40 protein-coding genes and 2 rRNA genes (1 of these 42 running past the window's edge) are annotated in these 46,048 nt (G+C 67.2%); 24 read left to right on the top strand and 18 right to left on the bottom strand.

Annotation, left to right across the window (positions count from 1 at the left end; translation table 11 throughout):
- A 23S ribosomal RNA gene (locus tag A4F85_RS20840) occupies positions 1-1,782 on the top strand; it begins 1,090 nt to the left of the window's first position.
- 124 nt (positions 1,783-1,906) lie between these two features.
- Positions 1,907-2,019: ribosomal RNA gene (rrf, locus tag A4F85_RS20835) — 5S ribosomal RNA — on the top strand.
- A gap of 158 nt (positions 2,020-2,177) precedes the next feature.
- Here the strand turns inward: rrf and A4F85_RS20830 are convergent.
- On the bottom strand, positions 2,178-2,945 hold the full coding sequence (locus tag A4F85_RS20830) for a class II glutamine amidotransferase (RefSeq protein ID WP_012202593.1): 768 nt from the start codon (positions 2,943-2,945) through the stop codon (positions 2,178-2,180).
- Positions 2,946-3,044: 99 nt separating this feature from the next.
- On the opposite strand from A4F85_RS20830, the gene A4F85_RS20825 reads away from it, so the two are divergent.
- On the top strand, positions 3,045-3,713 hold the full coding sequence (locus A4F85_RS20825) for a hypothetical protein (RefSeq protein ID WP_043825932.1): 669 nt from the start codon (positions 3,045-3,047) through the stop codon (positions 3,711-3,713).
- A gap of 63 nt (positions 3,714-3,776) precedes the next feature.
- On the opposite strand, the gene A4F85_RS20820 is transcribed toward A4F85_RS20825, so the two are convergent.
- From A4F85_RS20820 to A4F85_RS20815, 3 genes are all read right to left on the bottom strand, one after another.
- Complete coding sequence (locus A4F85_RS20820) at positions 3,777-3,965, bottom strand: 4-oxalocrotonate tautomerase (protein ID WP_012202595.1); 189 nt, start codon at positions 3,963-3,965, stop codon at positions 3,777-3,779.
- A gap of 17 nt (positions 3,966-3,982) precedes the next feature.
- Positions 3,983-4,237, bottom strand: a complete 255-nt coding sequence (locus tag A4F85_RS29820) for a cysteine-rich CWC family protein (RefSeq protein WP_082848241.1) — start codon at positions 4,235-4,237, stop codon at positions 3,983-3,985.
- 80 nt (positions 4,238-4,317) lie between these two features.
- Positions 4,318-6,510, bottom strand: coding sequence for a malate synthase G (locus tag A4F85_RS20815; RefSeq protein WP_012202597.1), 2,193 nt, complete (start codon positions 6,508-6,510; stop codon positions 4,318-4,320).
- 304 nt (positions 6,511-6,814) lie between these two features.
- Between A4F85_RS20815 and A4F85_RS20810 the strand changes: the two genes are divergently transcribed.
- The 9 genes from A4F85_RS20810 to A4F85_RS20770 all read left to right on the top strand — a co-directional run bounded on the left by A4F85_RS20810 (position 6,815) and on the right by A4F85_RS20770 (position 15,420).
- Entirely contained in the window at positions 6,815-7,750 is a 936-nt protein-coding gene (locus tag A4F85_RS20810; RefSeq protein WP_013804758.1) for a LysR family transcriptional regulator, read from the top strand.
- A 27-nt stretch (positions 7,751-7,777) separates the two neighbouring features.
- Positions 7,778-8,383: a DUF3016 domain-containing protein gene (locus tag A4F85_RS20805; protein ID WP_063328048.1), complete on the top strand. Its 606-nt coding sequence runs from the start codon at positions 7,778-7,780 to the stop codon at positions 8,381-8,383.
- A 107-nt stretch (positions 8,384-8,490) separates the two neighbouring features.
- Positions 8,491-8,937: a DUF2214 family protein gene (locus tag A4F85_RS20800; RefSeq protein WP_012202600.1), complete on the top strand. Its 447-nt coding sequence runs from the start codon at positions 8,491-8,493 to the stop codon at positions 8,935-8,937.
- A gap of 54 nt (positions 8,938-8,991) precedes the next feature.
- On the top strand, positions 8,992-10,689 hold the full coding sequence (argS, locus tag A4F85_RS20795; protein ID WP_063327623.1) for an arginine--tRNA ligase: 1,698 nt from the start codon (positions 8,992-8,994) through the stop codon (positions 10,687-10,689).
- A gap of 20 nt (positions 10,690-10,709) precedes the next feature.
- Positions 10,710-11,399: an SPOR domain-containing protein gene (locus A4F85_RS20790; protein WP_012202602.1), complete on the top strand. Its 690-nt coding sequence runs from the start codon at positions 10,710-10,712 to the stop codon at positions 11,397-11,399.
- 81 nt (positions 11,400-11,480) lie between these two features.
- Positions 11,481-12,131 (top strand): thiol:disulfide interchange protein DsbA/DsbL, encoded by a 651-nt coding sequence (locus tag A4F85_RS20785; protein ID WP_013804754.1) that lies wholly within the window; start codon positions 11,481-11,483, stop codon positions 12,129-12,131.
- 170 nt (positions 12,132-12,301) lie between these two features.
- Entirely contained in the window at positions 12,302-12,964 is a 663-nt protein-coding gene (lptA, locus tag A4F85_RS20780) for a lipopolysaccharide transport periplasmic protein LptA (RefSeq protein WP_013804753.1), read from the top strand.
- A complete protein-coding gene (gene lptB, locus A4F85_RS20775; protein WP_012202605.1) occupies positions 12,961-13,749 on the top strand; it encodes an LPS export ABC transporter ATP-binding protein in 789 nt (262 codons plus the stop codon). The genes lptA and lptB overlap by 4 nt, the downstream gene beginning before the upstream one ends.
- Positions 13,750-13,803: 54 nt before the next feature.
- Positions 13,804-15,420 (top strand): RNA polymerase factor sigma-54, encoded by a 1,617-nt coding sequence (locus tag A4F85_RS20770; RefSeq protein WP_063327622.1) that lies wholly within the window; start codon positions 13,804-13,806, stop codon positions 15,418-15,420.
- A 38-nt stretch (positions 15,421-15,458) separates the two neighbouring features.
- Here A4F85_RS20770 and rtcR read toward each other — a convergent pair whose 3' ends face one another.
- Positions 15,459-17,066, bottom strand: a complete 1,608-nt coding sequence (gene rtcR, locus A4F85_RS20765) for an RNA repair transcriptional activator RtcR (RefSeq protein WP_063327621.1) — start codon at positions 17,064-17,066, stop codon at positions 15,459-15,461.
- Between the two features lie 697 nt (positions 17,067-17,763).
- Here rtcR and A4F85_RS20760 point away from each other — a divergent pair.
- The 5 genes from A4F85_RS20760 to rtcA all read left to right on the top strand — a co-directional run bounded on the left by A4F85_RS20760 (position 17,764) and on the right by rtcA (position 23,030).
- A complete protein-coding gene (locus A4F85_RS20760; protein WP_063327620.1) occupies positions 17,764-18,903 on the top strand; it encodes a slipin family protein in 1,140 nt (379 codons plus the stop codon).
- Between the two features lie 73 nt (positions 18,904-18,976).
- Positions 18,977-19,822: a hypothetical protein gene (locus A4F85_RS20755; RefSeq protein WP_047219510.1), complete on the top strand. Its 846-nt coding sequence runs from the start codon at positions 18,977-18,979 to the stop codon at positions 19,820-19,822.
- 32 nt (positions 19,823-19,854) lie between these two features.
- Positions 19,855-21,093: an RtcB family protein gene (locus A4F85_RS20750; RefSeq protein WP_063327619.1), complete on the top strand. Its 1,239-nt coding sequence runs from the start codon at positions 19,855-19,857 to the stop codon at positions 21,091-21,093.
- A gap of 53 nt (positions 21,094-21,146) precedes the next feature.
- On the top strand, positions 21,147-21,962 hold the full coding sequence (locus A4F85_RS20745) for a nucleotidyltransferase domain-containing protein (RefSeq protein ID WP_063327618.1): 816 nt from the start codon (positions 21,147-21,149) through the stop codon (positions 21,960-21,962).
- Positions 21,963-21,971: 9 nt separating this feature from the next.
- A complete protein-coding gene (rtcA, locus tag A4F85_RS20740) occupies positions 21,972-23,030 on the top strand; it encodes an RNA 3'-terminal phosphate cyclase (protein ID WP_063327617.1) in 1,059 nt (352 codons plus the stop codon).
- A gap of 6 nt (positions 23,031-23,036) precedes the next feature.
- Here rtcA and rocF read toward each other — a convergent pair whose 3' ends face one another.
- Both rocF and A4F85_RS20730 read right to left on the bottom strand, forming a co-directional pair.
- On the bottom strand, positions 23,037-24,002 hold the full coding sequence (rocF, locus tag A4F85_RS20735) for an arginase (RefSeq protein ID WP_063327616.1): 966 nt from the start codon (positions 24,000-24,002) through the stop codon (positions 23,037-23,039).
- Between the two features lie 17 nt (positions 24,003-24,019).
- On the bottom strand, positions 24,020-25,093 hold the full coding sequence (locus A4F85_RS20730; RefSeq protein ID WP_012202614.1) for an ornithine cyclodeaminase: 1,074 nt from the start codon (positions 25,091-25,093) through the stop codon (positions 24,020-24,022).
- 115 nt (positions 25,094-25,208) lie between these two features.
- Between A4F85_RS20730 and A4F85_RS20725 the strand changes: the two genes are divergently transcribed.
- From A4F85_RS20725 to sugE, 3 genes are all read left to right on the top strand, one after another.
- Positions 25,209-26,489 carry a THUMP domain-containing class I SAM-dependent RNA methyltransferase gene (locus tag A4F85_RS20725; RefSeq protein WP_012202615.1) on the top strand — a complete coding sequence of 427 codons (1,281 nt, stop codon included), beginning with the start codon at positions 25,209-25,211 and terminating at the stop codon, positions 26,487-26,489.
- Positions 26,486-26,974 (top strand): putative toxin-antitoxin system toxin component, PIN family, encoded by a 489-nt coding sequence (locus tag A4F85_RS20720; protein ID WP_012202616.1) that lies wholly within the window; start codon positions 26,486-26,488, stop codon positions 26,972-26,974. The genes A4F85_RS20725 and A4F85_RS20720 overlap by 4 nt, the downstream gene beginning before the upstream one ends.
- Before the next feature lie 191 nt (positions 26,975-27,165).
- Positions 27,166-27,483 (top strand): quaternary ammonium compound efflux SMR transporter SugE, encoded by a 318-nt coding sequence (gene sugE / locus A4F85_RS20715; protein ID WP_013804742.1) that lies wholly within the window; start codon positions 27,166-27,168, stop codon positions 27,481-27,483.
- A 73-nt stretch (positions 27,484-27,556) separates the two neighbouring features.
- On the opposite strand, the gene A4F85_RS20710 is transcribed toward sugE, so the two are convergent.
- The 6 genes from A4F85_RS20710 to A4F85_RS20685 form a co-directional block, all read right to left on the bottom strand.
- Positions 27,557-30,013 (bottom strand): TonB-dependent siderophore receptor, encoded by a 2,457-nt coding sequence (locus A4F85_RS20710; protein WP_063327615.1) that lies wholly within the window; start codon positions 30,011-30,013, stop codon positions 27,557-27,559.
- Positions 30,014-30,120: 107 nt separating this feature from the next.
- Positions 30,121-31,092 (bottom strand): FecR domain-containing protein, encoded by a 972-nt coding sequence (locus A4F85_RS20705; protein ID WP_063327614.1) that lies wholly within the window; start codon positions 31,090-31,092, stop codon positions 30,121-30,123.
- Positions 31,089-31,610, bottom strand: coding sequence for a sigma-70 family RNA polymerase sigma factor (locus A4F85_RS20700; RefSeq protein WP_063327613.1), 522 nt, complete (start codon positions 31,608-31,610; stop codon positions 31,089-31,091). The genes A4F85_RS20705 and A4F85_RS20700 overlap by 4 nt, the downstream gene beginning before the upstream one ends.
- Before the next feature lie 87 nt (positions 31,611-31,697).
- On the bottom strand, positions 31,698-32,249 hold the full coding sequence (locus tag A4F85_RS20695; protein ID WP_034389533.1) for a GNAT family N-acetyltransferase: 552 nt from the start codon (positions 32,247-32,249) through the stop codon (positions 31,698-31,700).
- Between the two features lie 414 nt (positions 32,250-32,663).
- Positions 32,664-35,048 carry a cytochrome P450/oxidoreductase gene (locus A4F85_RS20690; RefSeq protein WP_063327612.1) on the bottom strand — a complete coding sequence of 795 codons (2,385 nt, stop codon included), beginning with the start codon at positions 35,046-35,048 and terminating at the stop codon, positions 32,664-32,666.
- A gap of 31 nt (positions 35,049-35,079) precedes the next feature.
- On the bottom strand, positions 35,080-36,060 hold the full coding sequence (locus tag A4F85_RS20685) for a Bug family tripartite tricarboxylate transporter substrate binding protein (protein ID WP_063327611.1): 981 nt from the start codon (positions 36,058-36,060) through the stop codon (positions 35,080-35,082).
- A 160-nt stretch (positions 36,061-36,220) separates the two neighbouring features.
- Between A4F85_RS20685 and A4F85_RS20680 the strand changes: the two genes are divergently transcribed.
- Positions 36,221-37,045, top strand: coding sequence for an IclR family transcriptional regulator (locus A4F85_RS20680; protein ID WP_063327610.1), 825 nt, complete (start codon positions 36,221-36,223; stop codon positions 37,043-37,045).
- Positions 37,046-37,108: 63 nt separating this feature from the next.
- On the opposite strand, the gene A4F85_RS20675 is transcribed toward A4F85_RS20680, so the two are convergent.
- Positions 37,109-37,933, bottom strand: coding sequence for a hypothetical protein (locus A4F85_RS20675; protein WP_013804734.1), 825 nt, complete (start codon positions 37,931-37,933; stop codon positions 37,109-37,111).
- Between the two features lie 194 nt (positions 37,934-38,127).
- On the opposite strand from A4F85_RS20675, the gene A4F85_RS20670 reads away from it, so the two are divergent.
- Positions 38,128-38,910 carry an IclR family transcriptional regulator gene (locus tag A4F85_RS20670; RefSeq protein WP_063327609.1) on the top strand — a complete coding sequence of 261 codons (783 nt, stop codon included), beginning with the start codon at positions 38,128-38,130 and terminating at the stop codon, positions 38,908-38,910.
- Position 38,911: 1 nt separating this feature from the next.
- Here A4F85_RS20670 and A4F85_RS20665 read toward each other — a convergent pair whose 3' ends face one another.
- The 4 genes from A4F85_RS20665 to A4F85_RS20650 are packed head-to-tail and all read right to left on the bottom strand — an operon-like array spanning position 38,912 to position 43,050.
- The gene (locus A4F85_RS20665; RefSeq protein WP_063327608.1) at positions 38,912-40,036 is read right to left on the bottom strand and encodes a CaiB/BaiF CoA transferase family protein; all 1,125 of its coding nucleotides are present in this window, start codon (positions 40,034-40,036) and stop codon (positions 38,912-38,914) included.
- Positions 40,037-40,057: 21 nt separating this feature from the next.
- Positions 40,058-41,020: a Bug family tripartite tricarboxylate transporter substrate binding protein gene (locus tag A4F85_RS20660; RefSeq protein ID WP_063327607.1), complete on the bottom strand. Its 963-nt coding sequence runs from the start codon at positions 41,018-41,020 to the stop codon at positions 40,058-40,060.
- A gap of 40 nt (positions 41,021-41,060) precedes the next feature.
- Positions 41,061-41,840, bottom strand: a complete 780-nt coding sequence (locus A4F85_RS20655) for an SDR family NAD(P)-dependent oxidoreductase (RefSeq protein WP_046988290.1) — start codon at positions 41,838-41,840, stop codon at positions 41,061-41,063.
- Between the two features lie 22 nt (positions 41,841-41,862).
- Positions 41,863-43,050 carry a thiolase family protein gene (locus A4F85_RS20650; protein WP_063327606.1) on the bottom strand — a complete coding sequence of 396 codons (1,188 nt, stop codon included), beginning with the start codon at positions 43,048-43,050 and terminating at the stop codon, positions 41,863-41,865.
- Between the two features lie 162 nt (positions 43,051-43,212).
- Here A4F85_RS20650 and A4F85_RS20645 point away from each other — a divergent pair, with 162 nt between their 5' ends.
- Both A4F85_RS20645 and A4F85_RS20640 read left to right on the top strand, forming a co-directional pair.
- Complete coding sequence (locus tag A4F85_RS20645) at positions 43,213-44,778, top strand: AMP-binding protein (protein WP_063327605.1); 1,566 nt, start codon at positions 43,213-43,215, stop codon at positions 44,776-44,778.
- Between the two features lie 48 nt (positions 44,779-44,826).
- Positions 44,827-45,969: an acyl-CoA dehydrogenase family protein gene (locus A4F85_RS20640; protein WP_063327604.1), complete on the top strand. Its 1,143-nt coding sequence runs from the start codon at positions 44,827-44,829 to the stop codon at positions 45,967-45,969.
- Positions 45,970-46,048 lie beyond the last annotated feature (79 nt).

Genomic DNA, 46,048 nt, shown 5'->3' with positions numbered 1-46,048 from the left:
ACTGATCGAGTCGTCCTGCGCGGAAGATGTAACGGGGCTAAGCCAGTTACCGAAGCTGCGGATTTGCAATTTATTGCAAGTGGTAGGAGAGCGTTCTGTAAGCCTGTGAAGGTGCCTGGTAACGGGTGCTGGAGGTATCAGAAGTGCGAATGCTGACATGAGTAGCGTTAAAGGGGTGAAAAGCCCCTCGCCGTAAGCGCAAGGTTTCCTACGCAACGTTCATCGGCGTAGGGTGAGTCGGCCCTAAGGCGAGGCAGAGATGCGTAGCTGATGGGAAACAGGTCAATATTCCTGTACCGATGTGTAGTGCGATGTGGGGACGGAGAAGGTTAGCTCAGCCAACTGTTGGATATGTTGGTTCAAGCCTGTAGTCGTGCCTGGTAGGCAAATCCGCCGGGCTTAGATGAGGGGTGATAACGAGTCTGCTTGCAGACGAAGTGAGTGATACCCTGCTTCCAGGAAAAGCCACTAAGCTTCAGCTACACACGACCGTACCGCAAACCGACACTGGTGCGCGAGATGAGTATTCTAAGGCGCTTGAGAGAACTCTGGAGAAGGAACTCGGCAAATTGATACCGTAACTTCGGGAGAAGGTATGCCGCAAGTAGGTGAACTTGAACAAAGGGAGCCCAAAGCGGTTGCAAAAAATCGGTGGCTGCGACTGTTTAATAAAAACACAGCACTCTGCAAACACGAAAGTGGACGTATAGGGTGTGACGCCTGCCCGGTGCTGGAAGATTAAATGATGGGGTGCAAGCTCTTGATTGAAGTCCCAGTAAACGGCGGCCGTAACTATAACGGTCCTAAGGTAGCGAAATTCCTTGTCGGGTAAGTTCCGACCTGCACGAATGGCGTAACGATGGCCACACTGTCTCCTCCAGAGACTCAGCGAAGTTGAAATGTTTGTGATGATGCAATCTCCCCGCGGAAAGACGGAAAGACCCCATGAACCTTTACTGTAGCTTTGTATTGGATTTTGAACGGATCTGTGTAGGATAGGTGGGAGGCTTTGAAGTGAGGACGCTAGTTCTCATGGAGCCGACGTTGAAATACCACCCTGGTGCGTTTGAGGTTCTAACCCAGGTCCCTTATCGGGATCGGGGACAGTGCATGGTAGGCAGTTTGACTGGGGCGGTCTCCTCCCAAAGCGTAACGGAGGAGTTCGAAGGTACGCTAGTTACGGTCGGACATCGTGACGATAGTGCAATGGCATAAGCGTGCTTAACTGCGAGACTGACAAGTCGAGCAGATGCGAAAGCAGGACATAGTGATCCGGTGGTTCTGTATGGAAGGGCCATCGCTCAACGGATAAAAGGTACTCTGGGGATAACAGGCTGATACCGCCCAAGAGTTCATATCGACGGCGGTGTTTGGCACCTCGATGTCGGCTCATCTCATCCTGGGGCTGTAGTCGGTCCCAAGGGTATGGCTGTTCGCCATTTAAAGAGGTACGTGAGCTGGGTTTAAAACGTCGTGAGACAGTTTGGTCCCTATCTTCCGTGGGCGCTGCAGATTTGAGGAAGCCTGCTCCTAGTACGAGAGGACCGGAGTGGACACACCTCTGGTGTATCGGTTGTCACGCCAGTGGCATTGCCGAGTAGCTAAGTGTGGAAGAGATAACCGCTGAAAGCATCTAAGCGGGAAACTCGTTTCAAGATGAGATCTGCCGGGGCCTTGAGCCCCCTGAAGAGTCGTTCAAGACCAGGACGTTGATAGGTCAGGTGTGGAAGCGCAGTAATGCGTTAAGCTAACTGATACTAATTGCTCGTGAGGCTTGACCCTATAACTTTGATGACGTGATCATCAAGGTGGTTATGCCAAGTAAGGCGCAGTCAAAATACAAAGCTGATTACAGACTCTATGAATTCGTTGTGTTGCTCCATGAGCAGCATGACAACAAGTTATGCCTGATGACCATAGCAAGTTGGTACCACTCCTTCCCATCCCGAACAGGACAGTGAAACGACTTTGCGCCGATGATAGTGCGGGTTCCCGTGTGAAAGTAGGTCATCGTCAGGCTCTTACAGCCCAAAAAACCCCGTAGCCCAAAGCTACGGGGTTTTTTGCATTGGGGTGCAGGAAACGGGGAAACAGCCAAAACGAACATCCAAAACGGGCATCCCAAAAAAAAGAGAGCGCTGACGCGCTCTCTTTTTTCATTCTGAATGCGCAATGCTTCAGAGCGGCAGGCATTCACCCTGTACAAAGACCTTGAGTTCGCCCGACTGGATTGATGTCCAGGTTTCATTCTTGGTCAACGGCGCTGTGACGATGATGGCCACACGGTCCTGTGGTGTGGTCTCTCGGGCGAAGTCCACGGTCAGGTCCTCATCCGACAGATGGGCCTGGGCAAAGGGGTGGCGACGCTCGATGTAGCACAGGTGTGTGGTGGCATGGGCCCACAGCGCCTCTCCGTTGGACAGCAGGAAGTTGAAGGTACCGTGCGGAGAGATGCGCCTGGCCAGTTCGCGCAGCGTGTGCGTGAGTTCCTGCACGCTGGGCAGGCCGGCATGGGACTTCCAGAGCTCCTGAAGAATCCAGCAGAAGGCCTGCTCGCTGTCGGTGTTGCCTACCGGATGGAAGTGGGCGTGCAGTTTGGGTGCGAAGCCCTTGAGATCTCCGTTGTGGGCAAAGACCCAGTTGCGACCCCACAGTTCACGCACGAAGGGGTGGCAGTTCTGCAGGCTTACCGCGCCCTGCGTGGCCTTGCGGATGTGGGCGATGACGTTGCGGCTCTTGATCGGGTACTCGCGTATCAGCTTGGCGATGGGCGAGTCGATGGCGCGCTCGTAGCCGACGAAGTGGCGCAGGCCCTTGTCCTCGAAGAAGGCGATGCCCCAGCCGTCCGTATGGTCGCCGGTATTGCCCGCCCGCTGGGTGAACCCCGAAAAGCTGAAGCGCACGTCGGTGGGCGTGTTGCAGTTCATTCCAAGCAGCTGGCACATGGCGGTATCGTTGTTTGCGTAGTTCAAGCCATAGCCTAACGCCTGGCGCGGCAGCTGCAAGCACAATGCGGGGCAACGGCAAAAAAACGGAACACACCCATGCCCATCCTCTGTCTGCATACGGCGCACAGCAACGCCGTGATCTTCGAGCAGGCTGCTGCCGAACTGGGCTGGCCGGCCCACTCAATCGTTCATCAGGTGCATGAGGAACTGCTGTTGGAGGCGGAGGCTGCTGGCGGCATGAATGCGTCGCTTCGGCAGAAAACGGCAGGGCAGCTCGATGCGCTGGCAGATCATGCCGATATCGATGCCGTGCTGCTGACCTGCTCGACCCTGGGCCCGGCCGTGGCGGATTGCCGCAGTGGCAAGGTCTGGCGTGCCGATGGCATGCTGGCCCGCAAGGTGGCCGCTGCCTTGCAAAGTGACCCCGAATCGCGCATTGCACTGCTGTGCGCCGCTCCCACGACGTACGAAGCCACGCGCAATCTGTTCATGGGAGAACTGCAGCAAGGCAACGCAGATCAACGCATGCAGCTGCAATGTGTTGAAGGGGCCTGGGCTCTTTTTCGCAGTGGTGATGTCGCCGGCTATGTGGCGTGCATGGCCGATGCGGCTGTTCAGGCCCATGCCGCCGGGGCTACCCAGGTGGCCCTGACCCAGGTGTCCATGGATGGCGTTGCCAGGCACTGGAAGCCAGATGCCTCCATGCCTGTGCCCTGGACGGTGGCTGGGAGTGCACTGCAGGCACTCATGGAAATACGGGATTAAAGACCAGGTTTCATGAAAAAAGGCAGCCAAAGCTGCCTTTTGCATGCACTGAGCGAAAAGTCCTCAGCTGCGTTCGGACCAGAGCTTGCCGCCCGTGGCCCAGTTTTCGCGCTTGATGTCGGTGATCAGGATGTCCACCGATTCGGGCGAGCCACCGAGGACTTCAACCGAGACGCGCGTGATCTCTTCGACCAGCTTGCGCTTTTGTTCGACGGTGCGGCCTTCCATCATTTCGACGTGGTACGTGGGCATGTCAATCTCCTCAGGGATCAAGTTCTAGGGGGTTGGGTCGGCGACATCATATCGGCCGACGCGGGCGGTCGAGGCCTGTCGGTGCCAAGCGCGCAGGCGGGGCAAAGGCAGGCCTTGTTGCGCAGGGGCTCCGGAATGCGGGCCAGTGCATCGGGTGCCACTGGCGTGTCCACGCACCAGCAGTTCAGCGGATCAACGCCCGCAAGAATGGCGCATTGATTGCTGCGGCCGCACAGCGGACACAGGCTGGCATCGGAGGGAGGGGCACTCATCGTGGTTCCGAGTGTAGGTCCATGAAAAAAGCACCTCAGGCAAGCCTGGGTGCTTTTGCAGCCTTGGGCGCCGCCAGATGTCAGGCGGCTGCCTTGACCTTCAGGCGCCAGGCATGCAGAAGGGGCTCGGTGTAGCCACTGGGTTGCTCCTTGCCCTTGAAGACCAGGTCACAGGCGGCCTGGTAGGCCATCGAGGTGTCGAAGTGGCCGGCCATGGGCTTGTACAGCGCATCGCCCGCGTTCTGCTGGTCGACCACGGCGGCCATGCGCTCGAAGGTCTCGCGCACCTGGGCCTCGGTCACGATGCCGTGCTGCAGCCAGTTGGCGATGTGCTGGCTGGAGATGCGCAGCGTGGCGCGGTCTTCCATCAGGCCCACGTTGTGGATGTCGGGCACCTTGGAGCAGCCCACGCCCTGGTCCACCCAGCGCACCACGTAGCCGAGGATGCCCTGGACGTTGTTGTCCAGCTCCTGCTGCTTCTCGGCGGCGCTCCACTTGTCTTCCTTGACCACGGGCACCTGCAGCAGGTCGGCCAGGATGGTGGCGCGCTCGGCGTCGGCATTGGTCTGCTCCAGCTGCTTTTGCACTTCGGCCACGTTGACCTGGTGGTAGTGCAGGGCGTGCAGCGTGGCGGCCGTGGGCGAGGGCACCCAGGCGGTATTGGCGCCGGCCTTGGGGTGGCCGATCTTTTGCTCCAGCATGGCCTTCATCAGGTCGGGCATGGCCCACATGCCCTTGCCGATCTGCGCCTTGCCGCGCAGGCCCAGGCCCAGGCCCACGAGCACGTTGCTGCGCTCATAGGCGGCCAGCCAGGCGCTGCCCTTCATGTCGGCCTTGCGAACCATGGGGCCGGCATACATGGCGGTGTGCATTTCGTCGCCCGTGCGGTCCAGGAAGCCGGTGTTGATGAAGGCCACGCGCGATGCGGCAGCGGCAATGCAGGCCTTGAGGTTGACGCTGGTACGGCGCTCCTCGTCCATGATGCCCAGCTTGACGGTGTTCTCGGGCAGGCCCAGGACCTTTTCCACGCGGCCGAACAGCTCGCTGGCGAAGGCGGCTTCCGCGGGGCCGTGCATCTTGGGCTTGACGATGTAGACGCTGCCCGTGCGCGAGTTGCGGATGCCGTTGGCGCCCAGACCCTTGATGTCGTGGACGGCGATGGCCGTGGTGACCATGGCGTCCAGGATGCCCTCGGGGATTTCCTTGCCGTTGCCCCAGAGGATGGCCGGATTGGTCATCAGGTGGCCGACATTACGCACGAACATCAGCGAACGGCCATGCAGCTTGACGGGCTTGCCATCGGCGCCCGTGTACTCGCGGTCGGCGTTCAGGCCGCGCGTCATGCTCTTGCCGCCCTTGTCGAAGGTTTCGGTCAGCGTGCCCTTGAGGATGCCCAGCCAGTTGGCATAGCCGACCACCTTGTCTTCGGCATCCACGGCGGCCACGGAGTCTTCCAGGTCCAGGATGGTGGACAGGGCGGCTTCGACCACCACGTCGGCCACGCCGGCGGCATCGGTCTGGCCGATGGCCGTGGTCTTGTCGATGCGGATGTCGATGTGCAGGCCGTTGTTGAGCAGCAGCACGGAAGAGGGCGCTGCGGCATCACCCTGGTAGCCGACGAACTGGGCGGTGTTCTTCAGGCCCGTGGTGCCGCCGCTCTTGAGTGCGACGACCAGTTGGCCAGCTTCCACGCGATAGCCGGCGGCATCCTTGTGCGAGCCCGAGGCCAGCGGGGCGGCCTGGTCCAGGAAATCACGTGCGAAGGCGATCACCTTGGCGCCGCGCACGGGGTTGTAGCCCTTGCCCTTTTCCGCGCCGCCGTCTTCACCGATGGCATCCGTGCCGTACAGCGCGTCATACAGCGAACCCCAGCGCGCGTTGGCGGCGTTCAGCGCATAGCGGGCGTTGAGAATGGGCACGACCAGCTGGGGGCCGGCCTGGATGGCCAGTTCCGCATCCACATTGGTGGTGGTGGCCTTGGCATCCTTGGGCTGCTCGACCAGATAGCCGATCTGCGTCAGGAATTGCTGGTAGCCGGCCATGTCGGTGATGGGGCCGGGATGGGCCTTGTGCCAGGTGTCCAGCTCGGTCTGCAGGCGGTCACGCTCGGCCAGCAGGGCGGCATTGCGAGGAGCCAGATCGTTGACGATCGCGTCGAAGCCTTTCCAGAACGCCTCGGGAGCGACACCGGTGCCCGGGAGCACTTGTTCATTGATGAAACGGTGCAGCTCTGTAGCGACCTGCAGGCTGTGGGCTTGGGTGCGATCGGTCATGGTGGGAACCCCGGGTTGGATGGATGGAAAGGCTTGGCAGACCCTTTTCGGGCCTGACTATAAGGAATACTTTATTAGATTTATTTGCGTACATAAATAGACCATAAATCTTAAAACTCGTGACTTTTACGCAAAAATGTGGGAAGGTTATGCGCGCGCCAAAACCGGCCGGCTTTGGCGCGCAGCCCTATGCATGGTGCACATGGAGGACAGCCAGTGCCCACTATGCAAAAAGGCGAGTCACAGGAGACGGGTGTGCGGTCGCATGCCCCACAAGAACACGGAAAAGAAACGGACAGCGGTCATGGACAAGCTCAAGGCATTCGAGTCATTCGTATCGGTGGCAACGCGCGGCAGCCTCACGGCGGCGGCCAAGGCGGAAGGCGTGGCGCCGGCCATCATGGGGCGGCGCCTCGATGCCCTGGAAGAGCACCTGGGCGTCAAGCTCATGGTGCGCACCACGCGGCGCATCTCCCTCACGCATGAGGGCAGCGCCTTTCTTGAGGATTGCCAGCGCCTGCTGTCCGATGTGTCCAACGCCGAGGCCAGTGTCAGCGCGGGCGGGGTCAAGGCCACGGGCCACCTGCGCATCACGGCTCCGGCGGGCTTTGGCAGGCGGCATGTGGCGCCCCTGGTGCCGCTCTTTCGGGATCTGCACCCGGATGTGACGATTTCCCTGAACCTCAGCGACCGCGTGGTCGATCTGGCCGGCGAAGGCTTTGACTGTGCGGTGCGCGTGGGCGATCTGCCCGACTCGGCCCTGGTCAGCGTGCGCATTGCCGACAACCGGCGCCAGTGCGTGGCCACGCCTGCCTATCTGGAGCGCCGGGGCACGCCGCGCCACCCCAGCGAGTTGACCCAGCACGACTGCCTGACGCTGTCCAGCGACGCCTCGCAGACGCGTGGCTGGGCCTTCCGCATCCCCCATCCCGACAGCGGCACCAGCGAGGTCGTGCACTTCAAGCCGGGCGGCCCGCTGGACTGCTCCGACGGTCAGGTACTGCACGACTGGTGCCTGGGCGGCTGGGGCATCGCCTGGCGCAGCACCTGGGAGGTCGAGGCCGAGATCACCTCGGGCCGCCTGGTGGCCGTGCTCGAAACATTCGCGGCACCGCCCAATGGCATTTTTGTCGTCTTTCCCCAGCGCAAGCACATGCCGCTGCGTGTGCGGCTGTGGATCGACTATCTCAAGCACCATTACGAGCAGCCGGATTTCTGGCGGCGTACCCACGCGGCCTGAGCGGCCGCCCAGCAAGGAGGAATGAGCATGGCAGTGTCGATAGCGACGAAAGCGGTATCCGCAACGCAGGGCGCGGCCCCAGGACGGCGGCGCTGGATGCGCATGGCGCTGGGAGCCGCCTGCCTGGGCATGGTGGCGGGCTGCGCCGTCCAGGTGCCGGGGCAGGGCCGGCCGGACGGGATGCGGCAGGGCGCGGTGCCTGCCGGCATCGTGAGCGTGACCTTTGACGATCCTTCGCGGTTCGACGCCGGGCGCAACGGACCCCAGGAGTCCGAGAAGGCGCGCCGCGCCTGGGTCGATGCGCTGGCCCAGTTCCTGGCCGAGCGTGCCGCGCCCAGGCTGCCCCAGGGCCAGCGGCTTGAAGTTCACCTCACCGATGTGCAGCGCGCAGGCGGCTTCGAGCCCTGGCGCGGGCCCCAGGCTGCCGATGTGCGCATCGTGCGCGACATCTACCCACCGCGCATCGACCTGCGCTTCAAGCTGCTGGGAGCCGATGGAAAGCTGTTGCGAGAAGGCAGCCGCCAGCTGCGCGACGCCAGCTTCATGATGCGCCCGGACCTCTATCCCAACGATCCCCTGCGCTACGAAAAGACGCTGCTGGACGACTGGGTGCGCGCGGAACTGGGGCGCTGACCGGACCGCAGTGGTCTACCGATTGCCTCGGACATCACGATGGCAGTCCCCGTTTCTGGCGTAATGGACGCTTGGCCCAAGAGGCCCAATTTCTATACGGATTCCCCATGACGATAGAAGCCATCCTGGCCAGCCTCCACCTGCTGGCCATCCTCACCTTCGTGGTGTTCCTGTCCAGCCAGGCGGCGCTGTGCCGCAGCGAGTGGATGAACGCCGCCGTGGTGCAGCGCCTGGCGCGGCTGGACATGATCTATGGCCTTGCCGTGGTCTTCCTGGTGCTCACCGGCATCGCCCGTCTGGTGTGGGGCGTCAAGGGCATGTCCTGGTACGTCTCGCAGCCACTGTTTCATCTGAAGATGACTTTGTTTGTCGTCGGCGCACTGCTGTCGATCAAGCCCACGCTGGCCTTTCGGCGCTGGCGCCGCGCGCTGGATGCCGGCCAGGGCCTGCCCCAGCCGGCCGAGGTCGCCAGCACGCGCCGCTGGGTGATGTGGCAGGCCCATGTGGTGCCCGTGATCGCCGTCGTCGCGGTGTTCTGGGCGCGGGGCATGTAGGCTCCGTTTCCCTGTCCGGCGGCACGGGGTGGGCCTGCCACGTAGAATCCGCCGATGCTCTCCGTCAAACAGGAACTGCTCGCGGCTCTGGCCGGCGAGCTTGAAACTTTGTCGCCCGGCGCCGGTGCCCGTGCCGCTTTTGAATCCCCCAAGGTGGCTGCGCATGGCGATTTCGCCTGCACGGCCGCCATGCAGCTGGCCAAGCCGCTCAAGCTCAACCCGCGTTCGCTGGGCGAGCAGCTCAAGGCCGCACTGGAGGCCACGCCGTCCTTCCAGCGTTGGGTCGATGCCATCGAGATCGCCGGCCCCGGCTTTCTGAACATCCGCCTCAAGCCCGCCGCCAAGCAGCAAATCATCCGCGAAGTGCTGGAGCAGGCCGAGAAGTTCGGCTGGCTGGCCGACCGTGGCGCAAAGATGCTGGTCGAGTTCGTCTCCGCCAACCCCACCGGCCCGCTGCACGTGGGCCATGGCCGCCAGGCCGCGCTGGGCGATGCCATCTGCAACCTCTATGCCACCCAGGGCTGGGGCGTGCACCGCGAGTTCTACTACAACGATGCGGGCGTGCAGATCGACACGCTGACCAAGAGCACGCAGCTGCGTGCCAAGGGCTTCAAGCCCGGTGACGAATGCTGGCCCATCGATCCCGAGAATCCGGCAAGCAAGGCCTTCTACAACGGCTCCTACATCCAGGACATCGCCGACGACTTCAAGGCCTGCAAGACCGTCAAGGCCGATGACCGCGAATTCACGGCCAACGGCGATGTCGAGGACTACGACAACATCCGCCAGTTCGCCGTCGCCTATCTGCGCAACGAGCAGGACAAGGACCTGCAGGCCTTCAACCTGCACTTTGACGAGTACTACCTCGAATCCAGCCTCTACACCAACGGCTATGTCGAGGACGCGGTGCAGCGCCTGATTGCGGGCGGACATACCTACGAACTCGACGGCGCGCTCTGGCTCAAGTCCACCGACTACGGTGACGACAAGGACCGCGTGATGCGCAAGCAGGACGGCAACTACACGTACTTCGTGCCCGATGTCGCCTACCACATCCAAAAATTCAAGCGCGGCTACTCCAAGGTCGTCAACATCCAGGGCACGGACCACCACGGCACCATCGCGCGCGTGCGCGCCGGCCTGCAGGCCGCCGACGTGGGCATCCCTGCCGGCTATCCCGACTATGTGCTGCACACCATGGTGCGCGTGGTGCGCGGCGGCGAGGAAGTCAAGATCAGCAAGCGCGCCGGCTCCTACGTCACGCTGCGCGACCTGATCGAGTGGACCAGCAAGGACGCGGTGCGCTTCTTCCTGCTGTCCCGCAAGCCCGACACCGAGTACACCTTCGACGTGGACCTGGCTGTGGCCCAGAACAACGACAATCCCGTGTACTACGTGCAGTACGCCCATGCGCGCATCTGCTCGGTGCTGGCCGCCTGGGGGGGTGACGCGGCCACGCTCAAGGACGTGGACCTGTCGGCGCTGGAAGGCCCGCAGGCCCAGGCGCTGATGCTGCAGCTGGCCAAGTACCCGGCCATGCTGACCTCGGCCGCAGAAGGCAATGCGCCGCACGACGTGACGTTCTACCTGCGCGAACTGGCCTCGCTGTACCACAGCTACTACGACGCGGAACGCATCCTGGTGGACGACGAAAAGGTCAAGCTCGCCCGCCTGGCGCTGATCTCGGCCACGCGCCAGGTATTGCACAATGGCCTGGCAGTGCTGGGCGTCTCGGCCCCGCAACGCATGTAACTTCGAGCGACAAGCGATCTATGAAGACACAGCAACGTGGGGGCACCGTCATCGGTCTCATCATCGGCATGATCGTCGGGCTGGCAGCAGCCCTGGCCGTCGCCGTCTATGTGACCAAGGTGCCCGTGCCCTTTCTCTCCAAGGGCGGCAAGACGGCCGACCAGGACGCGGCCGAGGCCCAGCGCAACAAGAACTGGGACCCCAACGCGCCGCTGCAGGGCAAGAACCCGGCGCCGCCACCACCGGCCGCCGTCACGCCCAGCCTCCCCGGCAGCACCGCACCAACCGCCCCCACCCCGCCCGCCGTGGCAGGAGGCGTGACTCCGCCACCCGCGCCCGTGGACCCGGCCAAGCCGCCCGCCAAGCCCGAAACCAAGGCCGATGGCAAGAGCTCGGCCGATCCGCTGGGTGACCTGGTCAAGTCGCGCTCCGCCGCCGCCGAGAAGGCGGAAAAGGCAGAAAAGGCCGACGCCGCCTTCAATTACTTCGTGCAGGCCGGCGCCTTCCGCAGCCAGGGCGATGCCGATGCGCAGCGCGCCAAGCTGGCCATGCTGGGGTGGGAGGCGCGCGTGAGCGAGCGCGAGCAAAACGGCATCACCATCTTTCGCGTGCGTGTGGGTCCGTTCACCAAGCGCGACGATGCCGAGCAGCTCAAGCAAAAGCTCGATGGCGCCGGGGTCGAGTCCACGCTGGTGCGCGCCGCACGCTGAAAGCGCGTTGCAACAAGAGCGCTGAACTTTTGGCGGGCCCCTGCCTCCTAACCTGCAGCATTGAACGAGGAGTTTGTTTTGATGAATCGCCGCGACTTTTCCCTGGCTGCCTCGGCAGCCGCTGCCAGCGCACTGACGCTGGGCACTTCCGCCGCCCAGGCCCAGGCCGCAGCGCCCAAGGAGGGCAAGGACTACATCAAGCTGGCCAAGCCCGCACCCACCAGCGCCGGCGCCGGCAAGGTCGAGGTGGTCGAGTTCTTCTGGTACAGCTGCCCGCACTGCAATGCGTTCGAGCCCACCTTTGCCGCCTGGAAGAACCAGGCCCCGGCCGACGTGGTCGTGCACCGCGTGCCCGTGGCCTTCAACGCCAGCTTCGTGCCCCAGCAAAAGCTCTACTACGCCTTCGAAGGCATGAACCTGCTGGACACCATGCATGCGCGCGCCTTCCACGCCATCCATGTGGAACGCAACCGCCTGGCCAAGGACGACGAGATCTTCGCCTGGGTGGGCAAGCAGGGCGTGGACGTGGCCAAGTTCAAGGAGGTCTACAACTCCTTCAGCGTCTCCAACCAGGTTCGCAAGGCCACCCAGCTGCAGCAGGACTATGACGTGGAAGGCGTGCCGGCCATGGGCGTGGCGGGCCGTTACTACACCGACGGCACCAAGGCCGGCAACATGACCAATGTGCTGCGCGTGGTCGATCAGCTGATCGCCACCAGCCGCAAGGGCTGAGGCCCGGGCCTCGGCCCAGCCAAGCCGCGACAGGCCCGCCATTGTGCGGGCCTGTCGCTTTTGGAAACCTCTTTTTGTGCCTTTGTGTCAGCGCTTCCGTGCCCGTTGAAAGACGCCAGGAACGGTTGCGCGCGACACCCCCTACAATGGATGCAAGAAGCGTGCCCTCCATGAAACAACGACTTTCCTCCCTCCTGCTCGCCGCCGCCCTGGCGGCTTTCGCCGGTATGGCCCAGGCCGAAAAGGCCGACAGCACCAAGCCCATGAACATCGAGGCTGATGCGCTGCGCCATGACGAACTCAAGCAGACCAGCGTCTTCACTGGCAACGTGGTGATGACCAAGGGCACCATCGTGCTGCGCGGCGCCCAGCTCGATGTGCGGCAAGACCCTGAAGGCTTTCAGTACGGCGTGGTGACGGCCGAGGCGGGCAAGCGTGCCTTCTTCCGCCAAAAGCGCGATACCGTGCCGGGCCAGCCCGAGGAGTTCGTGGAAGGCGAGGGCGAGGTCATCGAATACGACGGCAAGGCCGACCTCGTGAAGTTCATCCGCCGCGGCGAACTGCGCCGCTATCGCGGCGGCCAGCTCAGCGACGAGATCACCGGCTCCATCATCGTCTACAACAACCTCACCGACGTGTTCACCGTTGACGGGCAAAAGACCAGCGGTGGCCAGCCCAGTTCCACGGCCGGCCAGGGCGGTCGCGTGCGCGCCGTGCTGGCGCCCAAGGAAGGCACGCCGGGCTCGCAGCCGCGCGCCCCCGCAGCGGGCACGCCGGGCACGTCCCTGCAGCCCAGCAACAGCCTGGACAGCCTCGGCGGTACCAAGCGATGAGCGGGCAAGCCGCAGCCCCGGCTGCCACTGCACGCGCCGACCAGGGCAGCAGCCTGCAGGCACGCCATCTGGCCAAGTCCTACGGCAGCCGCAAGGTGGTCAAGGATGTGTCGCTGTCCGTGAAAAAGGGCGAGGTCGTGGGCCTGCTGGGCCCCAACGGCGCGGGCAAGACTACCTCGTTCTACATGATCGTGGGCCTGGTGCGCAGCGACGGCGGCGACATCTTCATCGACGGCCAGGCCGTGGGCAACATGCCCATCCACCAGCGCTCGCGCCTGGGCCTGTCCTACCTGCCGCAAGAGGCATCGATCTTCCGCAAGCTCAGCGTCGAGGACAACGTGCGCGCCGTGCTGGAGCTGCAAAGGGACGAGCAGGGCCGGCCGCTGGCGCGCAGCGTCATCGAGGAGCGCCTGACGGCGCTGCTGCAGGAATTGCGAGTGGACCATCTGCGCGCATCGCCAGCGCTGGCGCTGTCGGGCGGCGAACGCCGCCGCGTCGAGATCGCGCGCGCCCTGGCCACGCAGCCGCGCTTCATCCTGCTGGACGAGCCCTTTGCCGGCATCGACCCCATCGCCGTGATCGAGATCCAGCGCATCATCGGCTTTCTCAAGGCGCGCGGCATCGGCGTGCTGATCACCGACCACAACGTGCGCGAGACGCTGGGCATCTGCGACCATGCCTTCATCATCAGCGACGGCCACGTGCTCGCCCAGGGCACACCCGAGGAGATCGTGGACAACGCCGAAGTGCGGCGTGTCTACCTCGGCGAACACTTCCGGATGTAGCGCCATGCCCTGCCTGGCCCGTCTGCGAGACTGTCTGCGCGAAGGAGCTGCCGCTTGAAGCCCGGTCTGTCGCTGCGCGTCTCCCAGCATCTTTCGCTCACTCCCCAGCTGCAGCAGTCGATACAGCTGCTGCAGCTGTCCACGCTGGAGCTGGCGCAGGAAGTGGAGCAGATGCTGGGCGACAACCCCTTCCTGGAGCTGGCGAACGAAGAGGGCGATCACGATGCGGCCGCCGGCACCCGCGAGCCTGCCGCGCCCGGCGCCGAGGCCACGGAGTCCTTCCAGGAAAGCCGCGCAGACCAGCCTTCGGCGACGGTGGAGTGGGAGCCCTCGTCGGACGCACCCTCCGGCGATGCCGTGGAGACTTCCGGCACGGCCGAGTCCCTGAGCTGGGAAGGCGACGGTCAGACCAACTCGGGCAACGATGACCGCGACTGGGGCAGCGATGCGCCCTCCAGCCGCACGCGCGGGCAGGGCGAGGAAGACGAGGCCGATGCCACCGAACTGGCTCGCAGCGCCGAAAGCCTGACCGATCACCTGCACCGCCAGGCCCTGAGCCTGCGCCTGGGCGAGGTGGACCGCGCCGCACTGCGCTTTCTGATCGAGAACCTCAACGACGACGGCTACCTGGAAGACCCGCTCGACGAGCTGGCACAGGGCCTGGCGGGCGACGACCTGGAGGAGTGCGAGGAGCTGGTGCACCGCTTCACCGTGGCGCTGCGCCTGCTGCAAAGCCTGGAGCCCGTGGGCGTGGGCGCGCGCGACCTGGCCGAATGCCTGACGCTGCAACTGCGCGACCAGCTGGCCGATGCCGAGCGCGAAGGCAACGGCAGTGCCGAGGACGAAGACCGCCAGGCCGTGCTGCGCACCGCGCTGGACATCTGCGCCCAGCCCATGGACCTGCTGGCGCGGCGCGACCTGCGCAAGCTCGCCAGCCTGTGCGGTGCGCGCGAGGAGCGGCTGCGCGAGGCGCTGGTGCTGATCACCCGGCTGGAGCCACGCCCGGGCCGGCGCTTTGCCGACGTGCAGCGCCAGATCGTCGTGCCCGACGTCATCGTGCGCCCCGTGCGCAGCGGCGCGGGCCGCATGGACTTCAGCGTGCAGCTCAACCCCGACGTCATGCCCAAGCTGCGCGTGCACGACATCTATGCCAGCGCGCTGCGCAGCCACAGGGGCAGCGAAGGCCATGCAGCGCTGCAGCAGCGGCTGCAGGAGGCGCGCTGGTTCATCAAGAACATCCAGCAGCGCTTCGACACCATCCTGCGCGTGTCGCAGGCCATCGTGGAGCGCCAGAAGAACTTCTTCGTGCATGGCGAGCTGGCCATGCGCCCGCTGGTGCTGCGCGACATTGCCGATGCGCTGGGCCTGCATGAATCCACCATCAGCCGCGTGACCACGGCCAAGTACATGGCCACGCCGCAGGGCACCTACGAGCTCAAGTACTTCTTCGGCTCGGGCCTGGGCACCGAGGCCGGTGGTAATGCCTCCAGCACGGCCGTGCGCGCGCTGATCAAGCAGTTCGTCGCGGCCGAAGATCCCAAGAAGCCGCTGTCGGACAACCAGCTCGCCGACATGCTCAAGGAGCAGGGCATCGAATGCGCGCGGCGCACGGTGGCCAAGTACCGCGAGCTGCTCAAGATCCCGCCGACCACGCTGCGCAAGGCGCTGTAGCCCAGGCGCGCAAACTCGCCATCGCGCCATCGTGGTGTCTATGGCGTTCGGCCGGCCACGGCATCCCACTTCAAGCCGAATTTCAGCAGGTACTTGCGCAGGCGGTCGGCATCGTTGACCACGCTGCGCTGGGTGCGTGACTGGTCGAACAGGCGGCGCCCCGCATCGGACAGCGAGGGCGACTCCCGGCACACGCGCAGCACCGCTTCGAGCTGCATGCGGTCGAACAGGTCCAGCGGCTCCAGCACTTCGGCAGACAGCAGGCTTTGCAGGCTGGCGCCGGCCGGTTGCACGGCATCGCCTCTTTGCCACAGCCACTTCAGGCGCTGGATCTCGGCATCGACCAGGGCCGTGGAGATGCGCCCCCCGGCGGCCAGCGTGGCCAGGCGCGTCATGCTGGCCGACAGGTCGCGGAAGTTGCCGCTCCACAGCGCCTCGGGCGAGCGCGCAAAGCGCAGATAGCGCTCGCGGGCCTCCACGTTGAAGCGCACCATCTGGCCGGTCTCGTCGGCCGAGCGCGCGAGCAGGTGGTCCATGTTGGGTTCGATGTCCTCGGGGCGCCCGGCCAGGCCCGGCAGCGCGTAGGACCACAGATTGATGCGCGCGAACAGATCCTCGCGAAAGCGCCCCTGCGCCACGTCGATGCGCAGGTCGCGGTGCGTGCCGGCGACCAGCTGGAAGTCGCTGCTGACCTCGCGGTCACTGCCCATCGGATAGAAGCGCCTTTCCTCCACCGCCTTGAGCAGCATGGCCTGTTCGTCCAGGCCCAGCTCGCCGATTTCGTCCAGGAACAGCACGCCCTGGTGCGCGCTGCGCAGCAGGCCGGCGCGGTCGGCCGCAGCGCCCGTGAACGCGCCCTTCTTGTGGCCGAACAGCACCGAGGCCGCACCATCGCCGCGCAGCGTGGCGCAATTGACCTCCACGAAATCGCCCTGCACCTGGTGCCTGGCCTTCTTCAACTCGTACATGCGCCGCGCCAGATGCGACTTGCCCGCACCCGTGGGACCCGTGAGCAGGATGGGCGCGCGCGAGCGCACGGCCACGCGCTCGATCTCGTCGATCAGCGCGTTGAACCCGGCATTGCGCGTGGCGATGCCGCTCTTGAGAAATTGCACGGCCTCGCTCTGCTCGGCGCCGAAGCGCTGGGCGATCACGTCGTAGCGCGACAGGTCCAGGTCGATCAGCGCATAGCTGCCCGGGTCGCCCATGCGCTGGCGCCGGGGTGGAGAGGTCTGGGCCAGCACGCCGGGAATGCGGCGCGACTCCACCAGCAGGAACAGGCAGATCTGTGCCACGTGCGTGCCCGTGGTGATGTGCGTCCAGTACTCCTCGCGCTCGGGTTCGAAGCGGTAGGCCTGCGTCCAGTCGAACAGCCGCGCATAGACCTCGCCGAAATCCCAGGGATCGGCAATGTTCATGGGCACGAGGTTCACCTGGGTCTCGGGCGATGCCGTGGCGATGTCGCCCTGCAGCAGCTGCGCCAGGGCCAGATGGGGCGGCGTGTAGAGCAGCTCCAGCCGCTCCACCACCAGATCCTCGTGTTGCATGAGGGAGAGGGTCGGCCGCCATTTTTCCCAGCGCCCCGCGCCCCTGCCGGAGTCCAGCTGCGTACCCAGAAAGCCGATGACGACCTTTTTCTTTTCCATGGTTTTATCTAGTTGAATAGCTGAAATTCTAGTTTCTTTGGATCGAATACGAATTCAAGAAAAGTGTGATTTGAGATTTATTCAAATAAATCAATGGGTTGAAGAATTGTTTGGCGCCTGAGGCCAGGCTGGCACGCATCTCGCAATAACCAAGGCATCCAGTGCAGGCGGTGACCGCTCACAGGCCGGGGTTGGGGCAAAGGCCCGCCCCGCCGGTGCCGGAAGTCCGGGCCCCCAGGGGCTTGTCGATTTCCCGCATGCCGCACGCCGCAGGCGCTGGGTAACGGCAAGGTTGTGGAAACCGTCCCGCAAGGGACGCCTGGTTCGACTCCAGGCTTGCCAGCCACTGGTAGCTCAGTCTGGTAGAGCACCCTCGCAAGAGGACTGTCGCAGGTTCGATTCCTGTCCACTCTTCCGGCCGCAAGGCCGGGCTATTGAAACGGTCGAAAGACCACCCGCCGAACGCGGGAGGTGGCCACCGGGTTGCGATGCAGCCCAAGGCCCCCACCCGTCAGCGGCGGCGGCTGTGCCAGGTCCCGGCACGGTCCGCGCCCGCAGCCAGCCACGCTGCAACCTGTTTCCAGGGTTGCCGCCACGGCGCACTGCAAGGCCCGGGCCGTGCCCCCTGGAGCCCCGCCGCTGCTGTAACGGCACCCCTATTGATTGCGGCGAAGACGCCGAACGAGGAGAAGAAGAAATGCTGAAGATCCAACGCATCACCATCAAGAAGAACGAACGCGCCCTGCTGCTGCGCAATGGCGATTTCGAGCGCATGCTGCACAGCGGCCGGCACTGGCTGGTTGCCGGCACCGACCAGCTGCGCGTGGAAACCTTTGCCCTGGAGCAGCCCGCCTTCACGCACGGTCTGGCCGACTACCTGATGGCGCAGGAGCCCGCCGTGGTGGCCGCCGAATTCCTGCGCGTGGAACTGTCCGAAACCGAGGCGGGCCTGCGCAGCGAAAACGGCGTGCTGGTCGAGATCCTGCCGCCCGGCACGCGCCGCCTGTACTGGAAGGGACTGGTGGACGTGGGCGTGCAGGTGGTCGACCTGCAGGCCGGCGCCGAGCTGCCCGCCGCCCTGGCGGCGCGCCTGACCCAGACGCAGCTGCGCCAGCGCAGCGTGTCCGGCCTCAACGGCGTGCTGCAGGTGCAGGTGCCCGCAGGTCAGTGCGCGCTGCTGACCATCGACGGCAAGGTGGACCGCCTGCTGCAGGCCGGCAGCCATGCGTTCTGGAAGTTCGGCCGCAGCGTTGCCGTGGAGCTGGTGGACCTGCGCCTGCAGGCCGTCGAGGTCTCGGGCCAGGACATCATGACCCGCGACAAGGTCAGCCTGCGCCTGAACCTGAGCGCCACCTATCGCCACACCGACGTTCTGCGCGCCTTTGCCCAGCTGCAAAAGCCTGCCGAGCACCTGTACCGCGAACTGCAGTTCGCCCTGCGCGCCGCCGTGGGCACCCGCACGCTCGATGAGCTGCTGGAGAACAAGACGGTGATCGATGACGTGGTGACCGCGCACATGGCTGCCAAGCTGCAGCCCTTCGGCATGGTGGTGGAGAGCGTGGGCGTGAAGGACATCGTGCTGCCCGGCGAGATGAAGGCCATCCTGACCCAGGTGGTGCAGGCCGAAAAACAGGCCCAGGCCAACGTGATCCGCCGCCGCGAGGAAACGGCGGCCACCCGCTCGCTGCTCAACACCGCCAAGGTCATGGAGGACAACCCCGTGGCCCTGCGCATGAAGGAGCTGGAGACGCTGGAACGCGTGGCCGAGCGCATCGACAAGATCTCCGTGTTCGGCGGGCTGGATCAGGTGCTCAACGGGCTGGTGAAGATGCGTTGATAACGCGATGAGGCGGGCGTGGAGTCGCCGGCGGTGCCGGTTGCTTCATGCCTGCCCTTGAAGGAGAGACACCATGGACAAGAAGATGACATCGAAAAGGATGCAATCGCCTGCAGCGCAAATACAGGAGCGTACAGACGCCCTGGCTGCTGCATCACAGGCGCTCTACCAGAGCTTTGCGGGATACAGGTCGCCGTCGGTAGCGCTGGACGCTTGCGTCACATGCTGCATGGATGCAGACCTGGAGCGCGAGATGCGTCGACTGCCCCTGCGCAGCCTGACCGAGCACCATTTCTACCAATACAACGACGCTGCCAAAAGCGTGGTCCAGCCTGCGGATGAGATCAAGTACCTGGCGCCAAGAATGTTGGAACTGCTGGCGCAGGGCGCAAGGCTGCACCACTCCACCGAGTTGTATCTGGACCGCCTTGGTCGTTGCGAGCCCGGCTCCTTTTCATCGCAGGAAAGCGCGGCGTTACAAGCCTTTGCTCGTGCCTTCTTTGCCTTGGGGCTGGAGCAGTGGGCTGAGCCGGACACCAGCGTCTTCCAGGGCGAAGAGGCCTTCTCCTTTTTGCTCATGTGGGACTACGCCGGTGTGCCGCTCCAGCCCCTGCTGGACCACTGGCTGACCTGTGACAGCGAGAGCGCCACGCTGCATTTTGTCGATGCATGCTTCTACGAATTCATCTGGGGTGGGCACTGCATCAGCAATGCCTTCGCATCCGATCGCAATGGCTACCGGGCAACGATGGAGCAGTGGCTCTCGCAGACAGGCAACAAGAAGCATTGGGCAGAAAAGCTGCTGCAACTGGCCGAGCGTGGCCCGGCCAGCACCTGGCTGCCTTCAGGCAAGCGCGACCACCAGTGCTACCCGCTGGATGAGCGCATAGGCGCGGTATTCGACGCCATGGCCACTTGAGGCGGAAACACGATTCAACCAAGAACAAAGACATGAAAGAGAACAGCACCATGAACAACTACCAACAGCATGAAGTCGATGGCGGCGTCCCTATCAAGATGTGGACCAAGGGCGTGCCCGTGGAGGACGAGGCGCGCAAGCAGCTGGAGAACGCCGCGCGCCTGCCCGTGGTGTTCAAGCATGTCGCGGCCATGCCCGATGTACACCTGGGCATAGGCGCCACCGTGGGCTCGGTGATCCCGACCATCAAGGCCATCATCCCGGCGGCCGTGGGCGTGGACATCGGCTGCGGAATGATGGCCGCCAAGACCACGCTGCGCGCCGAGGACCTGCCCGACAACCTGGGCCCGCTGCGCTCGGCGATAGAGCAGGCCGTGCCGCATGGCTCGGTGCCGCGCCACCGGGGCCGTGATCCAGGCAGCTGGGAGAACCCGCCCGTGTCGGTGGACCAGGTCTGGGCCACGCTGGCCGATGAGTTCGACCTGCTGTGCGAGCTGCATCCGCGCCTGGCCAACACCAACAACCGCAAGCACCTGGGAACGCTGGGCAGCGGCAACCACTTCATCGAGATCTGCCTGGACGAGGCGGGCTTCGTGTGGTTCATGCTGCACTCGGGCTCGCGCGGCGTGGGCAATGCCATCGGCACCCATTTCATCGAGCTGGCCAAGAAGGACGCAGAACTCCATCAGCGCAACCTGCCCGACAAGGACCTGGCCTACTTCGAGGAAGGGGCCCGCTACTTTGGCGACTATGTGCGCGGCGTGTCCTGGGCGCAGAAGTTCGCCATGCGCAACCGCGAGGTGATGATGGCCAACCTCATCGCCACGGTGCGCAAGGTGATCGCCAAGCCCTTCGAGTCGCATGTGGAGGCGGTGAACTGCCACCACAACTACGTGCAGCAGGAGCGCCATTTCGGCCAGGACGTGTTCATCACCCGCAAGGGCGCGGTGAGCGCGCGGCGCGGCGAGCTGGGCATCATCCCGGGCAGCATGGGCGCGCGCAGCTATATCGTGCGCGGCCTGGGCAACCCGGAGAGCTTCGAGAGCTGCAGCCACGGTGCGGGCCGCGTGATGAGCCGCACCAAGGCCAAGAAGATGTTCAGCGTGGCGGACCACATCAAGGCCACCGAGGGCGTGGAATGCCGCAAGGATGCCAATGTGGTGGACGAGATTCCCATGGCCTACAAGGACATCGATGCGGTCATGGCCGCGCAGCAGGATCTGGTCGAGGTGGTGCACACCCTGAAGCAAGTGGTGTGCGTGAAAGGGTGAGTGGATGAGGGCCCCGGGCTCTCATCCTCCAGAACAGAAAGCAGGATGAGAGCATGAGGGAAGAGAAGGTATTGAGCGCGCATCCGGTCTCCGATGCCATGCGCGCCACGGTGCTGGCCAACCTGGCCGAGGTGGAGCGCAGGCACGAGGTCACGGTGCTGTTTGCCTGCGAGTCGGGCAGCCGCGGCTGGGGCTTTGCCTCGCCTGACAGCGACTATGACGTGCGCTTCATCTATGTCCACCGCCTGCCCTGGTATCTGACGGTGGCGCCGGGCCGCGATGTCATAGAGCAGCCGCTCAGCGGCGAGCTCGATGTCAGCGGCTGGGAGCTGCGCAAGGCGCTAGGGCTGCTGCGCGCCTCCAACCCCACGCTGCTCGAATGGCTGCGCTCGCCCGTGGTCTACCGGCAGGAGCAGCCCTGGGCCGAGCGCCTGCATCTGCTGGCCGAGCAGGGCTTTTCGCCGGTGCGCGGCTACCACCACTACGTGGCCATGGCGCGCAAGAACCTGCGCGCCCACCTGCAGGGCGATGTGGTGCGCTACAAGAAATACTTCTACGTGCTGCGCCCTTTGCTGGCCGCGCGCTGGATACGCGATGGGCGCGGTGCACCGCCCATGCGCTTTGCACAGCTGGCGGCGGGCACGCTGGAGGATGCAGGCCTGCTGGCCGAGCTCAACGAGCTGCTGGAGCTCAAGATGCGCCTGGGCGAGGCCGCCAAGGGGCCGCGCCGGGTGCGCGTCCATGATTTCCTGGAGCGCGAGCTGGCCCATGCCATGGCCCATGCGCCCGATCCGGGGGAGCAGGCCGATGCGGCGCCGCTGGACCGCTATCTGCGGGATGCCGTGGCGCGCTTTGGCGGCAATGAATGAAAGAGAAAAATGAAAGTGATCGAGATCGACGGCTCCGCCGGGGAGGGCGGAGGCCAGATGCTGCGCAGCGCGCTGGCGCTGTCCATGTGCACGGGTCAGCCCTTTGCCATGCAGCGCATCCGTGCCGGGCGCGCCAAGCCGGGCCTGATGCGCCAGCACCTGGCCTGCGTCAATGCCGCCGCCGAAATCTGCGGCGCGCAGATGCAGGGCGCCGAGATGAATTCGCAGACGCTGCAATTCACACCGGGGCCGGTGCGTGCGGGCGAGTACCGCTTCGTGATCGCCTCGGCGGGCAGTTGCACCCTGCTGCTGCAGACGCTGTGGCCCGCGCTGATGCTGGCCGATGGCGAAAGCCGCCTGACCCTGGGCGGCGGCACCCACAACCCGGCCGCGCCGCCCTTCCACTTCCTGGAGCGCAGCTATGCGCCGCTGCTGCACAGGCTGGGCGCGCGCTGCGAACTGCGGCTGCGCCGGCTGGGCTTTTATCCGGCCGGTGGCGGCGAGATGGACGTGACGATCACGTCGGCAGCCAATGGGCTTGTGCCTTTCGATATCACCGAACGCGGTGCCCCCGTGGCCAGCCACGCCGAATGCTTTGCGCCCGCGCTGCCACGTGCGGTGGCCCAGCGCGAACTGGACCATCTGGGCCAGGCCCTGGGCTGGTCTGGCGAGCAGCTGCAGGTGGCTGCCGTGCGCCAGAACGAGGGGCCGGGCAACGCGCTGCTGGCCACGCTGGCCTATGAGCACCTGAGCGAAGTGTTCACGCAGTTCGGCATGAAAGGTGTCAGCGCCGAAAAGGTGGCGCATGACCTGGCGCGCGAGGTGCGCCGCCACCAGGGCAGCCAGGCCGCCCTGGGCCCGTACCTGGCCGACCAATGGGCCCTGCCGCTGGCGCTGGCCGTCTGGCGCAGCGGGCGTGGTGCCAGCTACACCTGCACGGAACTGACGCCGCATGCGCGCAGCAATTTCGAGGTGATCGAGCGCTTTGTGCCGGTGCGCTTTGTGCCTGTGCGCTTCGCTACGGACACAACGGGCGACGGCTGGCGTGTTTCGCTCTCGCCAGCCTGAGCGGCCTCAGCGATCGGCCCGCACCAGCGTGCTCTTGCCGAACAGGCTCTCCAGCAGGTCCACCACCAGTTCGGCCGTCTGGTTGCGCACATCCAGTGCGGGATTGAGCTCCACCAGATCCATCGAGCCCAGGCGTCCGGTGTCGGCCAGCATCTCCATGCACAGCTGAGCCTCGCGGTAGCTGGGGCCGCCGCGCACGGGGGTGCCGGTGCCGGGCGCGATGTCGGGATCGAGGTAGTCCACGTCGAAGCTCAGGTGCAGGTGGGTGTCGCTGCCTTCCAGGTCTTCCAGCGCGCGGCGCATGACCTCGCGCATGCCCAGCTCGTCGATGGCGCGCATGTCATAGACCTCCACGCCCAGCGAATGCAGCAGGCGCTTTTCCTGGTCATCCACGCTGCGCAGGCCGATCTGACACAGCGAGGCGGCTGCCAGCGCCGGATCGCCGCCCTGGGACAGCGCGGTGAGCGCCGCGGGCCCCAGGCCGCACAGGCTGGCCACGGGCATGCCGTGCAGGTTGCCGCTGGGCGAGATATCGGGCGTGTTGCAGTCGGCGTGGGCGTCCAGCCAGATCACGCGAAGCGCGCGGCCCAGGCGGCGGCAGTGGGCGGCCACGGCACTGATCGAGCCCATGGCCAGGCTGTGGTCGCCGCCCAGCATCAGCGGCAGCTCGCCATCGTCCAGCGCCTGGCCCACGGCCTGGTGCACGGCGTCCATCCAGGCACGGGCCGGTGCGAGGTGGCGCAGCCCCTGCTCGGGCGGTGTCTGCGGATTGGGCGGGCCTGCCAGATTGCCGATGTCGCTCACCTGGCAGCCCAGCTGGCGCAGCGCCGGGCCCAGGCCGGCCACGCGCAGTGCGTCGGGGCCCATGGCGCTGCCCAGGCGGCTGGCGCCAATGTCGGTGGGCACGCCTATGAGTCTCAGGGCGCGTGCGGTCTGCGGGGTCGTATGGGTGTTCATGCTCATGGGACCCATGGTATGCAGTCCCCGTGTCAGCCAAAGCCGCGTTCTGCCTGACCGGCCTCGCGCACCAGCCGGTACAGGTCGCGGGGGTCGGCCAGCGCAGGCACCAGGTCGATCGACTGCATCAGTCCGGTGTCGTGGGCCAGCGCACGCAACCAGCGCAGGGCCGAATAGTCCTCCAGCGCAAAGCCCACGGAGTCGAACAGCGTGATCTCCGTGTCATGCCCGCGGCCCGGCGCCTGGCCATTGATGACCTGCCACAGCTCGGTCACGGGCGCGTCGGCGGGCAGTTGCTGCAGCTCGCCTTCCACGCGCGTCTGCGGCGTGAACTCCACGAAGATGCGCGCACGCCGCAGCAGTGCCAGGGGCAGCTCGGTCTTGCCGGGGCAATCGCCGCCGACGGCGTTGATGTGGGTGCCCGGGCGCACGTCGGCATCGGCGATCACGCAGGCGCGGTGCTTGGCGGCCGTCACCGTGGTCACGATGTCGGCGCCCTCCAGGGCCTCGGCGCTGCTGGCGCAGCAGGTGATGCGCTGGGCCGCGATGCCCGCATGGCCCAGGTTGTCCACGAGCTTGCGCATGGCCTGGACATCGATGTCGAAGATGCGCAGCCGTTCCACGCCCAGCAGGTGGGTGAAGGCCAGGGCCTGGAATTCGGACTGCGATCCTGCGCCTATCAGCGCCATGCTGCGGCAGCCCGGCCGCGCCAGCCGGCGCGCGGCCAGCGCCGAGGTGGCGGCGGTGCGCAGCGCCGTGGCCAGCGTCAGGTCGGACAGGAAGACCGGCAGGCCCGTGGCCACGTCGGCCAGGGCGCCGAAGGCCATCACCGTGGGCAGGTCCCGATCGGCGTTGTCCGGGTGGCCGTTGACGTACTTGAAGGCGTAGTCGAGCGCATCGGACACGGGCATGAGCTCGATCACGCCGCCGGGCGAATGGTGGGCGATGCGGGCCGATTTCTCGAAATCGGGCCAGCGCGCGAAGTCTTCCTCGATGGCATCGGCCAGGCCGGCCAGGCAGGCGGCAACGCCGACCTGCGCCACCAGCCGTGCGGCCTGCGTGGCGCCGAGGAAATCCGTGTGGACGGGCGTGGTTCGAGGCTTCATGGTGCTCTCCCTCGCGGTTGCTTCCACTGTAGGCCCGGGCCGAAGCGCAGGCAAGCGGGTTTCGGCTGGCGCCTGCGCGGGGAATCGCGGTGCGCGTATGCTCGGCACCCAAGCTATGAACCAACTGCATCTGTTTTTGCCCTGCGCCGCCGGCGTCGAGGGATTTCTGGCCGACGAGGTCCACGCGATCACCGGCCTGAGCGGCCACGACCTCATGGTGGGCCGTGGCGGCGTGATGGTGCGCGGCCTGTGGCGCGACGCCCTGCTGCTGAACCTGCATAGCCGACTGGCCCAGCGCGTGCTGGTGCAGCTGTCGCAGACCCTGTACCGCAACGAGAACGACCTGTACCGCGCCGCCAGCGAAGTGGCCTGGGAGATCTGGTTCTCCCCGCGCGAGAGCTTCAAGATCGAGGTCACGGCCCAGCACAGCCCGCTGACCAGCCTCAACTTCGCGGCGCTGCGTGTCAAGGACGCCATTGCCGACCGCTTCCGCGACAGGAAGGGCGTGCGCCCCGACGTGGAAACGCGCCACCCCGACGTGCGCGTGCACCTGCACCTGACGACCGACGAGGCCACCATCTACATCGACACCTCGGGCGAGGCGCTGTTCAAGCGCGGCTGGCGCGAGGACAAGGGCGATGCGCCGCTCAAGGAAACCCTGGCCGCGGCCATGATCGCCGCCACGGGCTGGGACCCGCACGGCGACGATCCCCAGCCGCTGTACGACCCCTGCTGCGGCAGCGGCACGGTGCTGATCGAGGCCGCGCAGATTGCACGCCGCATTCCGGCCGGCATCCTGCGGCGCTTCGCGTTCGAGAAGCTGGTGCCCTTCCAGAGGCATGTGTGGGAAGCCATGCTGGACGAGGCCGAGGCCGCCATCCTGCCCGACAGCCCCGTGGCCATCTATGGCTCCGACGTGTCCCACCGCATGGTGGACTTTGCCCAGCGCAACGCCGAGCGCGCGGGCGTGGGCCAGACCGTGCAGCTGCGCGGTGGCGACGCGCTGCAGCGCATGCCGCCTTGCGAGCAGCCCGGCCTGATGCTGCTGAACCCGCCCTATGGCGAGCGCATTGCCGCAGCCGGCTCGGCCGGCCGCAGCGCCGGCGAGCGCATGGAGGTGGTCGAGCGCGCGGGCCGCGAGACGGCCCAGACCGAGGACGGCGTGGAATTCTTCAGCCAGCTGGCCACCCACTGGAAGAAGAACTACAGCGGCTGGAGCGCCTGGATGCTCACGCCCGACCTCAAGCTGCCCGGCAAGATGCGCCTGAAAGAGGCACGCCGCACGCCCATGTGGAACGGCCCCATCGAATGCCGGCTGTTCCGCTTCGACATGATCCGTGGCGCAGTCAAGCCCAGAAAGGCCGCCGAAGGCCCGGCAGAGGGCGCCGCGCCATGAAGATCGTGCTGCGCTGGCCGCAGTGCAACGACGGCTACGAAGGTCCCCTGCCCCGGCCCGTAGTGCTTGATACCAATGTGGTCCTTGACATGCTGATCTTCGACGATCCGCATGTCCCCCCCATCCGCGAACTGGTGGAGCAGGGACAGATGCGCTGGATTGCCGACCAGGCCCAGCGCCTCGAGCTCGAACGCGTGCTGCACTACAGCCAGATCGCGCCGCGCGTGGCTTTCTACGGCAAGACGGTCGAGGGCGTGCTCTCGGCTTTTGACGGAGCGGTCGAATACGTGGCCGATGCGCCGCGCATCCGCTTTGCCTGCACCGACCCCGACGACCAGCATTTCCTGGACCTGGCCAGCCAGCACCAGGCGCTGCTGATCAGCAAGGACAAGGCCGTGCTCAAGCTGCGCAAGCGCGTGGCCGGCCTGGGCGCCACCGTGGGCAACATCCTGCTGGCCGAGCAGGAAGAGGCGCTGGCCGCCTGACGCCCTGGTCGCTGTTGTGCAGCAACCACCCAGGCGGCAACGGGGCAACAGCCTGGGTGCGGCCCACTGGACGGCTTTCTCCTAAACTGGCGGCCATGCAGCAAGGCGCAAGCCCTTCTGCCAGGAGGACGGCCTCCCCCACATCGGGACATGCATGCGCCGGGACGACCCGGCTCCACAAGGAGTTTTCCATGGCATGGGTCTATCTGTTGGTGGCGGGGCTGCTCGAAGTGGTCTGGGCGTTCTCGATGAAGCAATCGCACGGCTTCACGCGCCTGGTGCCCAGCGCCATCACCATCGTCACCATGATCGCCAGCTTCGGCCTGCTGGCCGTGGCCATGCGCAGCCTGCCGCTGGGCACGGCCTACACGATCTGGACCGGCATCGGCGCCGTGGGCGCCTTCCTGGTCGGCATCACGGTCCTGGGCGAGCAGGTCAGCGCCATGCGCATCGGCGCGGCCGTGCTCATCGTCTCGGGCCTGGTGCTGATGAAGATGTCCTCGGACTGAGCGGGGCCGCCCCCTGCCGGCCAGGCCGGCAGGAGGTCGGGGACCGGGCTCAGAACCTGGCTCAGAACCTGGCTCAGAAGCGGTATTTGACGCCCACCATCAGATTGCGCGGCGTGCCGTAGTGGCTGTAGTAGCCCGCGTAGCTGAAGTACTTGCGGTCCAGCGCGTTGTTCAGGTGCACCGACGCACTCCAGTGCCGGTCGATGTCATAGCGTGCCATCAGGTTCACCACGGCATAGCTGGCCTGCCGCACCGTGGCGTCGCCTACCTCGCTTTGCCAGTTCACTCCGCCGCCCAGTGTCAGCCCCTGTAGTGCGCCGCCCAGGCGGTAGCTGCTGAAGAGCTTGACGCTGTTGCGCGGCAGCATGGTGTTGATGCGCTGGCCCTCTGCATTCGTGGTCAGGGTGTTGGCATAGCCGGCAGAGACCTGCCAGCCCGGCGCCAGCTCGCCGCTCAGTTCCATCTCCAGCCCCTGGGAGGTGGTGTTCTGCTCGGCCTTGTAGACATTGCTGCCCGGAAATTGCGCCTGCCACACCGCCAGGTTGTCCTGCTTGAGGTTGAACAGGGCCAGGCTGGAGTTGAGCTTGCCGTCCAGGTGCCTGCCCTTGATGCCGACCTCCAGTCCCCGGCCTTCCATGGGCGCCAGCGTGGCATTGTTCTCGTCGCGCACCCAGGAGGCCTGGGGATTGAAGATCTTGGTGTAGCTGGCGTACAGCGCCCACTGAGGCGTCATGTCGTAGACGGCGCCCACGTAGGGGATGAAGGCGCCGTTTTCCCGGGCGCGGGTGGTGGTGGCCTCTCCGGTGTCCGGCGTGCTGGCGGTATCGCGCCCCCAGTAGATCTGGCGGCTGCCCAGGATCAGGCGCAGCGGCTCGGAGATGCGGAAACGTCCGGTCAGATAGCCTGCGTACTGGTGCTCCTTGGTGGAGAACCGGCCGCTGGCCGCGAAGTCGGGCACGGGATTGCTGCCGTCATAGGTGAACAGGTTGTCTATGCGGCCTGCGGCCGAGTCGGAGTAGTCGTAGAGCCAGCTGCCGGAGGTGGGTCCCTTGTCCTCGAAGCGCGACAGCGTCAGGCCGGCGATCAACTCGTGCTCGCGGCCGAACAGTTTGAGCGGGCCGGTCAGGTACATGTCGAGGTTGTGCTGGCGCGGCTGCCCCTGAAAGCGCACGGGCAGCAGGCTGGTGCCGCTGCCATCGGCCTGCAGCGTGCCGTTGAGGTAGGTGTAGACCGAGTCGTAGCGGTCCTGGCCGTAGGCGTACTCGACCTTGCCGGTCCAGCCGCCGCTCAGCTCGCGCTCGATGGAGGTGAAGAAGCCGCTTTGCTCATGGTTGTTGTACGACCAGTTCGGCGATCCGTTCAGGGCGCGGGGCAGCCGGGTGGCACTGCCGTCCGGAAACCGCGACGGCAGGCCCGAGCGCATCGGCGCATCCACATCGTTGCGCAGGTAGCTGAAGCCCACGGTCCACAGGGTCCGGTCGTCGAGATCGACCTCGGCGATGCCGTACAGCAGGCGCGAGTCCTGGTGGTAGCGCTCCAGCCAGGCATCGCCCGATTGGTAGTCCGCAACCAGGCGCGCGCGGGCCGAGCCGTCCTGGTTCAGCGGGCGGGAGATGTCCAGGCCCGCGCCTCGGCGTCCCCAACTGCCGGCATCGACATTGAGTTGCGTCTGGGGCCTGGCCGTGGGGCGCTTGCGGATCAGGTTGATGGTGGCCGAGGGGTTGCCCATGCCGCTGATGAGGCCCGTGGCGCCGCGCACGATCTCCACGCGGTCGTACATGGCCATGTGCTGGGTGTACTGGTTGAGGCCGGCGGCCGTGGGCACGCCATCGATCTCGTAGTTCTGGATCTCGAAACCCCGCGACCAGTAGCCGTCGCTTTCGGCACCCAGGCCGTCGCGCGTGACGATGATGCCGGGCGCGGCCTCCAGCATGTCGCTGAGCCGCGTGGTGCCCAGATCCTCCAGCCGCTGGCGCGTCATCACGGTCAGCGCCTGGGGCGTCTCCTGGGGAGCCAGGTTCAGGCGCGTGGAGCTGCTGGACGATGCTGTGGTGTAGGAGTCCGTGCCCTCCGTGGTCGAGCCCGGGGCCTTGCCGGACACGGTCACCGTGGCCAGGCTGACGCCTTGCTCCGGCAAAGGCGCTGCCGACGCAGGCAGGGCGCTGGCCTGGGGCGCTGGCCGCACGCCGAGCACGCCCTGGGCATCGCGCGTGAGCACCAGGCCGCTGCCGGCCAGCGCGGCCTGCAGCGCCTGCTCCGCCGTGTAGCTGCCCTGGATCGCCGGCGCCTGCTTGCCCGAGGCCAGGGCGGGGTCCAGCGACAGCGTGCGGCCGCTGTGCTGGCCAATGGCCAGCAGCGTCCGGGCCAGTGGCCCGGCTGGCAGGTCATAGCGTTGGCGCTGGGCGGCTTCGGCGCCGGAGGCTACCGCGGCCTCCTGGGCGGTCTGGGCCTGGACGGGCAGGGTGGCGATGAGGACGGCCAGGGCTGCGGCATGGGCCACGGGGCGCCATGCGAAAAGAGAGCGGGACATGCTTGTGGACTCCGGAGAATGGGGGATGACACAGGACATGTCGCGCGAGCGGGTCGGATGTGATCACCCCTGGCGCAGTTTTTTTGGAGCCCCGCGTTGACCGGGCCTCAGGCCGCATCGATCAGCGTCAGCCAGCCGCCGCGATAGCGCGTCACGCGGATGGGCAGGCTGCTGGCCAGCGCCTGCAGCGCACGGTCGGTATCGTCCAGCGGGAAGGTGCCCAGCACGCGAAGCCGGGAGGCGGCAGGGGCGACGCGCAACAGGCCGGTCCGGTAAGGCCGCAGGGCGTCGACCACCGAGTCCAGCGGCCAATCGTCCACGGCCAGCATGCCGCTTTGCCAGGCCGCTGCCGCCTCGGCGCGCGCCAGGGCCTCGGAAATGGTGGACCCGTCCATCCAGGCGCTGGCGCCGGCCCGCAGCGGGGACTGTGCGCCCAGCCGCGTGTGCAGGTCCACGTCCTGCGCGAGCGCGGCCACCTGCGTGCGCTCTTCCTGCAGGCGCACCATGAAGCGCGCGCCTTGCGCTGCCGGCACCTGGGCCTGGCCATGCCGGGTCTGCACGGTGAAGGGGCTGCCGGCCGGCACCTGCGCGATCAGCGCGCCCTGGCGCAGATGCACGCGGCGGCGGTCGGCGCCCAGGTCGATATCGATGGCGCTGCGCGCGTCCAGCAGCAGCCGGCTGCCGTCGGCCAACTCCAGGCTGCGCCGCTCGGCCGTGGCGGTATGGGCATCGGCCAGCAGGCCGGGCAGCGGCGTGAATCGGTGGGCCACCAGGCCTCCCAGGGCCGCGCCCGCAAAGGCCAGTGCGCCGCCCGCAATGCGCCTGCGGCGGCGGTCGGGCTGCAGCAGTGCGCTCAGCGCTGCATCGGCTGACGCATGGCTGGAGGTGTGGGGCGCCAGCGGTTGGAGCACGCGCTCCAGCGAGCCGCTCACCTGGGACCACGCGGCTTCGTGGGCCGGGTCGGCCTGTCGCCAACGGTCCAGGGCCTTGCGCTGGTGCTCGGTCATGGCTCCCGAGCGCGACTCCACCAGCCAGGCGATGGCCTGCTGGCGCAGGGCGGCGGCCGAGGTGGCACTCATTGCGGCAGCGCCGTTGCGCAGTCCAGTGCGCAGCAGGCGGCTATGGCGCGGCCCATGTGGCGCCGCACGGTGATCTCGGCAATGTCCAGGCGCAGCGCGATCTCCCGGTAGGGCATGTCGTGCAATTGGTTGAGCAGCAGCACGCGGCGCGTGGTGGGTGGCAGCGACTGCAGCACGCGGTCCACGGCCTGCAGCGCCTGCACGATGGCATAGCGTTCCTCTTCCGAGGGCATGTGCATGGCGGGCTGGGCCGCCAGCGCCTCCAGGTAGGCCTGCTCCAGGTCGCGCCTGCGCCAGAAGGAGAACAGCGTGCGCTTGGCCATGGTGGTCAGGTAGGCGCGCGGGTTGTCCAGCGGTGGAAGGTGGCGGGTGGTGAGCAGTTGCACGAAGGTGTCGTGCGTCAGGTCCTGCGCCTGTGCGGTGTCGCCCAGCTTGCGGCGCAGCCAGCCTTGCAGCCAGCCATGGTGGTCTGCGTAGAGCACGGCGACGGGAGGTGGCGGCAGGGAATGGGCGGGCATGCGGCAGGACAGGTGATGGGATGGGAATGCGTCTCAATTATCACGCCATGCCCTCACTCCCCGTGATTCACCTCGCCCGCGAGGCCCTCAGCGGCCCGTGCCCAGCTCCAGCGTCAGGCGCAGCATGTCGCGGTGCTGCACGCCGCGCTCCCACAGCTGGGTGGTGTAGTGCCTGAGGAAGAAATCCCGGTCTATGCCCGTCACGCGAAAACCCGCGCGCTGGTAGAAGACCAGCTGGTCGCCGAAGCTGCCCGTGCCGACCTCGATGCGCGGCGCTCGCTGGGAGCGCGCCCATTCGATGGCACGCCGCAGCAGGGCGCTGCCCAGGCCCCGGTGGTGCAGCGATTCCGCAACCGCGATGTTCATCAGCTCCCAGGCGGGTGGGCCTGAGGCCTCATCGCCGCTGGCGCGCAGCGGCACCAGCACGCACATGCCCAATACCTCGCCGCGCCCGCCGGGACGCGGCGGCTGGCCTTCGCGCTGGAAGGACTCGCGCGCGGCAAAACAGGTGGAGCCCGCCAGATAGCCGCGCACCTTCTCCCGCGACGGATCCGCCGACAGCAGCAGCGGCCACGGCGCCTCGGCCGGGTTCAGCGGCTCTATGTGCCAGGGTGCGAGGGAAACGGAAGGCGCGGTCATAAGCCTGAATCATCCCATGCCTGACATTGGGACGCAGTTGGGCGCCTCTGCGGAATCTTGACGTGCGCTTACAACTGTGCCTTTGCATGGGCGGATCTAGTGGTTTATACTTAGACCTAGGGTAAACGCTTAGAGGGTTTTCCCGGCATTCGCGGCACTTGAGATGCATGCCGCCAGTGATTGTTGAGCGTCTCAGTAAGGAAGTTCACCATGCGCCAAGCAATCTATTCCCTGATCGATTTCATCCAGCAAGCCCGCAACGCCGAGCTCGAAATCGCCAACCAGTAATCCGGTTGGAGGCAGGTGCGCCCCGAAGCGCGCCCACCGATGCGATCGCCCCATTGCCGATGATGGCCTTGGGGCTTTTGTGTTTCTGGGCGCCGGGCTTGCGGGCACAGGGCAGCGGAGTCCTGACTACAGGCCCAGCACCAGCCTGCCGCTCCTGGCGCGCGAGCAGCAGCTCATCATCTTGGTGCAGGCCGCACGCTCGCCGCGCGTGAGCACCATGTCGCGGTGGTCCACCTCGCCGTCGAGCACGGGCACTTCGCAGGACCCGCACAGCCCTTCCCGGCAGTCGCTTTGCACTTCGATCTTCGCGCTGCGCAGGGCGTCCAGCAGCGTCTGGTCGTTGCGCACCTGCAGCACAAGGCCCGAGGCGCGCAGTTCCACCTCGAAGCCCTGCTCCCTGGCAGGGTCCAGCGCCCCCACGGTGGAGACGAAATGCTCCACGCGCAGGCTGTCCTCGGGCCAGTGGCGGCTGGCGGCCTCCAGGCCGTCCAGCAGGCGCGCCGGTCCGCAGGCATGGATGCGGGCTCCGGCGCGCGGCGTGGCCAGCAGGGCGGCGTAGTCGGCGCGCCGGCCTTCCTCCGCCACGTACAGATGCAGCCTGGCGCCATGCTCGGCCAGCAGCGGCGCCAGCAGCGCCATGCCCGCGCGGCGCCGGCCGCTGTAGTGGATTTCATAGGACAGGCCCAGCGCCCTGGCGCGCCGTGCCATGGCCGAGATGGGCGTGATGCCGATGCCGCCGGCCACCAGGATCAGGTGGCTGGCGCCTTCGTCCAGCGGGAAATGGTTGCGCGGGCCCCGCACCTGTACGGTGGCGCCGCGGTGCAGATGCTCATGCACCCAGGCCGAGCCGCCACGGCCGTTGGCCTCGCGCAGCACGGCAATCTCGTAGCTGCCGGTGTCCTGCGGGTCGCCGCACAGCGAGTACTGGCGTGACAGGCCCGTGTCCCCGCATTGCAGGTCGATGTGCGAGCCCGGCGTCCAGCGCGGCAGGGCGTGTCCATCGGCGGCCTTCAGGCGCAGGCGCAGCACGCCTTCGGCGGCGGCCTCGGCCTCGGCCACGACCATGGGCCGGCTGGCGCCGCCCTGCAGGGCTTCGCCGATGCGCACGGGCTGGCGCGCCTGCAGCAGGGCGGGACGGGCGCGCTCGGGGTTGAGGGCCGGGTCCCACTCCACCCACAGGTGCTCGGGACCCCGGAACGAGGTGTTGGGCACGTAGGTGAACCGCTGCTCGGCCAGCCGCATGTGGGGAAGGCGGCGCGTGAACTCCTCCAGGAAGATCTGCATCTCCATGCGCGCCAGGTTCTTGCCCATGCACTGGTGCGAGCCATAGCCGAAAGTCAGGTGGTCGCCGGCGTTGTCGCGGTGGATGTCGAAGAAGTCGGCATCGGCGAAATGCCGCTCGTCGTGGTTGGCCGACGAGGTCACGATGAGCAGCTTCGAGCCCGCCGGCACGGCCACGCCGCCGATCACCCCGTCGCGCGTGGCCAGGCGCCGCCAGGCGGCCACCGAGCCGTTGTGGCGCAGGCATTCCTCCACGGCATTGGGGATCAGCGCGGGGTTCTCGCAGATCTGCTTCCAGGCGCCGGGATGCTGCAGCAGCAGCTTGACGGCGTTGGCCGTGGCATTGGCCGTGGTCTCGTGCGCGGCCACGATGCCGGCCATCATCATGGAGTGCAGGTAGGAGTCGGTGACGACCTCGGGAAGCTCCTTTTGCTTGCGTATGCCATATTGCATCCAGCCCGGCGCATCGGGGTTCTCGCGCATCTTGGCCAGCACCTTGCCGGCCAGCTGCCAGAAGTTGCCCACCGCATGGGCCACGGCCACCTGCTGCTCGGGCCGGGGCCGGCCCCAGGTGTTGACGGTGTGGGCGATGGAGTACTCGCGCAGCCTGTCCATGTCCTCCTCGGGCACGCCGAGGAAGTGCAGGGCCACGGTCAGCGGCACCTCCCACAGCATCTGGTCCACAAGGTCGGCGCGGCCGTCGTCGATGAAGCGGTCCACATAGGCGCGTGCCAGCTCGCGCACCATGGGCTCGTGGTGGCGCAGCTCCTCGGGCGTGAACGGGTCCATCAGCGCGCGGCGGCGCGGCATGTGGGCGGGCTCGTCCTCGTTGACCAGGGTGCGGTTCAGCGCGAAGCCGTAGGAGGCCAGCACGGCATTGGCCTCCTCGCCCGTGGGCGTGATCTTCTCCAGCGCGATCGAGGGACTGAAGGCGATGTTGTCGCGGAACACCGCCTTGATGTCGTCGAAGCGCGTGACCACCCAGTAGCCCAGTTGCGGGCTGTAGAACACCGGCTCCTGCTCGCGCGCCCAGCGCACATATTCGGGCGGGTCCTGCTGGTAGCCGTCGCTGAACGGGTCGAAGGCCGCGGCACCCGCGCTGACGGGGCAGCCCGTGGGGCCGGTCTGGCCGCTGGGCTGGCGGTGGTCGAAGGGGCAGCGCGCGGAGGTGGGCGCAGAGCCGGACGCAAAGGCGGACGGGGCGGTGTCGGGGGCGGCGGAGGCAGTCATGGCAGGTTCGCAGGCAGGCAGGCGCGGAGGGTCAATCCAAAGTGATGTTCTGGTCGCGGATCAGCTGGTGCCAGCGCGTGCTTTCGCTGGCCAGCAGCGCGGCGAACTGCTCGGGCGTGTTGCCCACGGGCTCCACGCCGAAATCCACGAGCTTCTGGCGCACGGCGGGCTCGTTGATCGCGGCCACGACCTGCCTGTGCAGGGCCGCGATGACCGCGGCCGGGGTCTTGGCGGGCGCCACCAGTCCCACCAGGGCGGCGGCCTGTACCTTGGGCAGGCCCAGCTCGGCGAAGGTGGGCACGTCGGGCAACTGGGGCAGGCGCGTGGCGTTGGCCACGGCCAGCGGGCGGACCTTGCCGCCCTTGATGAAGCCTGCGCCCGCGGCCAGGTCCACCATCATCACGGGCACCTGGCCGCCCGCCACGTCGCCCAGGGCCGGTGCCGCGCCCTTGTAGGGGGCGTGCACCAGCTTCAGGCCGGCCTCCACCCTGAGCAGTTCCATGGCCAGGTGGTGCGGGCTGCCGGCACCGGCCGAGGCGTAGTTCACGCCGTCCTTGCTGGTGCGCGCCTGGGCCAGGAAGTCTTTGGCCGTGGCCGCTGCCATGCCGGGGCCGGCCACCAGGATCATCGGGAAGCGGCCCATCAGCGTGACCGGCGCGAGGTCCCTGGCGGGGTTGTAGCTGAGGCTCTTGTAGAGCACGGGATTGAAGACCAGGGTGCCGTTGTCGGCCGACAGCACGGTGTAGCCATCGGCGGCGGCGCGCGCGGTTTCCGAGGCGCCTATGGCCGTGTTGCCGCCCGGGCGGTTGTCCACCACGATGGGCTGGTGCACCTGGCCGCCCCAGGCCTGGCCTATGGTGCGGGCCAGGAAGTCCGAGCCGCCGCCGGCCGCGTAGGGAACGATCCAGCGCACGTTCCTGCTGGGGAATCCGTCCTGGGCCAGCGCGCCGGGCAGGGCGGTGGCCGATAGCAGGCCTGCGGCCAGTGTGGTGAGGAAAAGGCGCTTGTGCATGGGGCTTGTCTCCGGTGAGGCCTAGGTGGAATCCATGGAATCTTGTTTTGCGTAATTTTTCTACGCATTGCGTAAAAACACCGCCCGGGATTACCCGCAAGCTGCGGCACAATGCCCCGCCAGCCCTTAAAACAGGCCTTTCCAGACCCGCCCTGCCGCCATGACTTCCACTGCTGCCTCCGAGATTGACGAGCCCGCGCCGCCGCGCGAAAGGCGCCAGCGCGTGCAGGCCGCCGAGACCTGCCTGGCCGTGCTCAAGGCCCTGGCCACGCTGGGCGGACGCGCCAGCCTCACGGCCATCGCGGGCGCGGTGGAGGAAAGCCCGGCCAAGGTCCACCGCTACCTGGCCAGCCTGATGGCCGAGGGGCTGGTGGAGCAGGACCGTGGCGGCACGCAGTACGCGCTGGCGGCCGAGGCCATGCGCGTGGGCCTGGCCGCCATGCGGCAGTCCGACCCCATCCGCCTGGCCGAGCCGGCCCTATTGCACCTGCGCGAGGCCTTGCAGGTCACCAGCTTCGTGGCTGTGATGGGCAACCTGGGGCCGACCATCGTGCGCTTCGAGGAGCCGGGCCTGCCGGTCACCGTCAATGTGCGCGTGGGCTCGGTGATGTCGCTGCTGTGGTCGGCCACGGGGCGCGCCTTCTTCGCCTTCATGGACGACGATGCCCGCGTGGATGCGCTGCTGGCCCGGGAGCTGGCCGAGGCGCCGGCCGCGCGGCGCGCGCTGCTCGATGGCGCGGACCCGCTGGGCGTGCTGCGCCGCGAGATCCGCGCTGCGGGCTGCGCCTCGGTGCGCGACGTCAACCTGCCGGGCATCAGCGCCGTGGCGGCGCCGCTGCACGACTACACGGGCCATGTGGTGGGCGTGCTGTGCGCGCTGGGCGCCAGCGGCGGCTTCGACCCGGAGCCGCAGGGCGCAGTGGCCCGGGCCCTGCGCGCCGAAGCGGCGCGCGTCAGCGCCTCGCTGGGCCACCTGCACGGCTGAAGCCCGGCTGAGGCCCGGCTGAAGCCCGGCTGAGGCCCGGCTGAGGCCTGCAACCCGCTGCCGCTACGGCGTCACCAGCGTGTAGGCCATGCGCACGCGCTGCATGTCGCGGCCCAGGCGGCGGCTTTCGGGCAGGCGGCGCACCCAGGCCAGCTGTTTCACGGTGCGGGCCATCAGGGCGCGGGTCTCGGGCTCCATGGACTGCACGAAATCCTGCCAGGCCGTGCGCGCGGCCGGCATGGCGCCGGCCTGCTCCAGTATCCAGGCCGTGGAGTGGGCGTAGCACAGGGCATCGCGCACGCGGCACAGCGCCAGGGGCAGGTGGGCGGCGGGGTCGTCCTCGAAGTCGATGAAGCCGATCACGCCATCGGCACAGCAGACCATGTTGCGCGCAAAGGCCTGGCTCAGGCAGTCGCCGCTGCCATGCACCTGCTGCAGCGTCTGCAGGCCCTGCAACCATAGCGCCAGCGTGCTGCCGTCGCCCCGGGGCAGGGCGGCTTCCATGGCATTGCCCAGCGAGGGCGCCTCCACGCCGGGGCTGCCCAGGTGGCGCATGGCAAAGCCGTCCTCGCACTCGGCCAGCACGGCAGGCACGCGCAGGCCGCGTTGCGCGAGCTGGCGCAGGCGGCGTACCTCGGTGCGGATGGCTTCGTGGCCGCCGGGATTGGGCACGGGCCGCAGCACGGGCAGGCGCAGGCACAAGGCGAGCAGGGCCAGCGCGCGATAGCGCCATGCCGGGTTGCTGGCGCCCGCGCGCTTGACCCAGATGGTTTCGTCTTCCCGGTCATAGCGCTGGATGCTCAGGGGCTGGCTCAGCACATGGGCGCGCAAAAAGGCGTCGTAGTCTGGCGGCTCGGGAGGCGGGACGGCGGAGGACGGTTCGGACACGGCAGGCTCTGGAAAGTGAGTGGCTGGCGCGCAACGCCAGCCGGATGCGGCAATTGTGCCGTGCCAGGACTTGCCGCTTGCGCCGGCCGGCGGTGGCGCCAGGGTTTGCACTGCGGCAAGGCCGGTGGATTTGCCGCCCGGCAGCCGGAAAATTGAGACAATCGTTTCATCTTTAGCAGTGCCGAAAACCATTCATGAACACAGAAGACAGTGGCAAGCTGGTGGCCGCCCTGGTGCGCGGCATCTCCGTGCTCCAGTGCTTTTCCAACAAGCACCAGGAACTCAGCGCCCGTGAACTGATGGACATGACGGGCCTGCCCAAGCCCACGCTGTTCCGCCTGATCGACACCCTGTGCGAACTGAACCTGATGCGCTACTCGGACCGCCTGTCCAAGTACGTGCCGGGCGTGGGGCTGCTGAACCTGTCCTCGCCCGTGCTGGCGCGCATGCACATGCGCCAGTTCGCGCGGCCGCACATGCAGGAGCTGGCCAATCACCTGGAGGGCCAGATCCAGCTGGCCGTGGGCCATGGCCGCCAGCTGTGCCTGGTGGAGCTGGCCAACGGCCTGACCAACAAGGTCTTCCTGCCCGAGATCGGGGTGCACATCTCGCTGTCGCGCACCGCCACGGGCCGCGCCTACCTGCTGAGCCTGCCCGAGGCCGAGCGCGAGGCCTTCATCGCGGAACTGCAGGCCGACGATCCCGCACGCGCCCAGCAACTGCGCGAGCGGCTCGACGATGCGCGGCGCGACCTGGCCGAGCATGGCTTTTGCCGCAGCCACGGCGACCTGCACCGCGAGATCCAGTCCATTGCCGTGCCCATGTCCACGGCCAAGGACGGCGAATACTGGGTGTTCTCGGTCTCCCTGCCCATCTACAGCCCGCAGAGCCGCGCGCTGGAAAGCGATGCCGGGCCGCGCCTGATCACGCTGGTGCGCCTGGTCGAAGGCATGCTGGGCGCCTCCAGCCTCTCGTGAATCAGCGGGCGCTGCGCCAGACTTCCTGCGCGCGCCCTGCGCTCACCTTATCCCGCACGCTGGCGGTGTCGGAGCCTGCGGCATTCGCAGGGCCCGGCGCATAGGCCTGGCCGTCAAAGCGCGGCGCGGGGCTGGCCTGCAGGGCGCCGCCTTCGGGCTGCAGATAGACGCCGCGCGCCTGCAGGTGCGGGTGGCTGGCGGCTTCCACAGGGCTGAGCACGGCGCCGAAGCAGGCATCGCTGCCCTCCAGCAATTGCTGCCAGTGCGCGCGGGGCCGGGAGGCGAACAGCGTCTGCAGCTGCGCGCGCCGCGCGGGCCAGGCGGCGCGGTCCCACTGGGGGCCCTGGAACGCTGCGGCATCGGCCAGGCCCAGCCTGTCCAGCAGCAGGGCGTGGAACTGCGGCTCGATGGCGCCCACGGTGATGAAGCCGCCATCGGCACAGGCATAGGTTTCGTAGAACGGCGCACTGTCGTGGATGCTGTGGCCGCGCTCGTCGGCCACCAGCCCGCGCTGGCGCGCATGCAGCATGAGGTTGAGCATGTGCGCCGCACCATCGACGATGGCCGCGTCCACCACGGTGCCGCACCCCGTGGCGCGTGCCTGCACGATGCCGGCCAGCAGCCCCGTCATCAGGTACATGGCGCCGCCGCCGATGTCGCCCAGCGTGGCAAACGGCGAGACCGGCCGCGCGCCGGCCGGCGCGCATCCCCACAGTGCGCCCGAGACGGCCGCATAGTTGTTGTCGTGGCCGGCAGCCTGGGCCAGCGGGCCGTCCTGGCCCCAGCCCGTCATTCGGCCATAGACCAGGCGCGGGTTGAGGGCCTGGCAGGCCTCGGGTCCCAGGCCCAGGCGCTCCATGGCGCCGGGCCGCATGCCTTCGATCAGCGCATCGGCATCGCGCACCAGGGCCAGCACCAGGTCACGCCCTTCGGGCGACTTGAGATCGGCGAACACCGAGCGCTTGCCGCGCGACAGCGCGGAGGCGGCTGAGGTGGCTGCGGGTTCCGCCTCGGGCCGCACGATGGACACCACATCGGCCCCCAGGTCCGCCAGATGCATGGCGCAGAACGGCCCCGGGCCGATGCCGCCAATCTCCAGCACGCGCACGCTGTCCAGCACCTTCATGGTGTCTCCGTCGAAATCAGTTCAGTCGAGTTGCAGCTGGCGGCTGGTGATCAGCGCGCCCCAGCTCTTGCGGTCGTTGTCCACCAGCTGGGTGAACTGCGCCTGCGGCATGCCGCCCGGGCGGCCGCCGAGCTCGCGGTAGCGGCGCGCCACCTCGGGGTCCCGGAGCACGGCGACAAGGCCGTCGGTGAGCTTGCGCACCACGGCGGGCGGCGTCTGCGCGGGCAGGAAGAAACCCATCCAGCCGACCTTGTCGAAGTTCTGCAGGCCCAGCTCGGTGGTGGTGGGCACGTTGGGCAGCTCGGGCTCGCGCTGCGCGCCCGTCACGGCGATGGGATGCAGCTTGCCCGCCTTGATATGCACCAGCGAGGCCGTGAGGTTGTCGAACATGAACTGCGTCTCTCCCGACACGATGGCCGCCGTCGCCGGTGCCGAGCCGCGGTAGGGCACATGCACCACGTCCACGCCCGTGCGCTCGCGCAGCAGTTCGCCCATGAGGTGCGTGGTCTGGCCCACGCCGGCCGAGGAGAACGACAGCTTGCCCGGCGCCTGCCGCGCGGCCTTGAGCAGATCGTCCAGCGAGCGCACCGGCGATGCCTGCGGCACAACCAGTACGTTGGAGAACGAGATCATGTCCGTCAGCGCCACGAAGTCCTCGGGCCTGTAGGGCAGCTTCTTGTAGGCCGTATAGTTGATGGCGTTGGAGCCCGTATTGCCCACCAGCACCGTATAGCCGTCCGGCTGCGCGCGTGCCACCTGGCTGGCACCGATGGAGCCGCCCGCGCCGGGCTTGTTGTCCACGATGACGGGCTGCCCCAGCCGCTCGCCCAGCTTGAGTGCCAGCAGCCGCGCGGGAATGTCGGTGGAGCCTCCGGCCGCGCCCGGCACGACCAGGGTGATGGGCCGCGTGGGCCAGGCATCGGCTGCAATGGCTGCCGTGGCGCACAGCCAGGCGGCAGCCGCCAGCGTGAGGCGTTTGAACATGGTGTTTCTTCTCCGCGCGTGTGCTGGGCCAGGGCGCTTCTCAGCGAGGACTCATGCGGATGGCGCCGTCCAGGCGAATCGTCTCGCCATTGAGCATGGGATTTTCAAGAATGTGCAGCGCGGTCAGCGCGTACTCGGACGGGTGGCCCAGGCGTGCGGGGTTGGGCACGGAGGCGGCCAGCGACTGGCGGATGTTGTCGGGCAGCTTGGCCAGGATGGGCGTGTCGAACAGGCCCGGCGCAATGGTGCACACGCGGATCATGCGCGTGGCCAGGTCGCGCGCGGCGACGATGGTCATGCCGATGATGCCGGCCTTGGCCGACGCATAGGGAATCTGGCCGATCTGCCCCTCGTAGCCCGCCACCGAGGCCGTGAGCACGCAGGCGCCGCGCTCGCCTTGCACGGGCTCGTTGCGCGCCATGCTGGCGGCGGCCAGGCGCAGCGTGTTGAAGGTGCCGATCAGGTTCACGCGGACGATGCCCGTGTACTTGTCCAGCGAGCCGGGGCTGCCGTCCTTCTCCACCAGCCGCAGCGGCCCGCCCACGCCCGCGCAGTGCACCAGGGCGCGGAACTCGCCGAAGTCCTCGGCGGCCGCAATGGCGGCGGCCATCTGGTCGGCGTCGGCCACGTCGGCCTTCACGAAGCGCAGGCGGCTGCCGTGGCGCTGGCGGGCGGCGTCCACCATGGCCGCGCCGCGGTCCTCGTTCAGGTCCACCACCACCACGTTCAGGCCGCGTTCCAGCAGCGCCTGGGCCGATGCCTCGCCCAGGCCCGATACGCCGCCCGTCACCAGGGCCGTCATGTTCTCTTGCAGTTGCATGGATGTGTCTCCGGTGCCTGGCTCACAGGCGTTCGATGATGGTGGCGTTGGCCATGCCGCCGGCCTCGCACATGGATTGCAGGCCATAGCGCGCGCCGCTGTCCTCCAGCGCGTGCAGCATGGTGGTCATCAGGCGGATGCCCGAGGCCCCCAGCGGATGGCCCAGGGCGATGGCGCCGCCGCGCGGGTTCAGCCGCTCGGGGTCGGCGCCCAGTTCTTTCAGCTCTTTCAGCCAGGCCAGCGGCACGGAGGCAAAGGCCTCGTTGATCTCGCAGTGGTCCATCTGCTCCAGCCGCATGCCGGCCTTGGCCAGCACGCGCCGCGTGGCGGGAATGGGGGCCGTGAGCATGTACAGCGGATCGTCGCCCACCACGTCCAGCGCCACGAAGCGCGCACGCGGGCGCAGGCCCAGTTGCTGGGCGCGCTTTTCGCTCATCAGCAGCATGGCGCTGGCGCCGTCGGTCATCTGCGAGGCATTGCCCGCCGTGGTGTGCCAGCGGATCTGCGGAAAGCGCGCCGACAGCTCGTCGTTCTGGAACACGGCCTTGAGCGCGCCCAGCTTCTGCGCCGTGGTGCCCGGGCGGATGGTCTCGTCGGCCGTGACGAGGCCGGCAGGCGTGGTGATGCCCACGATCTCGCGCTCGAAGTGCCCGGCCGACTGGGCCGCATGGGCGCGCTGGTGCGATCGCGTGGCATAGGCATCCAGTTCCTCGCGGCCCAGGCCCCAGCGCGCGGCCACGAGGTCGGCCGACACGCCCTGGCCCACCAGCCCCGGCGCAAAGCGCGCATCGAAGCGCGCGCCCGTGGTGTTCTGCCCCATGCGCGAGCTGCCCATGGGCACGCGGCTCATGGACTCCACGCCGCAGGCGATCACCATGTCCTGCGTGCCCGACATGATGGCCTGCACGGCAAAGTGCACGGCCTGCTGGCTGGAGCCGCACTTGCGGTCGATGGTGGTGGACGGCACATGGGCCGGCAGGCCTGCGGCCAGCCAGGCCAGGCGGCCCGGCGTGCCGGCCTGCTCGCCGGCCTGGCTCACGCAGCCGGTGATCACATCGTCCACCGCGCCGGGGTCGATGCGGTTGCGCTGCACGAGCTGCTCCAGCACCTGGCTGAGCAGATCGACGGGGTGGAGTTGGGCCAGGGCGCCATCGGGCTTGGCCCGGGCCATGGGACTGCGGATGGCATCGACGATGACGGGAGTGTTCATGCTGATTTAATGAGACTGGAGGTTCACGAAATGAATGATAAGTCTCGAAATTTGCATTGAACAAAGCGTTTTCCCGGATGAAAAACCGAGCGTAAACAAAAATACTTGCTGAAAACCCGATGAATTCGAGACGGCGGATTCAAAAAAGCAAAGGAGACAGGCGTGCATGACTTTCACAGCTGGGCCGATGCCCGGCCCGACCGCGTTGCGCTGACCATGGGCGACAGCGGCCAGCAGCACACGGCGGGCGCGCTGGCGCAGCGCTCGCGCGAGGTGGCGCAGTGGATGGCCGGGCAGGGCATTGCGGCCGGCGACACGGTGGCCGTGCTGATGGAAAACCGCGTGGAGATCCTGGAGCTGGTGCTGGCCGCGCGCCTGGCGGGCCTGTACGCGGTGGTCATCAGCACCCACCTGACGGCCCCCGAGGTGGCCTACATCCTGGGCGACAGCGGGGCGCGCCATGTCTTTGCCTCGGCCGCCACGGCGGCGCAGCTGCCGGCCGCGCTGGCCGCCACCGTGCATTCGGTGGACGGAGACTGCGCATCCACGGGCCTGCCGTCGCTGGCCGATGCCCTGGCCGCCTGGCGTGCGCAGGCGCCCGCGCCCATCGATCTGTCAGGCCGCCCGCTGGGGCGCGACCTGCTGTACTCCTCGGGCACCACGGGCCGGCCCAAGGGCATCAAGAAGGCGCTGCCGGCGGCGCTCTACCGCACGCAGGCCGATCCCGAATTCCTGGCCTGGCAGCGCAACATGGGCTTTGATGCCGACGCGGTCTACCTCTCGCCCGCGCCGCTGTACCACGCAGCGCCGCTGCGCTACTGCCTGCGCACGCTGGACGGCGGCGGCGCGGTGGTGATCACGGCGCGCTTCGACGCACAGCAGGCGCTGGCGATGATCGAGCGCTACCGCATCACCCACAGCCAGTGGGTGCCGACCATGCTGGGCCGCCTGCTGCAGCTGCCCGAGGAGGTGCGGCACGGCTATGACCTGTCCAGCCACCGCTGCGCCATCCATGCGGCCGCGCCCTGCCCGGTGGCCGTCAAGCAGGCGCTGCTGGACTGGTGGGGCGACATCCTGCTGGAGTACTACGCAGGCTCCGAAGGCTGCGGCATCACCCTGATCAACTCCGCCGAATGGCGCCGGCGTCCAGGCTCCGTGGGCCGCGCCAGCTATGGTCGGCTGCGCATCGTGGGCGACGACGGGCAGGAGCTGCCTGCGGGCCAGATCGGCCGCGTGTTCTTCTCGGACGTGGCGCCCTTCGCCTACCTCAACGACCCCGCCAAGACCCGCGAGGCCATCGACGAGCGTGGCTGGGCGACCTATGGCGACCTGGGCCATGTGGATGAAGAGGGTTACCTGTTCCTCAGCGACCGGCGGGCCGACCTCATCCTGTCGGGCGGCGTCAACCTCTATCCGCAGGAGATAGAGAACGCGCTGGCCACGCACCCGGCCGTGCAGGAGGTGGCGGTGGTCGGCGTGCCCGAGCCCGACTTCGGCGAGCAGCCCATGGCCGTGGTCGTGCTGCGCCAGGGCCATGCGGCCAGCGCCGAGATGGCGCGCGCCATCGTCGCCGAGGCCGGCGCCACGCTGTCGCGCCTCAAGCGCCCGCAGCGCCTGCAGTTCGTGGACGAGCTGCCGCGCCTGCCCACGGGCAAGCTGCTGCGCCGCGTGCTCAAGGACAGGCTGCGCGAGCAGCCCCACGCGGGCTTCAACCTGCGCAGCGCCTGAACGGCCCTTCACCGTCTTTCCTCACCGACAACCACCGGATACCGACCCATGCAAGACCTGACCGAGCGCTCCGTCTACCGCGAAGACCATGAACAGTTCCGCGAGCAGGCCCGCCGCTTCTTCGAGCGCGAGATCGTGCCCCACCATGCCGAATGGGAGCGCCAGGGCATCGTGCCCAAGGAGGTCTGGCGCAAGGCCGGGCGCGAAGGCCTGCTCAACCCCATGCTGCCCGAGCCCTACGGCGGCGGCGGCGACTTCGGCCATGCGGCCGTGCTGCTGGAGGAGATCGCGCGCACGGGCGCCAGCGGGCTGGGCTTTCCGCTGCATTCGGACATCGTCGCGCCCTACATCCATGCCTATGGCAGCAAGGCGCAGAAGGACCGCTGGCTGCCGCGCATGGCCGCAGGCGAGCTGATCGGCGCCATCGCCATGACCGAGCCCGGCGCGGGCAGCGACCTCAAGTCCGTGCGCACCACGGCGCGGCGCGAGGGCGACCACTACGTGCTCAATGGCCAGAAGACCTTCATCACCAACGGCATCAATTCGGAGCTGGTCATCGTCGTCGCCAAGACCGCGCCCGAGATGGGTGCCAAGGGCGTGTCCCTGATCGTGGTCGAGGACGGCATGCCCGGCTTCACCAAGGGCCGCAAGCTCGAGAAGATCGGCCTCATGGCGCAGGACACCTCGGAGCTGTTCTTCGACAACGTGCGCGTGCCGGCCGACCACCTGCTGGGCGAGGAGAACGCGGGCTTCAAGTACCTCATGCACGAACTGGCCCAGGAGCGCCTTGTGGTGGCCGTGCGCGCCGCCGCCTCCATCGAGGCCTTCCTGCACAAGACCATTGCCTACACGCGCGAGCGCAAGGCCTTCGGCCAGCCGGTGTTCGACTTCCAGAACACGCGCTTCAAGCTGGCCGAGGCCAAGGCCCAGGCCACCATGCTGCGCGTCTTCGTGGACGACTGCATCGCCCTGCACCTGCGCCGCGCTCTCGCCCCCGACCGGGCGGCCATGGTCAAGCTCAATGCCACGGCGCTGCAAAACCGCCTGCTCGACGAATTCCTGCAACTGCATGGCGGCTACGGCTACATGACCGAATACCAGATCGGCCGCGCCTGGACCGATGCGCGCATAGGGCGGATCTACGGGGGGAGCGACGAGATCATGAAGGAGATCATCGCCAGGACACTGTGAACCCCTGAGCGGCTGCGCGGGCGTGCGGCGCCCTGATCCGGGGGCGGCCAGCCGGGGCGATGTGTGGCGGCAGCACATC

This window comes from Delftia sp. GW456-R20 (assembly GCF_001622915.1).
Classification (GTDB): Bacteria; Pseudomonadota; Gammaproteobacteria; order Burkholderiales; family Burkholderiaceae_C; genus Comamonas; species Comamonas acidovorans.
Note: the sequence above shows the minus strand (reverse complement) of the source record. Positions and strands in the feature narration are given on the sequence as shown.

Coding starts and splice junctions, on each gene's coding strand:
- rtcA (WP_063327617.1), top strand. CDS start 21,972: ATGAAAGTGATCGAGATCGACGGCTCCGCCGGGGAGGGCGGAGGCCAG.
- A4F85_RS20815 (WP_012202597.1), bottom strand. CDS start 6,510: ATGACCGATCGCACCCAAGCCCACAGCCTGCAGGTCGCTACAGAGCTG.
- A4F85_RS20710 (WP_063327615.1), bottom strand. CDS start 30,013: ATGTCCCGCTCTCTTTTCGCATGGCGCCCCGTGGCCCATGCCGCAGCC.
- A4F85_RS20745 (WP_063327618.1), top strand. CDS start 21,147: ATGAGGGAAGAGAAGGTATTGAGCGCGCATCCGGTCTCCGATGCCATG.
- A4F85_RS20640 (WP_063327604.1), top strand. CDS start 44,827: ATGCAAGACCTGACCGAGCGCTCCGTCTACCGCGAAGACCATGAACAG.
- A4F85_RS20695 (WP_034389533.1), bottom strand. CDS start 32,249: ATGACCGCGCCTTCCGTTTCCCTCGCACCCTGGCACATAGAGCCGCTG.
- A4F85_RS20830 (WP_012202593.1), bottom strand. CDS start 2,945: ATGTGCCAGCTGCTTGGAATGAACTGCAACACGCCCACCGACGTGCGC.
- A4F85_RS20650 (WP_063327606.1), bottom strand. CDS start 43,050: ATGAACACTCCCGTCATCGTCGATGCCATCCGCAGTCCCATGGCCCGG.
- sugE (WP_013804742.1), top strand. CDS start 27,166: ATGGCATGGGTCTATCTGTTGGTGGCGGGGCTGCTCGAAGTGGTCTGG.
- A4F85_RS20680 (WP_063327610.1), top strand. CDS start 36,221: ATGACTTCCACTGCTGCCTCCGAGATTGACGAGCCCGCGCCGCCGCGC.
- A4F85_RS20820 (WP_012202595.1), bottom strand. CDS start 3,965: ATGCCCACGTACCACGTCGAAATGATGGAAGGCCGCACCGTCGAACAA.
- A4F85_RS20810 (WP_013804758.1), top strand. CDS start 6,815: ATGGACAAGCTCAAGGCATTCGAGTCATTCGTATCGGTGGCAACGCGC.
- A4F85_RS20750 (WP_063327619.1), top strand. CDS start 19,855: ATGAAAGAGAACAGCACCATGAACAACTACCAACAGCATGAAGTCGAT.
- A4F85_RS20720 (WP_012202616.1), top strand. CDS start 26,486: ATGAAGATCGTGCTGCGCTGGCCGCAGTGCAACGACGGCTACGAAGGT.
- A4F85_RS29820 (WP_082848241.1), bottom strand. CDS start 4,237: ATGAGTGCCCCTCCCTCCGATGCCAGCCTGTGTCCGCTGTGCGGCCGC.
- A4F85_RS20700 (WP_063327613.1), bottom strand. CDS start 31,610: ATGCCCGCCCATTCCCTGCCGCCACCTCCCGTCGCCGTGCTCTACGCA.
- A4F85_RS20660 (WP_063327607.1), bottom strand. CDS start 41,020: ATGTTCAAACGCCTCACGCTGGCGGCTGCCGCCTGGCTGTGCGCCACG.
- A4F85_RS20670 (WP_063327609.1), top strand. CDS start 38,128: ATGAACACAGAAGACAGTGGCAAGCTGGTGGCCGCCCTGGTGCGCGGC.
- A4F85_RS20800 (WP_012202600.1), top strand. CDS start 8,491: ATGACGATAGAAGCCATCCTGGCCAGCCTCCACCTGCTGGCCATCCTC.
- A4F85_RS20685 (WP_063327611.1), bottom strand. CDS start 36,060: ATGCACAAGCGCCTTTTCCTCACCACACTGGCCGCAGGCCTGCTATCG.
- A4F85_RS20725 (WP_012202615.1), top strand. CDS start 25,209: ATGAACCAACTGCATCTGTTTTTGCCCTGCGCCGCCGGCGTCGAGGGA.
- A4F85_RS20690 (WP_063327612.1), bottom strand. CDS start 35,048: ATGACTGCCTCCGCCGCCCCCGACACCGCCCCGTCCGCCTTTGCGTCC.
- A4F85_RS20665 (WP_063327608.1), bottom strand. CDS start 40,036: ATGAAGGTGCTGGACAGCGTGCGCGTGCTGGAGATTGGCGGCATCGGC.
- A4F85_RS20760 (WP_063327620.1), top strand. CDS start 17,764: ATGCTGAAGATCCAACGCATCACCATCAAGAAGAACGAACGCGCCCTG.
- A4F85_RS20785 (WP_013804754.1), top strand. CDS start 11,481: ATGAATCGCCGCGACTTTTCCCTGGCTGCCTCGGCAGCCGCTGCCAGC.
- lptA (WP_013804753.1), top strand. CDS start 12,302: ATGAAACAACGACTTTCCTCCCTCCTGCTCGCCGCCGCCCTGGCGGCT.
- rtcR (WP_063327621.1), bottom strand. CDS start 17,066: ATGGAAAAGAAAAAGGTCGTCATCGGCTTTCTGGGTACGCAGCTGGAC.
- A4F85_RS20805 (WP_063328048.1), top strand. CDS start 7,778: ATGGCAGTGTCGATAGCGACGAAAGCGGTATCCGCAACGCAGGGCGCG.
- argS (WP_063327623.1), top strand. CDS start 8,992: ATGCTCTCCGTCAAACAGGAACTGCTCGCGGCTCTGGCCGGCGAGCTT.
- A4F85_RS20755 (WP_047219510.1), top strand. CDS start 18,977: ATGGACAAGAAGATGACATCGAAAAGGATGCAATCGCCTGCAGCGCAA.
- A4F85_RS20730 (WP_012202614.1), bottom strand. CDS start 25,093: ATGAAGCCTCGAACCACGCCCGTCCACACGGATTTCCTCGGCGCCACG.
- A4F85_RS20790 (WP_012202602.1), top strand. CDS start 10,710: ATGAAGACACAGCAACGTGGGGGCACCGTCATCGGTCTCATCATCGGC.
- rocF (WP_063327616.1), bottom strand. CDS start 24,002: ATGGGTCCCATGAGCATGAACACCCATACGACCCCGCAGACCGCACGC.
- lptB (WP_012202605.1), top strand. CDS start 12,961: ATGAGCGGGCAAGCCGCAGCCCCGGCTGCCACTGCACGCGCCGACCAG.
- A4F85_RS20655 (WP_046988290.1), bottom strand. CDS start 41,840: ATGCAACTGCAAGAGAACATGACGGCCCTGGTGACGGGCGGCGTATCG.
- A4F85_RS20705 (WP_063327614.1), bottom strand. CDS start 31,092: ATGAGTGCCACCTCGGCCGCCGCCCTGCGCCAGCAGGCCATCGCCTGG.
- A4F85_RS20825 (WP_043825932.1), top strand. CDS start 3,045: ATGCCCATCCTCTGTCTGCATACGGCGCACAGCAACGCCGTGATCTTC.